General features: G+C 49.1%; 49 protein-coding genes, 2 tRNA genes and 1 pseudogene (1 of these 52 running past the window's edge). 22 read left to right on the forward strand and 30 right to left on the reverse strand.

Annotation, left to right across the window (positions count from 1 at the left end):
* Positions 1-4513, reverse strand: a 4513-nt coding sequence (locus CALK_RS04950; RefSeq protein ID WP_034636865.1) for a hypothetical protein, incomplete at its 3' end; no start/stop codon positions are given.
* Positions 4514-4915: 402 nt separating this feature from the next.
* Between CALK_RS04950 and CALK_RS04955 the strand changes: the two genes are divergently transcribed.
* Both CALK_RS04955 and nudC read left to right on the forward strand, forming a co-directional pair.
* On the forward strand, positions 4916-5263 hold the full coding sequence (locus tag CALK_RS04955) for a hypothetical protein (protein WP_034636867.1): 348 nt from the start codon (positions 4916-4918) through the stop codon (positions 5261-5263).
* Positions 5260-6081, forward strand: coding sequence for an NAD(+) diphosphatase (nudC, locus tag CALK_RS04960; protein WP_022636565.1), 822 nt, complete (start codon positions 5260-5262; stop codon positions 6079-6081). Before CALK_RS04955 ends, nudC begins: the two co-directional genes overlap by 4 nt.
* 58 nt (positions 6082-6139) lie before the next feature.
* On the opposite strand, the gene CALK_RS04965 is transcribed toward nudC, so the two are convergent.
* The 5 genes from CALK_RS04965 to CALK_RS04985 all read right to left on the reverse strand — a co-directional run bounded on the left by CALK_RS04965 (position 6140) and on the right by CALK_RS04985 (position 12387).
* Positions 6140-6610 carry a hypothetical protein gene (locus tag CALK_RS04965; RefSeq protein ID WP_022636566.1) on the reverse strand — a complete coding sequence of 157 codons (471 nt, stop codon included), beginning with the start codon at positions 6608-6610 and terminating at the stop codon, positions 6140-6142.
* 15 nt (positions 6611-6625) lie between these two features.
* The gene (locus CALK_RS04970) at positions 6626-7531 is read right to left on the reverse strand and encodes a mechanosensitive ion channel family protein (RefSeq protein ID WP_022636567.1); all 906 of its coding nucleotides are present in this window, start codon (positions 7529-7531) and stop codon (positions 6626-6628) included.
* 63 nt (positions 7532-7594) lie between these two features.
* Positions 7595-9595, reverse strand: coding sequence for a flavohemoglobin expression-modulating QEGLA motif protein (locus tag CALK_RS04975; protein ID WP_022636568.1), 2001 nt, complete (start codon positions 9593-9595; stop codon positions 7595-7597).
* Complete coding sequence (gene gshB, locus CALK_RS04980) at positions 9588-10622, reverse strand: glutathione synthase (protein WP_022636569.1); 1035 nt, start codon at positions 10620-10622, stop codon at positions 9588-9590. The genes CALK_RS04975 and gshB overlap by 8 nt, the downstream gene beginning before the upstream one ends.
* A gap of 214 nt (positions 10623-10836) precedes the next feature.
* Positions 10837-12387: an Rne/Rng family ribonuclease gene (locus CALK_RS04985; RefSeq protein ID WP_022636570.1), complete on the reverse strand. Its 1551-nt coding sequence runs from the start codon at positions 12385-12387 to the stop codon at positions 10837-10839.
* Positions 12388-12666: 279 nt separating this feature from the next.
* Here CALK_RS04985 and recA point away from each other — a divergent pair, with 279 nt between their 5' ends.
* A complete protein-coding gene (recA, locus tag CALK_RS04990; protein ID WP_052569184.1) occupies positions 12667-13668 on the forward strand; it encodes a recombinase RecA in 1002 nt (333 codons plus the stop codon).
* Between the two features lie 59 nt (positions 13669-13727).
* On the opposite strand, the gene CALK_RS13145 is transcribed toward recA, so the two are convergent.
* Positions 13728-15071 (reverse strand): hypothetical protein, encoded by a 1344-nt coding sequence (locus tag CALK_RS13145; protein WP_034636872.1) that lies wholly within the window; start codon positions 15069-15071, stop codon positions 13728-13730.
* A gap of 134 nt (positions 15072-15205) precedes the next feature.
* Positions 15206-15281, reverse strand: a tRNA-Asn gene (locus tag CALK_RS05000).
* A 175-nt stretch (positions 15282-15456) separates the two neighbouring features.
* Here CALK_RS05000 and CALK_RS05005 point away from each other — a divergent pair.
* The 3 genes from CALK_RS05005 (at position 15457) to rpiB (ending at position 17265) form a co-directional block, all read left to right on the forward strand.
* Positions 15457-15858, forward strand: a complete 402-nt coding sequence (locus CALK_RS05005; protein ID WP_022636572.1) for a hypothetical protein — start codon at positions 15457-15459, stop codon at positions 15856-15858.
* Positions 15859-15968: 110 nt separating this feature from the next.
* Positions 15969-16799 (forward strand): dihydrodipicolinate reductase, encoded by an 831-nt coding sequence (gene dapB / locus CALK_RS05010; RefSeq protein WP_022636573.1) that lies wholly within the window; start codon positions 15969-15971, stop codon positions 16797-16799.
* A gap of 10 nt (positions 16800-16809) precedes the next feature.
* Positions 16810-17265 carry a ribose 5-phosphate isomerase B gene (gene rpiB / locus CALK_RS05015; protein WP_022636574.1) on the forward strand — a complete coding sequence of 152 codons (456 nt, stop codon included), beginning with the start codon at positions 16810-16812 and terminating at the stop codon, positions 17263-17265.
* Position 17266: 1 nt separating this feature from the next.
* On the opposite strand, the gene CALK_RS05020 is transcribed toward rpiB, so the two are convergent.
* The 6 genes from CALK_RS05020 to CALK_RS05045 all read right to left on the reverse strand — a co-directional run bounded on the left by CALK_RS05020 (position 17267) and on the right by CALK_RS05045 (position 23857).
* Positions 17267-17644: an ACT domain-containing protein gene (locus CALK_RS05020; RefSeq protein ID WP_034636874.1), complete on the reverse strand. Its 378-nt coding sequence runs from the start codon at positions 17642-17644 to the stop codon at positions 17267-17269.
* Positions 17645-17751: 107 nt separating this feature from the next.
* A complete protein-coding gene (locus CALK_RS12075; RefSeq protein WP_022636576.1) occupies positions 17752-18966 on the reverse strand; it encodes a histidinol-phosphatase HisJ family protein in 1215 nt (404 codons plus the stop codon).
* A 90-nt stretch (positions 18967-19056) separates the two neighbouring features.
* Entirely contained in the window at positions 19057-21468 is a 2412-nt protein-coding gene (locus CALK_RS05030; RefSeq protein ID WP_022636577.1) for a chitobiase/beta-hexosaminidase C-terminal domain-containing protein, read from the reverse strand.
* A 127-nt stretch (positions 21469-21595) separates the two neighbouring features.
* Complete coding sequence (locus CALK_RS05035; RefSeq protein ID WP_022636578.1) at positions 21596-22009, reverse strand: hypothetical protein; 414 nt, start codon at positions 22007-22009, stop codon at positions 21596-21598.
* Complete coding sequence (locus tag CALK_RS05040; RefSeq protein ID WP_022636579.1) at positions 22006-23430, reverse strand: nucleoside recognition domain-containing protein; 1425 nt, start codon at positions 23428-23430, stop codon at positions 22006-22008. Before CALK_RS05040 ends, CALK_RS05035 begins: the two co-directional genes overlap by 4 nt.
* Positions 23420-23857, reverse strand: a complete 438-nt coding sequence (locus CALK_RS05045) for a hypothetical protein (protein ID WP_022636580.1) — start codon at positions 23855-23857, stop codon at positions 23420-23422. Before CALK_RS05045 ends, CALK_RS05040 begins: the two co-directional genes overlap by 11 nt.
* A 57-nt stretch (positions 23858-23914) precedes the next feature.
* Between CALK_RS05045 and CALK_RS12080 the strand changes: the two genes are divergently transcribed.
* Positions 23915-25633: a glycoside hydrolase family 5 protein gene (locus CALK_RS12080; RefSeq protein WP_022636581.1), complete on the forward strand. Its 1719-nt coding sequence runs from the start codon at positions 23915-23917 to the stop codon at positions 25631-25633.
* Here CALK_RS12080 and alaS read toward each other — a convergent pair.
* Positions 25614-28283 carry an alanine--tRNA ligase gene (gene alaS, locus CALK_RS05055; protein ID WP_022636582.1) on the reverse strand — a complete coding sequence of 890 codons (2670 nt, stop codon included), beginning with the start codon at positions 28281-28283 and terminating at the stop codon, positions 25614-25616. The genes CALK_RS12080 and alaS overlap by 20 nt on opposite strands.
* Before the next feature lie 293 nt (positions 28284-28576).
* Here alaS and CALK_RS13340 point away from each other — a divergent pair, with 293 nt between their 5' ends.
* Together CALK_RS13340 and CALK_RS13345 are read left to right on the forward strand one after the other, a co-directional pair.
* Positions 28577-29035 carry a type II secretion system protein gene (locus CALK_RS13340; protein WP_022636584.1) on the forward strand — a complete coding sequence of 153 codons (459 nt, stop codon included), beginning with the start codon at positions 28577-28579 and terminating at the stop codon, positions 29033-29035.
* A 139-nt stretch (positions 29036-29174) separates the two neighbouring features.
* Positions 29175-29594 (forward strand): type IV pilin protein, encoded by a 420-nt coding sequence (locus CALK_RS13345; protein WP_022636586.1) that lies wholly within the window; start codon positions 29175-29177, stop codon positions 29592-29594.
* Between the two features lie 249 nt (positions 29595-29843).
* Here the strand turns inward: CALK_RS13345 and CALK_RS05070 are convergent, their stop codons facing one another.
* Positions 29844-30377 (reverse strand): REP-associated tyrosine transposase, encoded by a 534-nt coding sequence (locus tag CALK_RS05070; RefSeq protein WP_022636587.1) that lies wholly within the window; start codon positions 30375-30377, stop codon positions 29844-29846.
* 263 nt (positions 30378-30640) lie between these two features.
* On the opposite strand from CALK_RS05070, the gene CALK_RS05075 reads away from it, so the two are divergent.
* The gene (locus CALK_RS05075) at positions 30641-30946 is read left to right on the forward strand and encodes a hypothetical protein (protein WP_022636588.1); all 306 of its coding nucleotides are present in this window, start codon (positions 30641-30643) and stop codon (positions 30944-30946) included.
* 6 nt (positions 30947-30952) lie between these two features.
* Here the strand turns inward: CALK_RS05075 and CALK_RS05080 are convergent, their stop codons facing one another.
* From CALK_RS05080 to CALK_RS05090, 3 genes are read right to left on the reverse strand one after another with little or no spacing between them, the layout of a single operon-like run.
* Entirely contained in the window at positions 30953-32128 is a 1176-nt protein-coding gene (locus tag CALK_RS05080; RefSeq protein ID WP_022636589.1) for a geranylgeranyl reductase family protein, read from the reverse strand.
* Positions 32118-33503 (reverse strand): NADPH-dependent glutamate synthase, encoded by a 1386-nt coding sequence (gene gltA / locus CALK_RS05085; RefSeq protein WP_022636590.1) that lies wholly within the window; start codon positions 33501-33503, stop codon positions 32118-32120. Before gltA ends, CALK_RS05080 begins: the two co-directional genes overlap by 11 nt.
* Positions 33493-34326 (reverse strand): sulfide/dihydroorotate dehydrogenase-like FAD/NAD-binding protein, encoded by an 834-nt coding sequence (locus CALK_RS05090; protein ID WP_022636591.1) that lies wholly within the window; start codon positions 34324-34326, stop codon positions 33493-33495. Before CALK_RS05090 ends, gltA begins: the two co-directional genes overlap by 11 nt.
* A gap of 176 nt (positions 34327-34502) precedes the next feature.
* On the opposite strand from CALK_RS05090, the gene CALK_RS05095 reads away from it, so the two are divergent.
* The 7 genes from CALK_RS05095 to rplT all read left to right on the forward strand — a co-directional run bounded on the left by CALK_RS05095 (position 34503) and on the right by rplT (position 38914).
* Positions 34503-35063, forward strand: a complete 561-nt coding sequence (locus tag CALK_RS05095; protein WP_022636592.1) for an NADPH-dependent FMN reductase — start codon at positions 34503-34505, stop codon at positions 35061-35063.
* A gap of 63 nt (positions 35064-35126) precedes the next feature.
* A complete protein-coding gene (locus tag CALK_RS13350; RefSeq protein ID WP_022636593.1) occupies positions 35127-35495 on the forward strand; it encodes a type IV pilin protein in 369 nt (122 codons plus the stop codon).
* A gap of 132 nt (positions 35496-35627) precedes the next feature.
* A tRNA-Val gene (locus CALK_RS05105) sits at positions 35628-35704 on the forward strand.
* Positions 35705-35818: 114 nt separating this feature from the next.
* Complete coding sequence (thrS, locus tag CALK_RS05110; protein ID WP_022636594.1) at positions 35819-37723, forward strand: threonine--tRNA ligase; 1905 nt, start codon at positions 35819-35821, stop codon at positions 37721-37723.
* Positions 37724-37743: 20 nt separating this feature from the next.
* Positions 37744-38331: a translation initiation factor IF-3 gene (gene infC, locus CALK_RS05115; protein WP_420806141.1), complete on the forward strand. Its 588-nt coding sequence runs from the start codon at positions 37744-37746 to the stop codon at positions 38329-38331.
* Positions 38332-38353: 22 nt separating this feature from the next.
* On the forward strand, positions 38354-38551 hold the full coding sequence (gene rpmI / locus CALK_RS05120) for a 50S ribosomal protein L35 (RefSeq protein WP_022636596.1): 198 nt from the start codon (positions 38354-38356) through the stop codon (positions 38549-38551).
* An 18-nt stretch (positions 38552-38569) separates the two neighbouring features.
* Complete coding sequence (gene rplT / locus CALK_RS05125; RefSeq protein ID WP_022636597.1) at positions 38570-38914, forward strand: 50S ribosomal protein L20; 345 nt, start codon at positions 38570-38572, stop codon at positions 38912-38914.
* Positions 38915-39094: 180 nt separating this feature from the next.
* On the opposite strand, the gene rimO is transcribed toward rplT, so the two are convergent.
* The 11 genes from rimO to CALK_RS05175 all read right to left on the reverse strand — a co-directional run bounded on the left by rimO (position 39095) and on the right by CALK_RS05175 (position 50485).
* Positions 39095-40366 carry a 30S ribosomal protein S12 methylthiotransferase RimO gene (gene rimO, locus CALK_RS05130; protein ID WP_022636598.1) on the reverse strand — a complete coding sequence of 424 codons (1272 nt, stop codon included), beginning with the start codon at positions 40364-40366 and terminating at the stop codon, positions 39095-39097.
* On the reverse strand, positions 40363-41682 hold the full coding sequence (hisD, locus tag CALK_RS05135; protein WP_022636599.1) for a histidinol dehydrogenase: 1320 nt from the start codon (positions 41680-41682) through the stop codon (positions 40363-40365). Before hisD ends, rimO begins: the two co-directional genes overlap by 4 nt.
* 103 nt (positions 41683-41785) lie before the next feature.
* Entirely contained in the window at positions 41786-43246 is a 1461-nt protein-coding gene (locus CALK_RS05140; RefSeq protein WP_022636600.1) for a S1 RNA-binding domain-containing protein, read from the reverse strand.
* 37 nt (positions 43247-43283) lie between these two features.
* A complete protein-coding gene (locus CALK_RS05145; RefSeq protein WP_022636601.1) occupies positions 43284-43862 on the reverse strand; it encodes an SPASM domain-containing protein in 579 nt (192 codons plus the stop codon).
* Between the two features lie 2 nt (positions 43863-43864).
* Positions 43865-44131, reverse strand: a complete 267-nt coding sequence (locus tag CALK_RS05150; protein WP_022636602.1) for a hypothetical protein — start codon at positions 44129-44131, stop codon at positions 43865-43867.
* The gene (locus CALK_RS12820; protein ID WP_155851793.1) at positions 44050-44490 is read right to left on the reverse strand and encodes a hypothetical protein; all 441 of its coding nucleotides are present in this window, start codon (positions 44488-44490) and stop codon (positions 44050-44052) included. The genes CALK_RS05150 and CALK_RS12820 overlap by 82 nt, the downstream gene beginning before the upstream one ends.
* Before the next feature lie 68 nt (positions 44491-44558).
* Entirely contained in the window at positions 44559-46361 is a 1803-nt protein-coding gene (locus CALK_RS12100) for a sensor domain-containing diguanylate cyclase (RefSeq protein ID WP_022636603.1), read from the reverse strand.
* Positions 46348-46728 carry a response regulator gene (locus CALK_RS05160; RefSeq protein WP_022636604.1) on the reverse strand — a complete coding sequence of 127 codons (381 nt, stop codon included), beginning with the start codon at positions 46726-46728 and terminating at the stop codon, positions 46348-46350. Before CALK_RS05160 ends, CALK_RS12100 begins: the two co-directional genes overlap by 14 nt.
* On the reverse strand, positions 46725-49202 hold the full coding sequence (locus tag CALK_RS05165) for an LptF/LptG family permease (protein WP_162146701.1): 2478 nt from the start codon (positions 49200-49202) through the stop codon (positions 46725-46727). Before CALK_RS05165 ends, CALK_RS05160 begins: the two co-directional genes overlap by 4 nt.
* Positions 49203-49469: 267 nt before the next feature.
* A complete protein-coding gene (locus CALK_RS05170) occupies positions 49470-49967 on the reverse strand; it encodes a GNAT family N-acetyltransferase (RefSeq protein WP_022636606.1) in 498 nt (165 codons plus the stop codon).
* The gene (locus tag CALK_RS05175; protein WP_022636607.1) at positions 49964-50485 is read right to left on the reverse strand and encodes a GNAT family N-acetyltransferase; all 522 of its coding nucleotides are present in this window, start codon (positions 50483-50485) and stop codon (positions 49964-49966) included. Before CALK_RS05175 ends, CALK_RS05170 begins: the two co-directional genes overlap by 4 nt.
* Positions 50486-50596: 111 nt before the next feature.
* Here CALK_RS05175 and CALK_RS05180 point away from each other — a divergent pair, with 111 nt between their 5' ends.
* From CALK_RS05180 to CALK_RS13355, 5 genes and pseudogenes are all read left to right on the forward strand, one after another.
* Complete coding sequence (locus CALK_RS05180; RefSeq protein ID WP_022636608.1) at positions 50597-51475, forward strand: LpxL/LpxP family acyltransferase; 879 nt, start codon at positions 50597-50599, stop codon at positions 51473-51475.
* Positions 51462-52982 (forward strand): phytoene desaturase family protein, encoded by a 1521-nt coding sequence (locus CALK_RS05185; protein WP_022636609.1) that lies wholly within the window; start codon positions 51462-51464, stop codon positions 52980-52982. Before CALK_RS05180 ends, CALK_RS05185 begins: the two co-directional genes overlap by 14 nt.
* Positions 52983-53173: 191 nt before the next feature.
* Positions 53174-55270, forward strand: a complete 2097-nt coding sequence (fusA, locus tag CALK_RS05195; protein ID WP_022636611.1) for an elongation factor G — start codon at positions 53174-53176, stop codon at positions 55268-55270.
* 98 nt (positions 55271-55368) lie between these two features.
* Complete coding sequence (locus CALK_RS05200) at positions 55369-57219, forward strand: DUF4388 domain-containing protein (protein WP_022636612.1); 1851 nt, start codon at positions 55369-55371, stop codon at positions 57217-57219.
* An 84-nt stretch (positions 57220-57303) separates the two neighbouring features.
* A pseudogene (locus tag CALK_RS13355) lies at positions 57304-57671 on the forward strand (DEAD/DEAH box helicase); its annotated part runs 823 nt beyond the window's last position; the annotation flags it as partial.

Consider the following 57671-nt stretch of genomic DNA (forward strand, 5'->3'; position numbering starts at 1 on the left):
GTGCCTTCTGCGGGCCGTCTTCAGCGCCCTTGTAGATGTAAAAATAGGTTCCTTCCGAAGAAATATCATCGGCAAGAGCCTCGCTGACATCAAAAAACAGCGTATCGCGATCACGATCTTCATCTTCCTGCAGACACATGACGCCTGTAAGGGCCGGGCCAACACGGTCTTCAATATGAACAGGGAGCTCAAAGAGGGTTCCGTCATTATAGAAACTGATAGATCCCTCTCCAGAAGCGGCACCGTCAAAATCAACTTCATCAATGTGTATCCGAACACGGTAATCAGTACGTGAAATAGCAATGTTGTCCGCGGAAAGGGTTTCATCCGTGCCGTTTACGGAGTAATTGATTTCGGTGATATGACTTTCGGTGAAGGGGTTGTCTCCGCCGCGGGAGATCTCAAAAAGATAGATGATACCGTCGCCGCGTCCGTCTCCCCGGGTATCCTCAAGATATCCTTCAACAAATTCCGGGTCATTATTTCCCTGCCGCTGGAAGGGGACCCACTGATTGTATTCTGCAGCAGGGTTTGGATTGTTGGCCATATCGCGGAGATCGCTCTCATGGACAATTTTGACCTCGGAGAAATTTTCCAGAGCCCGGGCAGCAAAGAATACCGTAAAGAAATCATCCTCACGGGATATTTCTTCCGCTGCAAGGGCTGTGCTGTCACCGGGATTGCCGCGAAAGGCCAAATAGGTGCCGTTGTTACTGAGGTCGCTTACGGCTTCCGTAAAAGCCACCTGAAAGGTATCCACCTGGTTGTCCTGACGCGGATCGGGAATACGATAGAGGGGTAGCTGATTTTCTTCTTCCACAGCGGGACCCACGGCATCAGTGATATTTGTCGCAAGACGATGCGTTGCGCCGTCGGGTTTTTCAAAATAGATAATTCCCTGGCCCGTGGCATCACCGGGGAAATTATCCACAGGGAGGGAAACCGTTACGGTATCCGCGTCCCGGGTAATCTCCAAATCATCCCAGGGGAGGGTTTCGTCCACCCCATCAATGGAATAACTCACGGTGGTTACATGCTCCTCCGTGAAGGGATCGTCACCGCCCTGGGAGAGCGCGAATTCTTTTATAATGCGATCTCCCCGCCCGTCACCGACGTTGTCTTCAAGATATGCTTCAATAAATTCGGGATCGTTATTTCCCTGCCGATCAAAGGCAACCCACTGGTTATACTCCTCTGCAGGATTGGGGTCTTCCGCCCTGTCGCGGAGGGCGGATTCGCTATTAATTTTTACATGGGTAAAATCACTGAGACTTTCTGCGGGAAAAAGGGCGGTGTATATACCCCCTGTTTCGCTTATTTCAGTGGCTTCAAGGGTGGTGCTGTCTCTGTCGTTCCCGCGAAAAGCCAAGATTGGTTCTCCAGCTGCAAAGCCTGTTATGGGTTCGGTAAAAGCCAGCTGAAAAGTATCCACCTGATCTTCTTGGGAAAGATCCGGTATACGATAGAGGGGAAGATCATCTCCCTCTTCCACGGCTGGTCCAACGCGGTCATCCACGGGACCCGTAAGCTCAGTCTTTTCTCCGTCTTTGTTGAAAAACACCGTGGCAATACCCGTGGCATCACCGGAAATATCATCGGTGTCGATGATAATACGTACTGTGTTGCCTGCTGTCTCAATGGTTACTTCACCATCATCGGGCTGCACAGTTACATCCTGTCCGTCTATTTCGTAGGTGACATGGGTGATATGGGTGTGGTTGAAGGGGTCATTTCCGTTGGCAATCTCAAAGAGATAGAATATCTGGTCTCCCATACCATCCCCTTCAGTATCCTGGTGATAGGCTTCGTCAAATTCCGGATCGTTGTCACCGATGCTTCGTATGGGTCGCCAGAGATTATACTCTTCGGCACTGTTGGGTTCTTCTGCGCGGTCGCGCACGGGACCTGCGGGATTAATACGCACAGAATCGTAGGGCAAAACAGTGTGATGATCAAAGATAAAGGTATACTCGCCGTTTTCTTCGCGTACTTCCCGGGTGGTGATATTTTCTGTGTTTCCGTCCATATCCTTAAAGGAGAGATGGGCTTCATCACTGTTGAGATCGGCAATGGGTTCGGTAAACTGCAGGAGAAGTGTATCCTCTTCGGTATCGTTTGCCGGCATATAATATGTTGGCTGGGGAGTACGGCGGAGGGCAGGACCCACACCATCGAGAACAGAGCCACTGATTTCTCCTGACGGGTAGGAAAGAAGAACCCTGCCCACTCCATGTCCATCGCTTAAATCGCTGTCCGTAAGGGTGAGGATATTGTTCGTCAAATCAGCGTTATCAGCGGAGGTGATAGTAGTAGGTTCCGGCCAGGAATATCGGGGATCATCAAAGGAGTCAAGGGGATCGGCATGGGGAGAGGAGGACTCTTCCAGGGTTACTTCAATAACATCAGCCATGCCATCACCGGATATGTCACGGGCCCAGGCTTCCCGTATGTGCGGTTCCGGTGGTGTTTCCCAGTAGAGAGAAAAGGTGTCTATGACGGCATTGTAATTTCGATCAAAGCCCCGCACCCATGCCTGTACAACATCGCCACCGGCAATGTCTTCCACTTGTTCACGGGGAATGCGGACCTCATAGGTTGCAAAGAGGGTATCCCCTGAAACAAGATGGGCGTCATGCCATGAGTCCCAGTTTCTATCGGCTGTCCATTGTACGGTTTCAAGGGAGTCAATATCAATATAGGTTTTATCCTCTATTTCCATGGTTATGATGAGCATGTCATTTTCAACGCGTCTTCCCGCATGGCGAAGATGAGGATATATCGAATCGATAACCGGACCATCGTAGTCTTCAATCACACTGTATCGAGAAAAACGATCAACCCAGGTGACAAAATCGGAGTTGGTCGGTGTGGGAAAGCGCAGATCAATGTCTCCCTTTACCACGCGCATAAGGGCAAGGAAATCATACCGGAAGGATATGGCTCCTTCGTCGCTGAAGGGCCCCTGGTTGTTGAGGATATCATAGGCAGTGGTCACTGTTTCCCATATGTCAATGCGTTCCTCATCGTTCAGATCAAAGTGGTGGAGTATTCCCGCTGCGCCAAGCTGACCATTTTCCGGCTCTCCTCCATCTCCAAAGAAGAACCACTCAACATGTTCCAAGGTGATGGGGTAATCAAAAATCTCCTTGTCTCCTCCATTGGCAACGGAATTTCTACTCCCCTCCTGCAGAGGGTTCACCGCCCGATAAACAAGCTCAATATAATCATTTCCCAAATCATCTCCGGTGATATTTGGATTGTGCATATGCGTTTCCATGAGGTTGTTCAGAAAGTCATCGATGGAATTGCGTCCACCGTTCCACATGGCAAGAAACATCTTGGCAGCCATCTCCCGATCTTCAGCATTGCGAAAGGCATAGTCAGCATAAAACTGGGTTGCATTGAAAAAGAGCTCAAAACTGTACCAAAAATATACCGAATTAATGAGTTGTGCATTTACGACCTGCGGAGAATTGCCCACGCAATCATTCGTACCGGGGGTCGTGGCATATTTTGAAGAATGCGTATAGGTTTCATCAAAGGGAAAGTAGCGACGATATCCTCCCCAAATGACATCCTGATAGGTGGGTTCTTCCCAGTGATTGGTTCCCATTTCCGTATCGACGTTTGCCGTATGATACGCCGATATTCCCGAGGGAGTTGCTCCGGCACCGGTTTCCCAATCGGTTATGTTTTCTGCTCTTTCCAGCCCGGCCATACTTTCGTTGGTGGCAGAGGCCAGCATCAGTTGATAATCAAGATTGAAATATTCCGGTACCATGGCCAGCCCCATGGCATACATCGGTCCGGGTCCCCAGTCGGGGTGCTGCTGCCCCATAATAAAGGGGTTGAAAAAGACCCATTCTCCGTTTTGTTGGAACACCTCGGTTTCACACATCTGAATTTGCCAGAGGGCAGAGTCGGCTTCCTGATCATACCAGGTATTAATTACACCTGCACTCACAGGGCCGCCCCGTTCGCCTAAGAGCGTATCAGGAATATAAATATCAGGGTCATAAAACCAGTCCTGCTGTACCAGTATACGTAAGGAGTCAATACTTAAACTGTCAATGTCAAGAAACCGCCTTTCTCCGGAAAAGGACCCTATTTTCACCAGCCACTGCTCGTCCCGCGGGTTCCAGTCGGTGTCTGTATCGTCCCATGCGAGATTGGGATTTATGGAGAATGAGCGGGCTTCCCCAGGATTAATATTGCGGTTATTTGCTGCTCCTGAAAGTTCAATCTCCCAACGGGAATGATTTTCCCTTGTATTACCATCGTCAATTTCTGTGGGCGTACGCAGGGGATCAAAGGCCACAGGATTTGTGACACGGTCAGTAATATTTGCACGGAACCCACGGACCATCCAGGAATTTATGGTATGATTTTCTATTTGTGCAGAGCCATTTTCCCGCCCCACCCAATCATTTGTTTGGTGCAACACCAAACCGTTTGAGAAAACGGTACTCACACAGACAAAGAAGCTGAAAAGGAACACCTGTTTTATAGACATATGGCACCTCCCCTGTGAAGAAGGCTAAGTGGTACCACACGCTCTGCAAACAGAACGGCCGTGCTTTCAGAAATATGCGAACAAATGACGTAAGTGTCCCCACCACAAGAGGGCACTCCCCATGGAGCGTTCAGAAACATAAATGTTCTCCTTGTTAATACATACCCGGTCCCCACCAGTATGTACATAATATACCTTATTTTTATGAAAAAACTGCACATTTCAAGTCACCAGTTTCTAAAAAAAGCTCTTTTTTTCCTCTGCGAGACCTGTATGGGAAGATCTCTGCGTGCATACTGCCCTTCCGAGTATCACCAACAAAGAAGGATGGGAGGGAAGAGCCCATTTCAAACCGGGGCACAACATATTTTGATATGTATGCTCAATATGAAGGGATATTGCATGACCATACTACGCGGCTTGAAAGACACCGCCCTTGCCCTGGGCATAAAGGGCATGGGCAAGAAGTATCTTGCCCATATAGGCCATATTACCACCTGTGAGGTTACAACCGCTGAAAAAAGATGTGCCCTCCAGATTGCCCTTGCTGGAGAACCACACCCTATACGCCTCTCTCTTTCCTATGATCTCCGGGAACACCGCGGATCCTCAAGGGCTGAAGACACGCTTATTCTTACTCAGTGCACCGCATCAAAAGAGTGGATGGAAACAGTAGCACAGAACTACCTCTGTAATCGCTCCATTCCACTCACCGGATCCCTTCGTCATCTATCGGTGCTGTTGCGATGAGTAGCCACGAATCTCCCCCAACCACCTGGTATCTCTTTCACGAGAACACCCTGTTCCTGACAGAGGAGGGGACCCTCCCCACTACCCGCGATGCACGACCGCCCATTCCGGTGGTGCTCCATGAGCCCGTGGTGTGGAGTCAAGAGCAGCAGCGATGCGGAGAGATAGCCTCCTCCCTATCAATTCCCTCTGGGTGGACTCCCATATCACTTCGGGCGGTGTATTCACAGTTCTCACACCGGGAGGCGGCCCTTGCAGGACGAGCCTTTCAAATAAAAGAGTGGGCAGTACAACATCAATTTTGTGGGCAGTGCGGGGCCCCCACCAACCGAAGCCGTACGGAGTATGCCGCCCTCTGTTCACACTGCAATCGCCGCTACTACCCACGAATATCCCCGGCAATCATTGTTGCCATCTCCCGAGAAGATACCATACTTCTTGCCCATAACGCCCGCTTTCCCCAAAATCGATACAGCCTTATTGCCGGATTTATGGAGCCGGGGGAAACCCCTGAGTTGACCATCCGGCGTGAGGTGCATGAAGAAGTGGGAATCACCATTGATTCAATTTGCTATGTTGCAAGCCAATCCCATCCCTTTCCTGACTCCCTCATGCTAGGATTTACCGCTCGGTATGCAGGTGGGACGATCCGTCCCGACGGAAGGGAGATACTCCATGCCGACTGGTTTGATAGAGAAGACCTTGCCACGGTGGACCTCCCGTCTCGGCGAGCCCTTTCCCGTGCCTTAATTGAATGGGTGATGTATAGGGATGTAGCAGCTCTCAGCCCGTTTCAACAGAAAAATCGCCCCTTTTAAACAAAAAAAAGCCTTCTTCCCGGAGGAAGAAGGCTCAGAGTAAGGTAAAACGGAGCAATTACTGCACGTTTTCAATTTTCCATGTATCACCTTCAAGAACCATGGTAACATTGTGGGTTTCCCCATCGTCACCTGCTACAGCAAGCACAGCAGAATCTTCATCCACCTCTTCTGAAATCACCTCTCCTTGAATAAAGGAGGCGGCATTTTCTTCCGGAGTCCCCTGACTCATGAGGGTAATAAAAATCTCCCGACCATCCTTGCCCTCTAAGCTCTCAAAAAGCTCGGCATTCTCATCATCTTCTTCCATCATGGCGCTCATCTGCACCATCATCTCAAAGATCTCGCTCATTTCTTCCTGAGATTTCTCCGAATACGCATCAAAGACCTCACCATACTCCCCCTCTTCAAGAGAGCGCAAGAGCTGATTAAAACTACCTGTCGGGGTAGAGGTGTCAACATCGGTGGACTCTGTACATGCAACAAAGAGAAACATACACGAGAACACGAGGGCCATACACAATTTCATACTATCTCCTTATAATTACGACTCATTGGCTATTTTTAAACTTTCAATCTCACTCCCCCAGTATACCGTGCGATGCGGAAAGGGAATTTCAATATTATGCTCATCGAAGGCCCGTTTCAACCGACGACGATATTCACGGGCAGTCTTCCACTGTTCAATAGGACGGGTTTTAATACGTAAACGAATATCTATAGCACTATCTCCAAAATTATCAACCCCCATAATTTCTATGGGTTCTAATATGGCTGGTCCAAACTCCTCATCTTCGGCAAGTTCTTCTCCCACGGTCCGCATTACATCCATGACCGCATCAAGATCTTCCTTATACGCAACCCCAATAGTTAACACCGCCGCAGACCACTCCTTTGTAAGATTGGAAAAAGAGTTGATCTTCCCATTTTGAAACACATGGACAACCCCAGACACATCTCGTAGGACAATGGTACGCAGGCCAACCTGTTGCACCAACCCACCCGTGCCGTTGATATTCACCACATCGCCCTTGCGAATGTGATTTTCCATAAGAATAAAGAAACCGGAGATAAAATCACGAACCAACTCTTGCGAACCAAAACCAAGACCCAACCCGATAATCCCCGCCCCGGCAATGAGGGGGGCAATATCAACCCCAACTTCTTTGAGAATTAACATGCCCGCAATGGCAAAAATCCCAACCTTTACGAGGGATTTTAGGATACCCAGCAGGGTTTCAAGGCGTTTTTCCTCTTCTCCCTCGTTGCTCGATGATCCGTGGGTCATATTTTTTAACACAATCGGATAGAGACGACTAATTACGCTCCGACTCAGGCGAATAGCCACCCAGCTGATAATACAAATGAGAATAATCATTGGAAGGGTACTGATACTCCACTGCACAATTATATCAGAATACTCCCGTACCATTTCCTGGTATGATTCCATGGTCAATCCTCCATTCTCACACTTTCCTAGTAAAGTACGTTACGTACACATGCATGTACAAGATTATTTTAATCCCTCCAGGATATACTGAAATATGGGATTGTTTTCTTTCTCTCGCGGTTCCTGAAGCCAGAAAGGGAGATATTCCGGTTGTTGCAGCATTTTCCGGTCGAGTAACTCAGCCGTGGTCTTATAGTATTGTCGGGAACATTTTCCTACAAAAAGCGGGGTCAAATCTACCCCATCCTTCCACAGGGAGTAGAGCTGGGTAAACCCGGAAAGATAAAGAAAATCCTTGGTGAGCCCTCCACCGCGAAAGACCCGGGTGGTTGTGGTAAAAGCATCCTTGGGGGCTACATTGTATTGGTCCACAAGATGTTCAAAGGTGGTCTTAAAATCAGCGCCATTACAAATATCATATACGGCGATCACCCTCAGAGCTAACTTTTTTAATCGTCTCATGGTGAGATTACCCGAAAGATACTCCCCCAATACAGCAAGCCCCTCCTGCGTCTTTGTGTTGACAGGCAGGCCGAGACGGAAGAGGTGCAGGGGCTGCACCGCGGCATTGATGGTGGTTACCATATGTACCCCAATTTCATGGTGCACCAGATACCGAAGCTCACGACGGGTAAAACGGGCGTCCTGTTTCACCACCACCTTTTTGTCACGATTAATTACCATTACATCGGACACCACATTTTTTTGAATATCACACACCCCACGAAATCCATAGCGATCAAACTCTTCTTCAAAAACCCGTTTTGCCTCGGCGCTATCAAAGGATGGTTCAGGCCGTTCTTCCTCTGCAATGGGCGGCAACATAAGAAGATACCGGGCATTTTCCAAATCTCGCTCCGTGGGTTCTCCAAAATACCGAAGAGAATTGTAGAGAAAATCATCCTGATCCCGCGTTGCAATCATATCTATCTGATCATTAAACCCTTGTATCGAAGCGGCATAGAGCTCTTGCAAAGCAAGGTCAGTCAGTTTTTCCACGGGAAGATTCAACAACTCCCGTTTTAAGAGGAACGCATCAATCTGTATTTTTCGATACCGAAAGGAGGGGTTGTTTCGATAGCCACTCCGGAAAAAGGCACTTCGTTCACTGCGCATATTCACTGGATTCAGAAGGGAGAGCAGCTCAAAACGGCGAAGAGCAGAAAAGAGCCGTCGGTCAATCTGCACAAGATGCTGTTCCGGTTTCTCAGAGAGAAGGTGGTGCTTCTTTGTTTTGTTCCAGGTTGTCATTGTTTCAGCAAACTCATAGGCCATATCAATACAGGCTCGATGCAGCTGAAGCTTCAACTCACGTATTACTTCGGGGTAGCTTTCACCGCTTTTTTCATCACAATACACCTTCTTAATTTCCGTTGCAAGAACCAAGCTGCGAGGAAAATTCTCTCGAATATACCGCAGGGCATACCCACGCCCAAAAAAGACATCGTTTACGGCACACCCCGATTCATTGGCGATGCAACATTGAGAAAGGCGGTTTTGCCACGCCGTAACCATGGAACCAAAGGTTTCTGTATCAACGTGTTCACTGCCAATATTGAATAAGGGAACAGGCCGATTCCACCGCTCATAGTTGTAGGAGTGGATATCAAAGACAAGGACACGACCGAAGCGCTCTTCCAAGACAGCGAGAATCCCCGAAAGAAGTTGATAATACTGTCTGTGTTTTGCCACGGTTTCACGGCGCTCTTTCTCAGTCAGCTCCTGTCTCCACACGTGTTTTCCCCAAGCTACATCGTAAATGCACTCTTCTGGAGATCTATTTAAGTCATACTCAAAACGGGAATCAAGACCGGTGAGGGTAATGGGAAGAGAGTCGATACAGTCTCCAGTATAGGGGTCTTCTTCATACCAGCGCTCATACTCGGAAAGAGCCGTTTTTGCCACAAGAGACGGGCGCATACGGTTGCCGTTATGTATCGCCATGGCGATACAGGGCACATACTTGGTAACACGAATACGCACGGATTCATCCAAGGTACAGGCGGAGAAATGTTCCCCCGCACGCACCTTCTGAACTATCTCCGCCACGGAAAGCCTACGCATTTTTCACCTGCTCTTTCAGGGCCACCTTTCGCTCAGACAACTTCTTCTCGTAGTTGGTTACATCCTCAATAAAATTGATAATATCTTCCTGCAACTTACACTTATTGAGGTGATTAATATTGACAATCCCTCCGGGACTCATCACATTTACTTCAATCAGCTTTTCTCCAATTAAGTCAAGACCAACAAAGTAGAGCCCGTCCTGTACCAGCTTCTTTCCGATACGCCGACACAACTTCAACTCCCCCTTACCTAAGACATGCTTTTTCACCGATCCCCCCACAGAGAAATTTGACCGGGGGTCATTTTTGGGGGGAACACGCCGCATAGCGCCCAAGGGCTCTCCATTTAACATAAGTACCCGAACATCACCGTCTTCAGCCCCCTCAACATACTCCTGCAGTATCACATAGTTTGAGGTCCCACCGGAAATACCGTCGATGTAGAAATCTAAGAGGGAGTTGATATTTTGCCGCGCACTTTTCTCAATGACAATAACCCCGCTTCCCCCAAACCCGTCCAGGGGCTTCATAATCATCTTTTCCCCGTCATGCTCATCAATAACCTTCTTCAAATACTCCTTGTTTTTTGACACATAGGTGGCAGGAATCAAGTTGTAGTCTGGGTCGTAATACGATGCCGTGTACACCTTATTATTTGCCTCCCGGAGGCCTTCAACGCTATTCAGAATGAAGACATTATTTTTTACAGAGTCAAGGAAATTAAGGATGAAGGAATCCATGGGAGGATTATCCCGCATAAATATGGTATCAAACCCTTCAAGGGGAAGCATGTGTTTTTTAAATTGTGCATGCTTATAAAAGGATACAAAATTTTTTGAAATAGTCTCCGTCTTTTCAAAGGTCTCACAGAACGCCATGGTAATACAATCACGGATTGTTAAATTCTTCGGCGTTGTTATAGAAACGGTGTGTCCCCGCTTTACAGCTTCATGAATAATGCGCAGGGTAGAGTCTTTCTTTGGATCCACCGCGTCCCAGGGATACATTATGAAACAAATATCCATACAAAACCTCTCAGATATTGGTATTTGTGCCGCTTAGTATAGTATATGTTTCTGCCCGTGCGCGCGGTATTTTTTTATCCTTTCTTTTTTTCAAATAGAAAGGATTTCTGGGAAAAAAACCTCCCTATTCTTTGCGCGCTCCCAATTCCCGAGTATTACCCATAAAAAAAAGGCGCCCCACGGGGACGCCGAAAAGACACCTCTATGAACGAGGTTAAATATGTTTTTCCGTAATGGGATCTGTTTTCCCCAGAGGGTATACCTCAAACTCATCTTGATCAAGATTATAGTCGGCCACAATACGTAGTCGGAACCCGTGTTGTGACTCCAGATCTTCTATCATGGTTTTTTCCTTATCCAGAAGGTAGTCCGAGGCACCCAGGGGAACATTGATAGAGAGACGACGGGCAATTGTGTCATCGGCGGCAGCCCTATGAAGCCATCGTTCAATGCGTGTTGCTAAGGTGGCCGGAGAAAAGACACGCCCAAGACCGGAACAGGCAGGACACACATCGGTGAGAAGCTCCTGTAGCTCTGGACGAACCCGTTTCCGTGTAATTTCCATGAGACCAAATTTTGACAGACGGGTCAGATTCGTTGTGGTAGTATCCTTATCAAGAACAGCCCGCATCGTTTCTTCTATCTTTTTTCGATTGCGCGGGTTCTTCATATCGATAAAGTCAACCACAATAATACCGCCGATATCTCGAAGACGAAGCTGCCGACCAATCTCATAACATGCAGCAAGGTTTGTCTCAAAGACAGTGTTTTCAAGATTGTTGCTCCCCTTATTTCGCCCTGTGTTGACATCAATAGCGATCAGCGCTTCTGTATGGTCAAAATACAAATACCCACCATTGTGCAGCCACACCTTCCGTTTGATAGACTTATCCAGGTCTCGCTCAATATCAAAGGCATCAAAGAGGGGAATATCACTTTCGTAGTGGGAAATGCGCTCCACCATTTCCGGCGAAACCTTTTCCAGATAATCCACGACTTCTTCATAATCAGCCGAACTGTCCACGATAATCTCCTGCACATCCCGTGAAAAAAGATCGCGCACAACCTGCGTCACAACCCCGCGTTCAGTGTAGAGCTTTTTCGGACCAATTCCCTCCAAGGCAGCTGTTTGAATTGCATGCCAGCTATTCACCAAGGTTTGAAGCTCCTTGCGAATATGGTCGGAGGAGACACGTAACCCAATGGTACGAACAATACACCCCAGCCCGGGAGGAAGCATGGACCGAACAATCTTTTTGAGCTTTCTTCTGTGATTTTCATCCTCTGTCCGTTTTGAGACGCCTATCATGTGTGAATCGGGAACCAGGACGACAAACCGACCGGCAAGGCTGATTTGCGTACTTAATTTCGGGCTCTTATCACTAATGGGCTCCTTAATTACCTGCACCAAGATCTGCTGCCCCTCTTCAAGAACATGCTCAATAGGTACAAGGGGAATATTCCGTTTGTTCTTATGGGATCGATTGAGATACGCATCCACACTTTTTTTTGCTCCCCCACGGCCTTCGGGTAACAGAGTGGGGTCCACGTCGGAAATATGCAGAAACCCGTTCTGCCCAATCCCGATATCAACAAAGGCAGACTGTATCCCCGGTACGATTTTTGTGACGGTGCCCCGGTAAATATTTCCCAGAATACGTTTGCTGTCTGGCTGTTCAACCACAAGTTCAACCACACGCCCCTCTTCCAAGAGGGCCGCTCGTTTTTGTGTTGTTGAAGAGCTCAATATGATTTTCTTAGACATATATACCTTTTGATTAATTTATATGCATTTATTGTTCGATAAAAATATATTCACAGAAGAGAAAATATGCGATTATTTTACAGAATCGCCGGGATGGTCCTTGGCCATGGGAAGAGCAACGGGGACAGGGAAAAATGACCTCACGCCATGAAGAGACACCACAAGTCACTCAGTAAAGCTATATTACAATAGATACAACATGAAAGGGGTGAATATGGCACCACGAAAGAAAAAAACGGGGCAGTAAACCCCGATAAGGCCGCAGCAATTACTGCAGCCATGAGTCAGATAGAAAAAGAGTATGGCAAGGGAGCAATCATGCGTCTTGGCGATGACGGGATGGAGCGGAAAAGTATCTCCACCATCTCTACGGGGTCTCTCTCCCTGGATATCGCCCTTGGTGTTGGCGGCATACCTCGGGGACGAGTTGTGGAGGTATACGGGCCTGAATCATCCGGTAAAACAACCCTCTGTCTTCATGCCATTGCCAATGCGCAGAAGCAGGGAGGAACGGCCGTACTGATTGATGCGGAGTATGCCTTTGACGCAGACTATGCGCAAAATCTGGGCGTTGATGTGGATAACCTTCTTGTATCCCAACCAGACACGGGGGAACAGGCCTTGGAAATTGCCGACACCCTGGCCCGAAGCGGGGCCGTTGATATCATCGTCATCGACTCTGTGGCAGCCCTGGTTCCACAGGCTGAAATTGAAGGCGAAATGGGTGATTCCCACGTGGGGCTGCAAGCACGTCTGATGTCTCAGGCCCTGCGAAAAATAACCAGTGTTGCCTCAAAATCAAACACCACGGTTGTGTTTATTAATCAGCTTCGCATGAAAATCGGCGTCATGTTTGGAAATCCCGAGACCACCACTGGGGGAAATGCCTTAAAATTCTATTCTTCCGTGCGTATTGATATCAGACGAATTGGGGCAATAAAACAGGACACGGATGTAACCGGAAACCGAACCCGTGCCAAGGTGGTGAAAAACAAAACGGCTCCCCCCTTTAAGCAGGCTGAATTTGATATTATGTATGGACAGGGAATTTCCTATGAAGGCGATGTCCTTGACCTTGCCACAGAATCAAACATTGTTGACAAGAGTGGCGCATGGTACTCATATAACACTGAACGTATTGGTCAGGGGCGAGAAAAGGCCAAGCAATTCCTTTTGGAAAACCCGGATATGCTCGCAGAAATTTCCAAGAAGGTGAAAGAGGAGTTTGGTCTTCGTGAAGAAGATGCCCCCACCTCCTCGGAGAACTCCGCCGAAGCATAATTCATCATGACAGGCCGGTTCTATCTCTCAACGACAGAACCGGCTCTCCCAAAAAGAACCTATTCCCTGGGTCGAAATGGTTGTGTTGCTGCTGTACGCGTGCGTAAATCACCCCGTACGTAGGTTTCAACTGTATGCACCCGCTCCTTTTCAAACAAGGTTTCATTCATATACACCTTGTTTGTCATGGTTCGCGTAATAGAGAGCTCCTCATTTTCAATGGTATAGCGCGTTTCCAATAACAGCTCTATGGAAAAAAACTCCTCGGAGAAAGTACTGTCGATGCTCCAGCCGGGGCCATATATATGCGTAGTACTAACACTGTCAACATACGCTTCTTCTATGGTAAAAGCGGGGCCGGTGCGAGGATCCTCAATGACCCGCTCATTCTCTTCAACCGTATCCTCGTCAACAATGAGAAGATCGTACTCGTGGGAAAGATGCCACTCATAGGAAAACAGCTGACTTCGCGGGGTATCTCCATGGTCATCATCTCCATGGTCATCATCTCCATGGTCATCATCTCCATGGTCATCGTCCCCATGGTCATCGTCCCCATGGTCATCATCTCCATGGTCATCGTCCCCATGGTCATCGTCTCCAAAGGGGAAATCTCCTTCATAGAGCTCTAACACAAGGGTATCCGGTAACGGAATATCTCCGACCTGATCCAAACCCAAGGTGAGGTGGTCACCCTGGCGAGCGTAGGAAAGAGCGAGAGAATCCCCTCGGATTTGCGTGGCAGAAACCGTGGAGATAGAAAATGTCTCCCACTCAGGATCATCAGTATGCAACTGGTGAATTCGCACCCACTCTTGCGAAAACTCCAAGCCAATTCGCGGTTCATCGATATGCATGGTATCACCGTGCTGAATCTCCTTTCGGGGAAGCCAATTTCCTACAAAAGAGAAGGAGTCCTCGTGGCCATGGTCATCATCAATCCAGTTATCCGGTGGCACAGGCCCATCATAAGGAAGCAGATGCACCGTACGAGAGAGTTCACCATCATCGGTGTGAGCAACTTGATGGAGGATTAGCTTATCACCGCGAAAGGAAAACTCCGTCACGTCCCCCGCTCCCTCGGGAAGCGTAAACAAGGCTTCTCCATACAATGCATCTTCGCTAATGCTATCAAGGGCAATACTCTCAGATCGATACTCACCGCCTTCCAGGACATGCACTACCACCTTCGATTCAGAGATCTGAAGTATCTCCGTGGTATCTTCTATATGGATGGTGTCTGAAAGAGTACCATACTCCTCCACGATTGAAACAGTATACCAATCTGAGTCAAGCAGATCCGACCGTGCAGAATCATCCCCCTGCGGCCCCGTGGGATCACTATCGCTGGAACAGCCAAAGAGCACAACAAAAAAGAAAATATACCAAATATACGTTTTCATAGAACCCCCAAAATAAACATTGTTTATACATATAGTATACATTCGACACAGGGCGCAGTCAAGGAACGGAGATAAAAAACAGAGCAGACGTATAAAAGGGGTATAAAAAAAGGCCCCGCTGATGCGGGGCCATATGGCTGGAGTGGAGGGACTTGAACCCCCGACCCAGTGGTTAACAGCCACTTGCTCTGCCGACTGAGCTACACTCCAGTATCGAAATAACGCCCATAATATACGTGAGGAAAATGGAGGAGTCAAGTTTTTTTACGTTTTATTTATCCCCGTCAAAATTGCGCGCAGAAACTCTTTTTTGTGCAACTGTGTTGACAGGAGACTATTTTATATGTATACTATTGTTTTGTGACCCGTGAGGAGTAACTGTATCATGAAGTCTTTCTCTCTAAAATGTGTCCTGCTGTGTTCATTACTGTTACTATTCTTTGGCTGTGATGAAGTGGGCTTTACCCGCAACGAAGTAACCTTCGTGAATAAATCAAATTCTCCCAATATCACGGTGCTCTTTCGTGCAGAAGAGTATTCCCTTTCTCCTGGTGAAGAAGTAACCATTGAGGGAGTACCACGTGGCTCATACAGTTTCTCCACGGAATATGTTGTTCCTGCAGATGAGGTGGGCGATGCAGATATTGATGGCACCGTAAGCTTTGAAACAAACACCACAAAGGTACGCGTCACGTACAACTCAAATACGGAAATGGAAACCGATGATGATGGAAATACCACTTCAACCTTTCATATCTGGGCTCTAACCAGTAGTACGGACGGCTAACAAGACCGATACATAAAAAATTCAACAGGGGAGCCGTTGCGGCTCCCCTGTTGTTTCTCCGTGAAAACTGACGGGGCATAAGATATATTTCCCTTCAACGAGGAGGATACATGATTGTAATGGTAAACGGCCTACCCGGCAATATGGCAAAGACCGTCATCACCGCTGCAGTGCAGCGGGGAATTGAAGTACTCCCCTACTCCCTAACAGGGGCAGATGTACGGGAAGACACAATTACCCATGAAGGAATACACTTTTCCCTCTTACACCCCGATACGCGGGATACTGCCATGGAGGAAATTCTTAAAGATACCCCGGAGTTTATCTCCGTTGACTACACCCACCCCACTGCGGTAAATGACAATGCCACATTCTATATCCGCCATTCTCGCCCGTTCGTCATGGGCACCACCGGTGGAGATCGAGAAAAACTCCATAAAGATGTCTCTGCGGCGGGACTATCTGCGGTTATCGCCCCCAATATGGCAAAACAAATCGTGGCGCTTCAATATATGCTTCAAACCATGGCAAAAACCTTTCCCGATCTGTATAAAGACTACACCCTCTCGGTGGTAGAAAGCCATCAGAAAACCAAGGCAGACACGTCGGGTACTGCCAAGGCAATTGTAGACAGTTTTAATAAAATGGGAATTCACCCCATTACCCCCGAGGCAATTGAAAAGATTCGTGAGGATGCTCCCGCACAGGAACGCCTCGGCGTGCCCGCAGAGTACCTATCAGGCCACGCCTTCCACACCTATCGCGTGGTCTCCCCCGATGACACCGTGGCCTTTTCCTTTTCCCACAATGTTTGTGGGCGCTCTATCTACGGGGAAGGCACCATGGATGCTGCCGTGTTCCTTCAAAAACAGATAGAGGCCGGCACCGCTGAGCGAGTGTTTTCCATGATCGACGTACTCCAATCAGGTACCATGCAATAAGGAGCAACAGATGTTTACCCAAAGTATAATTATTGGATCAGATCACGGCGGATACACCTTAAAGGAATCCGTAAAAGACCATCTCCTCCAAAAGGGGCTCACCGTAACCGACGCGGGCACACACTCAGAAGCATCTGTGGATTACCCCGTATATGCACAAAAGGTGGCACGTGCGGTAGCCGCAGGTGAATATGGCGCAGGAATTGTAATCTGCGGAACAGGCATTGGGGTATCCATTGCGGCAAATCGATTTGCGGGAATACGTGCCTCACTCTGTCATTCCACGGAGTATGCCCGCCTCACTCGCCTCCATAATAACAGCAATATCCTTGCTCTTGGTGGGCGATTTCTCACAGAAGAAGAAGGACGGGCCATTGTGGACACATGGCTTGAAACCTCCTATGAAGGGGGCCGCCATGACCAACGACTTGCCTATCTTGATCGAGATTGCACAGATACGGAGTAGCCTACTCCGTATCTACCTCTGGCGCAAGGGAGAGCAGACGCGCTTCATAATATGTTGGCCCCAAGGTCTTTAACAGGGCCGGAAGATCAGAGGGAGCTGAATCAATACCAAGCAGAGCATAGCCCGTGGTACCGCGTTTTGCCAGCTGAAGATCTGTAATATTTACCCCCTTGCTAAACAAGGCACTGAGCAGTATCAGCAGCACACCGGGTGCATCAAGGTGGCGGGAGACAATCATATGTCGTGACAAAGGAATGGGGAGTTCAACTCCATCGAGCTCGGTAATATAGGTATTGCTTGCACGCATGGAAGCCCCGTCATGCACACCGTATGTCACTGTTTCAAAATGCTCTTTCCCTGTACCCCGCACAAAATGCACAGCCTCATAAATGGCTCGACGATCTCCCTCAAGAGTAAGCTGTGCCGTGGCGCACCCTTCTGAAAGAGGCGCTAAATGGGCACGGGAAATATTAATCCCCTCCGAGGCTAAAATACTAAAGAGAATTGACAGAATGCCCGGACGATCTGCATGGACCGAATAGAGACTTTCCCCCCTTCGGTAGGGTCTTCAGGGCAACGACGGCTTACGGCGATACTTTTTTTCCCACAAAGCACCTTCACCCCTTCCTCGCAACCTAAGGAGAGCGCATCGGGATAATACGATGTAAGGGCTGCAAAATCTTCACCCAAGGCAACACGGGGAATACGTTGCTTCCCCTGACCAGAAAAGCGCGAGTTCAACAAGGCCATAGCCCTGTTAACGTAGGAAAGAGCGGTATGCTCATCTCCATGAGCTGCCAAAAGCCGTTTTTCAGGAACCCTGTGGGAGAAACTGAGATACTTTGTGTATCCACACTGCCTTACATAGGAAATACCGAGGTCGTAATTATGCCCTAAATCTGCCACGGCATGGGTGTCTGTGCCAATACACACCGGGATAGAGAGAGCCCGCGCACGCTGAAGCAGTTCTGGGACGGGATACACCCCAACCCCTTTCTTTTCACCGGCCAAGTTTACATCGAGGGCAAGGTTATGCCCACGAATACAGTCAAGAAGCGTGCGCATTCGCCGTGCAAGGGGAGCGTCACTTCTCTCAATATCTTGTAGCTCCGGCGGGAGGGGCACACGAAGTTTGGGAAGATCAAGATGTCCCACCACCTGAATCATATCACTAAAATTCTCCACCATTTCAATCATCTCTTCAATATACCCGGCCCAATACGCATGCACCCCACCACGCATTTCTACCAAGGCATCGGCCTCTTCTTGACTCCCATCATAGGGAAGGCCCTCAGGGGAAAAGTGTACAGAACCAATGAAAAAATCGGCATTTTTAGCTTGAAACGCCTTGGCACGATTCCACTGAAGCCCAATGCCACTTCCCATCCAGTCAAGCTCCACGCCATATCGAATAGCAATTTGATCTCCATATTTTTTGCGAAGACGTTCTACACGATCTGCATAGCGCATATAGGCAAGATCGCCGCGGATAAATTTGATATCCGTATCAACCTCCGCCTGATACCGAAACCCCGTCAGTCGGGGCGCATGAATCACAAAGGTAATGCCAGGATACTCTGCGGCAATGGCCTTTTCAACAATCTCATCAACGGCGTCAACACCGTGTTTTACATGGTCATTATCGGTTCCCATGTGAATACCGTGGGTTTCCCAAATAAAGGGACGTGCTTTTTCTTCCATATTTCCAATCCTTTTTTTCTTCAGCGATACAAAAATATACCCCCTCCGCACAGGGAGGGGGGAAGAGGGGTAAAAAAAGACGCAGTCGCCTTATTGTGCTGCCGGGGCATAGACCGGAACAGTGACAGACCGAGAGTCCCCCCGATGATTTTGAAACACCACGTGAGCAGAGTATGCACTGCTTCCCACGCGCCGTCCCTGCCGGTTAGCTCCATTCCAAAACACTCCAAGGGTGTAACGACCATTTGTATTCAGTAGGGTGCCACGAAGGTTCTCACCGTGATCGTGGATACTGTCCATGGACTCCACCACATTACCTAAGGCGTCAAGAATCACCACACGACAATCCATTTTCTCTGCCTCTTGGGCATGGAGAAGAGCCCGTGGGTCGATATGTAGAAAGCCTCCTTCTTCAAAGGGAAGCACGTCACTATGCACGGCGTGTTCCTGGATGATCTCTCCCGGAGAGAGCTGATCATCACGATCTATCCAAGTGTAACGAACCTGTAGAGAGATGGGTTGCGGTAAGACCCGAAGAAAGGCGTAGGGATTTACCACCCCATCTTGATACACCCCATCCTCTGAATAGAGTCGCTCTTCTTCATTAACCCGAATACTGTCCTTCATACTGCGGGGAAGATAGGTTGCAGGCTTAGACGAAAAACCGCGCACCGTAAAGGCGGCACGGCGATCCGGAAGAGTTCGCAAGGATTCTCCCAGCTCCATCTGGTATGCCTGCCCCGCCTCGTCTATAAAATTGAAGGGACGGGGAAGCTCTACGGTCGATACGGGAGTGTCAAAAAACACATGGAGCGTGTCTTCTGCCCGTTCAAAGGTGTGAAAATCCATGATCTCTCCCGGAAAAAAGTGAGCACTGTCAATGACCGGGCCCTGCACATGGGGATATACCACTACAAGGGTATCACTGTTATGCCACTCCGTATGATCATGGGAGCGTGCATAGGCACGCAAGACAACATCATCCCGAGCATCGCGGGGAAAGGTAATGGGCCCCGTATACCCCCTTTTCTCAGTGGAACCCTCTTCATCAAGAGAGTAATACAGCGTATAGAGTGCCGGATCTTCGGGATAGGCCACATCAAGGCCGATGGTCTCCACAGACTGGGTCGTTCCTTCATCGGGAGTGGCCGTGGGGGTGGCAATCTGCGGAATAACACTTCCGTAGGCGACCACAAGAATTTCACTGTCCAGCCAATACTCCTGGCTGTGAGAAAAGGCTTTCGCCTTGAGGGTCACCCCCACTTCAGTACGCGGTAGTGAGATCGGCCCGGTATAGAGCGGGCTTTCTTCCGTAGGGTCGGTTCCATCAAGGGTGTAGCGAATCTCATAGAGCTCTTCGTTTCGAGGATACGCCACGGAAAGTTCTACCTGATCCACCTCTTGCACAGTTCCCGAAGAAGGATCTGCTTCGGGAGTGGCAATTTGGGTGGGTTCATTTGCCCGTGATACCCAATACAGAGAGTTGTAAATAATCTGTGCCGCCGCATCGTGATCGGCAAGATACTGCGGCTGATAGCACATAAGAACAAGGCGGTTATTTTCAAACTGCATTCCCGCAAGTACGGTGTAGATGTAAGAATACCCCTCAGCGCCCTGGTCATACAGAGTTCGTGTTCCCAGGGGGGCTATGGTATCAAAAGGAGTGCTTCCCACCACAGTATGATTTCGCATTCCTCCGCCATCCATGGAGAGATACTCAAATCGTGCATCCTCCGTAGCCTTTTGTTGAAAGCCGGAGAAGAAAAAATGATCCACATCCTCTGCACGAATATCCCAGATATCCGCATCAAGCTGTCCCCGACCGCCCCATTCAAAATCCCTAAAATGAAGCGTATCCTGTGATACCCCCCACAAGAGGTGGTCATCACGGTGGTCGGGAATAATCCACACATCCGTATCCCTCCCCGCAGCACCATGCATGGCAGGACGTATACCACTGTCATACTGCACAGGTATCCCCTCATGCCCCGGACCGGTCAAGGGAAAAATATATTGTGCATCGTACGCGGCATCGTCACCGATGGAGACAATACCCACGCCGGAATCAGCTGCTTCTTCTAAGATATGATAGGGTTCTTCCGGCGCGCCCCACCAGCTTTCTTGATACCACAACCACCCGGCACCTACGTAGATAATCGCATTGGGTGGCGTACCGCCAAAATCCTCCGTGATGGAGGAAAAGGTTACCTGATCCCATCCCGTCATCTGACCATGATACTCACGAATATTTTCAGGAGAAAGGTGGTAAAGAGCATCACGAACAAAGTCCCTGGTGTGTTCCCCAATGTCACCGGTACCGCCCAACCACCCGCCGGGCATTTCGGCAGAACCAGTGCCATCATTCCAAATAATGGCAACACGCGTATTGGCGTTCCATGCAGCATCTCCCCGGGGATTCACCGTAACCGCCCACAGAGGAAAGGTACAACACAAAAAGAGCAGGGTCGTTCGCAGGCCTGTTGTCACAACTACATCCTCCATATGATTTTCTTCTCTGTATACATAGCAAAAAGAGTAAGAAACGACCCATATATATAGAAGATAGGTTACTTTGTAAAAAAAGAGCCCTGTAAAGGTAAATCGTGATTGGGTTTTTGCAAAGTCTGCTCTACCACAAGAGCTTTGAAAGATCCTGTTGATTTTCGCCGTTCCATACCCCGAGCCAACACTCCGCAGCAGAGACTGAAGGAAACACACAGGCATGAAAATCGCTTCGGTGCTGCCCCATAATTGTACAGAGAACAGAGGCTGCAAGCTCTTCGTCCGGGTGAGCTACGTGGGCATGACGAATATGACGCTCTCCTTCTCTTCTCCCCACAATACGCCATATTTTCCCAATCTCCTTGGGAGAAATATCCATGGTGGCACTGCTGAAATCCGTCAGAAAGGATACATGGGTATGCCATGGGGGAAAACAACGACCAATCTCCAGAAGAACCCCATAAATATCCCGGAGCGACACCTTCTCAGAGGCGGTGATACGCACCATCCCCTGGGGTTCATCAACAGTATACTCAATCACACACCCTCCCGTGGTGAACAGTCTTTTCTGAGACCATAGCATAGATACAGAAGAAATGCACGGGAAAAGTTAAAAAGAAAAAACCGCACCGCCAGAAAGGCTGCCACCGCTCCGGTGATATCTGCACACAGAGCTGCGGGAAGGGCGTGACGAGTCCGGCTAATCCCAACAGAGCCAAAATAAACTGCGAGAACATAAAAGGTGGTTTCCGTAGAACCTTGCATTGCTGAAACAAGATCGGCAAGAAAGGAGTTGGGCTCCCGCGTAACAACCTCTGCCATGAGGGCAAAGGAACCACTTCCCGAAAGGGGGCGCAAAAGAGCAAGGCTCATGGCTTCCACGGGAATACCCCCGCCTGTTAATGGGGCAATCCCCCGGGAGAGAAGGTCCAACATACCGCTTGCACGCACCATACCAATAGCCACCATAATAGCCACCATGAAGGGAATGATCCGCACAGCCGTAGAGAAGCCTTCCTTCGCTCCTTCCGTGAGAGTTTCGTACACGGCAACACCACGAAAATAGCCAAAGCCAATGAGGAAAAGAAGTATCACTGGAATAAGAATTGTACTCAGGGAGAGAAAAAACTCCCGAAGGCCCACAGAAAGAATCTGCCCTGCCGAGAGGGTGGAAAAAAAGAGCTGCTCTACCACCACCGCCGAGGCAACATCCCGCAGCAAAAGCAGAAACATCACAGCGGGGGTAAGACAAAGTACTGCCAAGACAAGGCGCGGGGCAATTCCCGTAGGAGGCTGTAAGGGTGCATCATCCCTGTCTGGCTCATCCTGCTTCGCAGAAGCAGCAGAGGAGTCGACTACCGCAGAGAGAGGGCTTTTCTTTTCCATAAGCTTACAGGCCGTAATAGCCACCACGGTGGAACAGGTCGTGGCAAAGAGTGAGGGCAGAAGAATTGCCCCGGGGTCGGCACTTCCCGCCGCGGCACGCACCGTTATCACCCCCAGGGGAAGCAGGGTCACACTGGAGGTGTTAATCGCAAGAAAGAGAGCCATGGAGTTTGTTGCCTCACCTTTCACAGGGTTGAGACGATCCATCTCCTGCATTGCCTTTATCCCCATGGGGGTTGCGGCATTTCCCAAGCCGAGCATATTGGCAGACATATTCATAATAATGGCAGACATGGCAGGATGATCCGTGGGGATCTCCGGAAACAGCCGGGACATAAGCGGACGAAGAGCGCGGGAGATCAGCTGCATAAGCCCCCCGGCCTCAGCCACTTTCATGACACCAAGCCAGAGAGCCATGGGCCCGATAAGGGCGATTGCCAAGGTAACCGCAGATTCGGCAGACTCAAAAAGTGCCTGGTTGATCTCATCTAAGGTGCCTCGGAGAGTACCGACAAGAATTGCCAGAAGAATCATCCAGAGCCAGATTCCGTTAATGGGAGACATCTTACGGTTCATCCACAGCTCCCGCCGGTTCTTTCTCCGTGGTATCATCCCTCGACGTATCACTGCTGTCATGCTGCTGCATTCGACGGAGCCGTTCCTGGCGACGCCGGTCATATCCGGCGGTTCGCTTCTCTGTAAATATACCATGACTCCGCTCAATATAGCGTATCAACTCTACATCCTGATGGGCCTGCTCTGCCAGGGTTCCCTTTTCGCCATAGTGGGTATGAAGAATGCGATTAAGCTCATCTGAAGAGGTGACCTGACTGGGTAAGAGGGAACGAACCCGCTCTGCGGGGGGAGCCAATTCTCCCGTGTCAGAGGTGGCAACACGCTCCTGGGCAGATTCTGTGTCCTGTACTTCTGAGGCTTTTTCCGTGCAGGCTCCCAGAAAAACAAGTATACTGAAAGAGAGTACGAACAACGAAGCGGCGCGCATAGATCCTCCGAAAAAGGTGTCGTTTCTACTAAAAATATAGCTTTTTAAGGAGAAATTATGGTAAAAAAGTACACCCTCATGGCTCTTTTATTCCTCTGTATCCCCCTTCTGTCAGCCCCCTTGAGCGATCTCATGGAGGAAATGCAGCGGGGAATTAATCTGGGAAATGCCCTGGAATCACCCCGGTTTGAAGGTGAGTGGGGGTATACCATTGAGGATGCGCACCTCGACTCCATGGCACAGGCAGGCTTTACCTCCGTGCGCATCCCCGTGCGTTGGGATACCCGTCTCTCCCGCGATACGGCGGGAAATCTTCACGTGGACAGCGCGTTCATGGCCCGGGTCGATCATGTCGTACGGGCAGTTCTTGAACGGGATATGTATCCCGTTTTAAATGTGCATCATTATGAGCCTCTCTTTGAAGCCCCCCGCGACCACGAGGAAGATTTTTTCGATCTCTGGAGCCACATCGCCCAACACTTCAGCAGCTTCAGCGATAGCCTTATTCTCGAGCCGCTCAATGAGCCCCACCAAAACCTCACACCGGATATCTGGAACGAATATATTCACCGGGTGGTCGATACGATCCGTCGCTATAATGCCGATAAACCAATCATGATCGGTACAGCGGAATTTGGCGGGCTAAGCGGGTTGGCTCATCTAGATCTTCCCCCAGATGAAAAGCTCATTGTATCGGTGCACTACTACGAACCGTTCCAGTTTACCCACCAGGGGGCAGAATGGGTGGAAGACACCGACACCGACGCATGGCTGGGCACCACCTGGGACGGACGCCATGCGGAAAAGGCCGCCATTTATAATAATGTCCGGGAGATTGTTCGCTTTGGAAAAGAACATTCCGTGGCCATGCACGTGGGAGAATTTGGCGCCTATGGCACGGCAGATATGGAAAGCCGTGCCCGGTGGACCGCCTTCTGTGCACGCCTCTTTGAACGATACGGCATCCCCTGGGCATACTGGGAATTTGGCGCAGGGTTCGGCGTATACGACCCCGATGAAGAGGCGTGGCGGTCGGAGCTCCGCACGGCCCTCTTTTCTACGGACACCACCATTCTTGACATGGATGAAGATGCGTACGGAGAGTCAATTCTCCACAACGGGGATTTTTCTGAGGGAGAATCGTCGTGGATTTTCGGCGTATGGAATGACGAAGAGGGCGAGGCGGACTTTAGCCCCCACGATGACGGCGCAACAATCACCGTGACGGAACAAACCCCCAATTCATGGGAAATACAGCTCTTACAGGAAGATCTTGCTGTTACTGCAGAAAAAGAGTACGTACTCTCCTTTACAACAAGTGCCCCGGAAGCCGGACGCATTGAGGCGGCCATTATGGAAGATGAAAGCCATGAGACCTTTGCCTCCGTGAGCCACTCCCTGACAGAACATGAAGAGACCATCTACCTCGCCTTTTCTTTGCCCCCGGACAGAGGCCCCTTTCGCCTGGTCTTCAGTGTGGGCCACGGAGCAGAGACCATCCACCTCTCTTCCGTGGCAATTCGCCCCTACGCAGAGGATGTCTCCCTCCTTACAACCTCCCCCGGCTCATCCGCAGCGCGCCTTGAGCTCTCCGGGCGACAGATAACCCTTCCCGAGGGAGCAGAAATGCTCTCTCTCTACTCCCTCCAGGGCAAACGGATTCTCCATACCTCGCAAAACCATTCGCGAAAATACACAATCCCCGAAGCAGTAGCTCCGGGGATCTATATTCTTGCCGTGGAAGATCTGGTTCACCCTATTCGTCTGCAGCGCTGAAACGCTCCTGCATAAGGGTTACTGCTGCCTCCATGGCTGCATCAAGCCCGGCGGGATCTTTCCCCCCTGCCTGAGCACGAACGGGGCTTCCCCCGCCGCCCCCTTGTACCTTGGATGCCGCGGCTTTCACCACCTCTCCGGCGGGAAGAATCTTGGCCGCCGCAGCACCGGCCAAGGCGGCCACCATGGCTTTTCCCTGCACGGCAGCACCAAGTACCACCGCCACAGATTCATGGGTAGGCTGTTTGAGACGATCACTCACCTCATCCACCATGGCGGTAAACTGATCTTTTTCCAGTTCTCCCACGTTTCGAGCAAGGCAGGCCACACCGCCGTGACGATTTTTTTCAGCCGCAGCGAGGATCTCCCCCGCCTCTTTTCCCGCCGATTGCGCGGTATACTCCTTGAGTTCCCGTTCCAGCTGGCGAATTGTTTTTATCAGCTCCGCACCCTTGGCAGGAAGGGCCTCACGGGGCACCTTTAAGAGTGTCGCCGTTTCTTTGAGCAAGGCATCCGTCTGCTGAAACAGCTCTACCGCCGCAGCACCGCTCACTGCTTCCACCCGACGCACTCCCGCCGAAACAGAAGATTCTCCCGTTATTTTAAAGGGGCCGATTTTTCCCAATCGATCAATATGGGTTCCCCCGCACAGCTCCTTGGAAAACTCGCCCATGGAAACCACCCGAACCGTATCACCGTACTTCTCACCAAAGAGGGCCTTGGCCCCTTCTTTCTTGGCAGCGTCAATGGATTTTTCCTCCGCAGCCACGGGGGTATCTTCCATAATCCACCGATGTACCAACCGCTCTACCTGCACAATCTCATCGGAAGAAAGAGCGGAAAAGTGGGTGAAGTCAAACCGAAGGGACTCCGCATCAACCCGTGAACCGGCCTGATCAACATGGTCTCCCAACACCTCCGTAAGCGCAGCCTGCAACAGATGCGTCGCACTGTGATTTCGCCGAATTGCCTCACGACGCTCCGTGTCTATGACAGCCGTACCAGCCTGGGTAAACCAAGACTCCTGGAGAGGAACATCACTCACCAGTTTATGGACAATCATATCATTCCATACAATGGTATCAACCACGGACAGGGTGATGTCGCCAAAGGAAATCTCACCACGATCTCCACACTGCCCCCCCTTTTCGGCATAGAAAGGGGTTTTATCAAGCACAGCAAGGCCCGTGTGGTCATCCACACACTTATACCGCTTTACCTGCACCGTATCACGGGCCGTATCATAGCCCGTAAAGACAGTTCCGCCTTCATGAGAAAGAATTGTCCAGCCATCGGGTGAAAGCCCCTGATCATCTCCGCCAGCGCGAAGAGATCGGTCATGCGCCTTCTGCTTGCGCATCTCCTCGGCAAAGCCCTCCTCATCTGCCTCAAGGCCATATTCCCGGGCAATCAAAGCGGTGAGATCTGCGGGAAAGCCGTAGGTGCCGTACAGAAGAAACACATCGGCACCGGAAATAACCCCTTTTCCCGCCGCGCGATACGCCTCGGCAAGCTCTTCAAGACGGGTAAGGCCCGTTTCAAGGGTTTTATCAAAGCGCGCTTCTTCCCCCTCAATCACCGATGCCACATAGTCGGCACGTTCTGCAACCTCAGGAAAGGCCTCTCCCATACTGGACACCACCACGGGCACTAAACGATGCATGAAGGGTTCGGTGAAACCAAGCTTTCGCCCATAGCGATAGGCACGACGGAGAATACGGCGAATCACATAGCCCTGCCCATCATTTGAAGGGCTTACTCCATCGGTAATAGAAAACACGAGGGCGCGCATATGGTCGGCAATAACCCGAAAGGGAATGCCTGCTTCGCCAAACTCATAGGTTTTTCCCGAGAGGGCTTCCATTTTTTCTATGAGGGGCATAAAAAGGTCTGTTTCGTAGTTGGAACGCACCCCTTGAATCACCCGGACAATGCGCTCAAAGCCCATGCCCGTGTCGATATGTTTTGCCGAAAGCTCCGTAAGGGTCCCATCTTTCTGGCGGTTATACTGCATAAACACAAGATTCCAGATTTCCACATACCGCCCACACCCTTCCACATTCACCCCACAGGTGTGGTTTGGGTCGTTTTCATAAATACAGGTTCCTTCACCCGTATCAAAATGAATCTCCGAGCAGGGGCCGCAGGGGCCGGTCTCGCCCATTTCCCAAAAATTATCCTCCGCGCCATGGCGGCCAATACGCGCAGGGTCAATATCGGTCTCACTGTTCCAAATCTCATAGGCATCATCATCATCGGTGTACACCGTGGCATAGACCTTCTCCTTGGGCAGGCCCCACACATCGGTGATAAGCTCCCACGCCCACTTAATGGCCTCTTTTTTATAGTAGTCACCAAAGGACCAGTTCCCCAGCATCTCAAAAAAGGTATGGTGATGGTGATCCACCCCCACCTCTTCTAGGTCGTTATGTTTCCCCGACACACGCATACATTTTTGCGAATTAACCGCCCGGGAGAGGTTCTTCGGGTTATCTCCGAGAAAAATAGATTTAAACTGATTCATTCCCGCATTGGTAAACAGCAGGGTTGGGTCGTCCTGCGGAGCAACGGGAGAGCTTTTTACAAAGGTGTGCGCACGCTCTGTGAAAAAACGAATATAACTGTCACGAATATCCTTGGCCTGTTTCATAGGAACCCTTCTCTAATGTTTTTTCTAAAATACGTTCCGCAAAGAAGCCGGGGCAAGAGCCATTTACACCACCACGGAGAGACCGGTTTTTCATACATTTTTACATAAATACTCCACCTTTTTGTCCGGTGGAACAAAACACCCCGCATAGGGTACCACCGCGCATATTTCCGTGAAAGCCCTGTGCAGGGGAATCTTTTTTTACTTTTTTTGCTTTTTTTCTTTGCAATGCGCTGTAAAGGTGTTATAATTTAGGATGTGAACAAAATTAGTTTCTTTTTTTGGAGGTTCTTATGAACAGAAAAGGTTTTACCTTAGTAGAGTTGATGGTTGTAATTGTAATTATCGGTATCCTTGCGGCAGTAGCCCTGCCTCAGATGATGGGTGCCACGGACAGAGCGCGGGCATCGGAAGTTCCCACAATGCTTCGCACCATCCAGAATGCCCAAAACGCCTATTACGCAGCAACCGGCGAATACGGCGACTGGGATGCTATTGGAGTTGAAGATCCCTCAAAGGACAGTGATTTCTTTGATTATGAGCTGACACTCTCAGGTGATGATGATGATGATGATGATGGTTACGATAATTACAAAGCAGAAGCTAAGGCAACTATGACTATGGGCGACATCACTTCAGGAGACGTTGTTGCAAGTGTAAATAATGATAACGAAAGAAAATCCCATGATGATTTTCATACCTTGGCGCCCAACTGGAGAAACGCTACCGGTAATTCGGATGACGATGACTAAGAATCATAGAAGAGATCAAAACCTTCGCCATCAAGTGATGATCCAACAAAAGAGGGAGTAACCAGCTCCCTCTTTTTACTACCTGACCACATACATATATCCAGGGGAGGATATGTCTTTAATGTAAAGGGGGACAGATATGAAACAGAAGGGCTTTACCTTAGTGGAACTCATGGTAGTCATTGTGATCATTGGTATTATCGCCATGCTTGCCATACCAAATTATCTGCGCTATGCAGACCGGGCACGTACCTCAGAAATAGCACCCACCCTGCGCACCATAAACAATGCCATCTGGCTGGATTACTCAGAAACGGGTGAATGGATTACCTCTGCAGAGGAGAGCGATCTGCAAACTCTCTCCATAACTATCCCGGAAAGTAAGTTTTTTGAGTATAACATCTCCCCCGGAGGTGGCCAGAACTATCGTGTCTATGCCGTCCCTAAAAGCGGAGTATCCCTGTACGGAGTGAACGAAGATGACACAGTGTATATAGAAGACGGTGTACGAGGATTTGCAGGTACGGGGTTTCAACCCTATATACCCGGATGGGAATAGCCTCACTGTTGCAATCACGCACTTTTCCCACAAAATCATAATATCCCCACGCGGTGCGCCGTACTCCCTGTATGATACAGAGAGCTCGAGGATTCGCTCCTGTTTCTCATAGAACCTCCTTGGAGCAGGACACCCGCCGGGTGTCCTGTTTTATTGTATTGCAAGTACGTCCCCATAAAAACGAGAGAAAACACAATCTCGTTCCCAGTCTTCTGACTGGGAACGCCAATACCGAGCCTTCCGGCTCCACTACCACCCAGTAACAACTGTAATAAGCCCTGTCCCACCGGAATAATCCCGTGCTGAAGAATACCTCCACTGATCGGGAAAATCTACAAAACCACGTTGTACAGGGGTATTATGAATATATTCAACCTTCTGCGTCATCACCGAACGGTCAAAAATACCTTCCCGATGGCATCCCTCTTGCCATACCTGAAAATTCTGCTTTGTCTTGTGAGGTTTCTTTCCAAATGAGAGTTCTTGCAATAGGCCATAGTTCTTTTTCTCTTCCAGAGATTCAACAACCCTTTTACCACTGTATGATTTAAGAATCGCCACGGTCTTTGGCAAATCAGAAGATCGGGCGATCATGTGAAAGTGATTTTCCATCATGACCCATGCGAAGATCTGCAGTGACTGTGATTCCTGCAGATATCTTATAGTATTCATAAATATGGATGCGTTGTCAGGATTTGAAAAGAGCGGAAGCCACCGAATACATGTTCCGGTGATAAAACAGGGGTATCTCGTATCATAAATTTTGTATCTACTTCGTCCCATAGATCCTCCCTTGCACTACCTTAAAGTATACAATTGCGGCTGTAGATACAGCAATATTATTGTAGAGAGACTGCTCTGCGTACCCAGTCAGAAGACTGGGTACGAGATAAGGAGATAAGCCGCCAATCTTATTCAAACGCTCGTATATCTCATAGAACCTCCTTGGAGCAGGACACCCGCCGGGTGTCCTGTTTTATTTTATCTCAAGTACGTCCCTGCACCATCCGATATACAGACAAGGGCGTTTTAACAAGGAGGTTGAAATGAAAATCCCTGAACAATCCTACCAACAACACAGCTACCCCCGTGGAGACACTGCGGCACCAAAGGCGCAGCACAACAAACCACTCACGCCAACTCCACCCCGTGACACCGTGGAAACCCATCTTCCCACACGGGACGACCGAGGAATTCCCGAGCTTTCCCTTGCGGATAAACTCTCCATAGAACGGCTGGAAGAGTATCTCACCGCCGTATCGGGCGATGCGGTGCGCTTGAGCCGCTCTCAGATAGAACAGCGTATTGGCACCACCACGAGCACCCCGCCCACCTTAGACTTTCAGGCCTAAAGGGGCTTAGCGAAAGAGGAGGAAGGTTTTGAGTAAAAGAGAGGGATGTTTTGAAAACACCCGCAGGAACACAGAGAGATAGCTCAGTTTTTGCGGGTCCTGTTCTGCCAGAGACGCTGCAAGATCATTAAAAAAGGCATCCCGGCGCGACTTCTTCATGAGTGCTGTTTTTAGCACATAGGAACGCTGCTGATTTTTTCCGCATTTTTTCTTCCACGCCGCTTCATATTGCCGCAGAGCTCCATAGGACACCTCTTGGGGGCTAAAGGCTTGCGCCACGGCATCTCCCGCAGCACGCCCCGCAAAAAGAGCATAGGCAATACCACCACCGTTCAGAGCATTTACCTGCCCCGCGCTATCCCCTGCCAAAAGCACGCCATCGCGCACCAAGGGGCGAGTCCAGGCTCCAACGGGCACGCCACCGCAATGTCTGTGAGTTACCTCTGCCCCGGGAAAATGCTGCGCAATAAAGGCGTCCAGTTTTTCCTGAGCCAAACCGGGACGCGACCGCGACCCCAATACCCCTAAGCCCACATTGGCCACACCGGCCCCACGGGGAAACACCCAGACATATCCGCCCGGGGCTCGTTCTTCTCCCACATAAAAAGAGAGGTTTGACGCACGAATTGACTCATGATGTACCCGTGCAAAGGCACAGCTTTCCATATCTTCCATGGCAACAGGAGTATCCCAGCCGACAAAACGCTTCAGCCGAGATTCAACCCCATCGGCAAGAACCACCACGGAGGCGGTATAGGAGCGCTCTTTGCTATGGAGAGTATAGATCCGTCGTCCCGGATCCCCCGCCACGGAAATGCGATCAATGGAAGTGTTGTTTATATAGGTGGCCCCGGCAGCACGAGCATCCTCCATGAGGTCACGATCCATGCGGGAGCGGTCTATGCAGTAACTTTCTGGGCCCAAATTCTCCAGAAGTACCTCCCGCCCATTTGGGGCAATGAAGGTCACGGAGGTAATGGTGGTCAGCACCCATTCGGGACGAATACCGATGGAGGCCTGCATCCCCTTTATGCCAACCCCTTCACCACAGCGAACCGGGGCTCCAGGATAGGCCAAGCGTTCAATAAGCCCCACACGCACACCACCTTCAGCAGCGCGCCGTGCGGCCAGTGATCCCGCGGGGCCAGCCCCAACAACAATACAATCAAAATCAGTCTTCATTAAGCCCCAAATCGTGGAGTATCGCCTTGGCAGCGTCTTTTCCCGCGCCCATGGCAAGAATTACCGTGGCAGCTCCCGTCACGATATCTCCCCCGGCATACACCTTATCACGGGTCGTGCGTCCCCAGTCATCAATAATGGTCACATTTCCCTTTTTATTTGTTTCAAGCCCCTTCGTAGAACGGGACACAATGGGGTTTGCCTTCGTACCAATAGCCACAATAAAAACATCACAAGGCAAGGTAAACTCACTGCCTTCCACAGGCTCTGGACGACGCCGACCGGAAGCATCAGCCTCTCCCAGACGCATTTTAATACAACGCACCTCTTTTACAAAGCCCTCATCGTCCAGGAGTAGCTCCAGGGGGTTGGCAAGAAGTTCAAAATCAACCCCTTCTTCCCGTGCGTGGTGAATCTCCTCAACCCGGGCAGGCATTTCATGCTCCGTGCGACGATACACAATGGTTGCATCCTGTGCGCCAAGGCGAAAGCCTGTCCGCACGGCATCCATGGCAACGTTTCCACCCCCCATAACAACCACATGCTGTCCCTTCAGAACGGGGGTCTTACTTCCCTCTTTCCACGCTTGCATAAGGTTTACCCGAGTAAGATACTCATTGGCCGAATATACCCCGTTCGCATTAATACCGGGAATATCGGGGAATCGCGGAAACCCAGCGCCGGCACCAACAAAGATTGCATCAAAGCCGTCTTCATCAAGGAGCTCACTGATACTGGCTGTTTTTCCCACAATAAAGTTTGTTTCAAAAACAACACCCATGCGTTTCAGCTCATCAATTTCTGCTTGCACCACCGCATTGGGCAGACGAAATTCGGGAATCCCGTAAATTAACACCCCACCAATCTCATGAAGCGCCTCAAACACCGTAACAGCAACGCCACGTTTTGCCAGATATCCAGCGCAGGCAAGACCCGCCGGACCGGAACCGGCAATGGCGACTTTTCGCCCCACCGATGGCATCTTCGTATCTTCATGTCCTCCCATATTCCGATCTGAAACATAGCGCTCCAGATTTCCCACGGCAATGGGATCGCCCTTATGACCGAGAATACAGAGACTTTCACACTGCTCCTCCTGCGGACACACCCGTCCACACACCCCGGGAAGGGAATTAGTGTTTTTAATAATATCGTGCGCTCGTTCAAAGTTTCGCTCAGAAAGCTCCTTAATAAAGGCGGGAATATCTATGGAGACAGGGCAGCCCTTCATGCAGAGCGGTTTTTTACACTGTAAACATCGTTTTGCTTCGCCTACGGCCTCTTCTTCAGTATACCCCTTTTTCACCTCATCAAAGGTGCGTGCTCGTTCACGGGGGTTTCGTTCGGGCATAGGTATTCGCGGACTATTTTTCATCGGTACCAATCCTGCATGTATGGTTTCGTTCTGCAATTTTATCATATCCTGAAAGACGGTTTAACAGGTCGTCCCATTCCACCGACGCCGCATCAAACTCCGGGCCATCAACACAGGCAAAGCGGGGCTCCCCTGCCACAGTTACACGGCAGCCGCCACACATGCCCGTCCCATCAATCATAATGGGGTTCAGAGAGCACATGGTGGGCACGCCGGCATCAAGGGTTTTGAGAGAGGTAAACTTCATCATTACGGGCGGGCCCACCACCACCGCTTCATCGTAGGTATTTCCTGTATCTAAGAGCCGGGCAAAAATATCCGTGGGAAACCCCTTCTCTCCGGCACTTCCGTCATCCGTGGCAATATAGAGCTCATCACTAATCTGGTCCATATCATCGCGGAGAATAATCAAATCACTGGTGCGCGCCCCCAGTATGGTAGTCACATGATTACCTGCCGCCTTAAAGGCTTCTGCAATGGGACGAAGGGGAGCAATACCAACCCCACCACCAATACAGAGCACCCGTCCAACCTTCTCCACCTTGGTGGCACGGCCCAAAGGGCCTGCTAAATCTTCGAGATGATCTCCAACCTGCATATCACGCAGCACCCGGGTCGATTCACCCACCGCTTGAATAATGAGCTCAATCCACCCCTCTTCTGCAGAGGCATTGGCAATGGTTAAGGGAATTCGTTCTCCGTCGGGGGTAACCCGCACAATAACAAACTGTCCTGCCTTTCGCCGCTTCGCAATGCGCGGTGCCACAAGACGCACACGATAAATATGTTCAGAGAGATTTGAAATTTGTAAAATTTCTGCCATGAAGTACTCTTTCGGTTATTTTCCTTGACTTTTCGACATCGTAATATATACCATTTTACGGGCTGAATAAAGGGGTTTCCAAAATTAGATCGAGGGCGCCACGGAAAAAAAAGTCCTTTTCCGGCACGGAGACACCATATACATTTACCCTCTATCCACACGTGTCAGGAGAGACCATGGCCATACAAATTATCTCAGGAAGTATCCGAAGAAAATCACTGCATCAAGCCCTTGCCACAGTGGTTGCAGAAGCGGTTGCACAACGGGGCACCCCCATCATCCCCTGTCCTCTGGCCGCGCATCCACTCCCTCTCTACAATCAGGAGCTGGAAGAACAGGAGGGAATGCCCGAAGGGCTCCACACCCTGCGTACCAAGATCATCCTCGCTGAAGGGCTCATCATGGCCAGCCCCGAATATAACGGTTCCGTGACACCACTGCTGAAAAACACTATCGACTGGCTGTCGCGCCCCTTCGGGGACAGCCCCTACGGAGCAGTGTTTCGACATAAACCCATACTCTGCCTGGCCGCTTCTCCCGGTCCCGGAGGTGGAAAAAAAAGCCTGAGCCACCTACAAGAGATTCTCTCTATTTTCTCCCCCCGCATCTGCCCAACCACAATCTCCCTCCCCCAAGCAGAATGGCCCTGCACCGGAGAAACGCTGCCCGAAGAGGTGCAAAAAACCATAGAACAGGGCGTCACAGAGTTGCTTCAGCGGTGTTCCACAACAGAATAATTCTTCTGCACACCCGGGGTGACTGTTGTATATTACAGGTGACGGGCTTTCAAAGGAGTAACCATGAAAAACACACGGGGCTTTACCCTTACCGAACTCATGATCGTCATTGCCGTTACGGGCATTCTTGCGGCTATCGCCACGCCAATCTACACAAATGTCACGAATAAGGCACGAGCCCGAGAGTTCATGGGGGTTCTCTCTGAACTCCAGATACGACAACGGCAATACTTCCGGGAAAACCGAGAGTTTCTTTCCATCTCAAAAGGCGATTTTTCCAGTACTGCCGCACAGAAATTAGGCCTTACCGCCGAAACGCACTTTTTTGACTACGAGGTGACTACCACATCAGATGGGTATACTGCCACGGCAACCCTCAAGGAAAATTTAGGCCGTGCAAAACAAGGCGCACAGGGCACAGGTAACTCATGAGGGAGAGAAATCATACCATAATGACCCCCAGGATGGATTGCAAAGCTATACCCAAGACTGGAAGTAGAAAGTTCTCTTTTTCTTTTTGTGTTTTTCTCAGAAATCATATATATTAGGCCAGTCTGTACATGTGGGAGATTAGCTCAGTTGGTTAGAGCGCTTGCTTGACATGCAAGAGGTCGCTGGTTCAACTCCAGCATCGCCCACCATATTTGCCTCAAGCTTCCATGGTTATCCTCACCTATGAAGCACCCATGCGGTAGGCCTTGAAAAAGAAGGAAACGACCAATGTGTCGAAGTGTTTTTTTAATAACGAGTGTGCTATGAATATTTTTCTTCCTGATGGAAGCGCCGTGGAGGTAAGCTCCAACGCAACCATATATGATTGTGCCAATGCCGTAAGTCGTGGTCTTGCCAAAAAAGCCATGGCAGGTACGGTAAATGGAACCCCGCGCGACCTCTATTCCCGTGTTTCGGAGGGTGACACCGTCACCATTCTCACCTTTGACTCTCCCGAGGGCAAAGAGATTTTTTGGCACTCCTCTGCACATATTCTTGCCGAAGCAGTGCAGCAGCTCTATCCCGAGGCAAAACTTGCTATCGGCCCGGCCATTGAGAGTGGGTTCTACTACGATTTTGACGTGGCAACGCCCTTTACCCCGGAAGACCTTGCCAAAATTGAGAAGGAATGTCTCCGTATTGTCGGTGAGAAAAAAGAGGTAAAACGGATCTCCATGACACGAAACGAGCTTGAGGCCTACTACGACCGTACGGGAGAAGTGTATAAAAAAGAGATGCTTGCGGATATTCCGGGAGAACCCTCGGTATATGCCCAGGGCGACTGGTTTGATATGTGTCGCGGCCCCCATCTGCCCAATACAGGCATGGTAAAGGCCATAAAGCTCCTTTCCTCATCCGGCGCCTACTGGAAAGGTGATGAGACCCGTCCCATGTTGCAGCGGATCTACGGAATCTCCTTCCCAAAGAAAAAGCTCCTCACGGAGCATCTTGAGCTTTTGGAAGAGGCAAAAAAACGGGACCATAAGAAACTCGGCCGACAGCTCGGTCTTTTCTCCTTCCACAAAGAAGGTACGGGCTTCCCCTTCTGGCATGACAAAGGAATGGTCTTATATAATGAAATAGCTCAATTCAGCCGCGAAGAACACATTAAACGAGGCTACGGCGAAATTAAAACCCCCATTGTCCTGCATGAAGAGCTGTGGCATCGTTCCGGGCATTGGGATAAATATCGCGATGATATGTACTTTGTGGACATGGATGAAAAACCCCATGCCATAAAACCCATGAACTGCCCCGGAGGGCTCCTTGTGTTTAAGGACAGCCAATACTCCTTTCGCGACTTGCCCGTGCGCAATTTCGAACTGGGCCTGGTGCATCGCCATGAAAAATCATCCGTACTCAACGGCCTCTTCCGTGTCCGTCAGTTTACGCAGGATGATGCGCACATTTTCTGCCGTCCCGATCAGATAGAACAGGAAATCAACGATGTGATCGACTTCATCTTTTCTGTCTATAAGACCTTCGGCTTTGAAGAGTTTTTTATCGAGCTTTCCACACGGCCGGAACAATACATTGGTGAAATAGAAATCTGGGATAAGGCAGAAGAAGCTCTTCGCTCAGTTCTTGAGACAAACCGTATCGACTACCAGCTCAACCCCGGTGACGGTGCCTTTTATGGACCGAAAATTGATTTTCATATCCGCGACTCTCTCCGAAGAAGCTGGCAGTGTGGCACAATTCAACTTGATTTCAGTATGCCCGAGCGCTTCTGTCTTGAATACACCGATTCCGACGGATCAAAGCAGCAGCCTGTTATGATTCACCGAGCCATTTTTGGCTCCATGGAACGGTTCATCGGCATTCTCATTGAGAACTACGCTGGCTTTCTTCCCCTCTGGCTTTCACCAGAGCAGGTGCGGGTTATTTCCGTATCTGATAAATTTGCCGAGTATGGAAAAGGCGTAACCGCCACCTTGAAAAAGGCAGGTATTCGAGCCTCCTTTGATCGGCGCAATGAGAAAATCGGGTATAAAATTCGCGATGCGGAAGTGCATAAAGTACCCTACATGGTTATTGTGGGCGAAAAGGAAGAAACAGACAACACCCTTTCTGTGCGACTGCATAAAAAAGGTGATTTAGGAACAGTTACTATCAAACAATTTATAGATACACTTTTAAATGACATATCGAGCAAAGCTGGATATTAATTTTAAACTGGAGGCGTACTATCGGAAAGAAATATTCCCGGGGCAATCAACGCTCTGAAGCAGATGACACGAGAATTAATGACATGATTCGTGTTCCCAAGGTTCGGGCTGTAGACTCAAAGGGTGATGCAATTGGCATTATCCCCGTAGAAGAAGCACGTGCCCTTGCGCGGGAAGCGGGTATGGACCTTGTGGAAGTGGCTCCCAAAGCAAAGCCCCCTGTCTGCCGTATTATGGACTATGGAAAATACAAATATGAGCAGTCCAAAAAGAAAAAATCGTCCAATAAAAAACAGACCAAAGTGCAAAATAAGGAGATAAAACTCCACGTTAAAACAGAAGAGCATGACTATAACTTTAAGCTAAAACATGCTCGTGAGTTCATTTTAAAGGGAAATCGTGTCAAAATGACCTTGGTCTTCCGTGGTCGTGAGATTATGTATAAAGATATGGCCCGGGAAATGATGGAACGAGTAGATCGCGACCTTTCTGATATTGCCACAACAGAACGCAAATGTGTTCTTGAAGGCCGGAACATGCAGTCGCAATACATTCCCGATAAAGCAAAAATAAAAGAGTACTTAAAACATACCGACGAAACCGAATAAAACTATTTGTGAGGAGAGATATATGCCAAAAGCAAAAACCAGGAGTGCCGTAAAAAAACGTTTTAAGGTTACGGGCTCAGGAAAGGTGAAACGAAATAAGGCTTTCAAGAGTCATATCATGACGAAGAAGAGCAACAAACGGAAACGAAACTTCCGTAAGAGCGGACTGGTGCATTCTGGTCAGGAACGAACAGTAAAACGAATGATGGGTTTAGCGTAATAATTTAAGGAGAATCATATGCCACGGGCAAAGAATAGAGTTGCGTCTCGCGCAAAAAGAAAAAAAGTATTGTCTGCCAATAAAGGCTATTTCGGAAAACGGAAAAATTGTATTCGCACTGCGAAAGATGCGTTTTATAAGGCTGGTGAATATGCCTATCGGGATAGACGTCAAAACAAACGTAATTTCCGTCGTCTTTGGATTACCCGAATTAACGCTGCAGCCCGTTTAAACGGCCTGACCTATTCAGAACTTATGTGCGGACTGAAAGAAAAGGGTATTGACTTAAATAGAAAAGCCCTTGCACATATGGCGGTCAATGAGCCGGATGCCTTTGCTGAAATCGTAAACTCAGTAAAATAAGCATTTCGCCGCAGGTGTGATCATGAGGGAGAGTTCTGCTCTCCCTCTTTTTTTACGCCATATCTTCATACATCTATGTAGGAGCTTTTCCCCTCTGCATCGATCTCCCCGCGAGCATTCATAAAAACGCCCCGTAGAATGAGGGGCACCCAAAGACGCCCCCTGGGCTGTATGTGTAACTTACAGCGTGGCAAAGAGATCGTAGTCGTCGCAATCGATGATTGTGGCAGGAACAATCTGGCCGACCTCTCCGTCGCCAGAGAGAATAAACACCCGCCCATCTACCTCCGGTGCATCGCCCATGGTACGCCCTTCAAAGAGATAATCGGGGCTATCACTGATACGATCAATAAGAACGGGAAGGGTTTTCCCCACACGCTCTTCCTGTTTTTCTCGACTAATATCACGCTGGATATTCATAAGTATTTCACAGCGCTCTTGGGCCACCTCTACGGGCACTTTCGGCTCTGCCTCGGCAGCCCGGGTCCCCTCTTCAGGAGAGTAGGGAAATACCCCCACCTTATCCAGGCGTGCCCAGCGAATGAAATCACAGAGCTTTTCAAAATCCTCCTCGGTCTCACCGGGATATCCCAAGATAAAGGAACTTCGAATAACCGCATCGGGCACAGTATCCCGAATTTTTTGAATCACCTCATAGATTCCCGCCTCACCGGGACGGCGCCCCATCTGGCTGAGAATGGAATCGGAAATATGTTGCAAGGGAATATCAAAGTATGAACAAAGCCGCTCTTCCCGTGCAACAAGGGCAAGAAGATCGGCATCGACAAAGGCGGGATGCAGATACATCATGCGAATCATGGGAAAGGACGTTTCACGCACAAGCCGCTCTAAAAACACGGCAAGGGAACTGTGGTGATCACGTCCATAAAAAGAGGTATCCTGAGAGACAACAATGCACTCACGAACTCCCTGTGATTCCAGCCACTTGGCCTCTGCAAGGAGATCATCGGGGGAAAAACTGCGAAAGGAGCCTCGAATATGGGGAATAATACAAAAGGAGCAGCGATGGGAACAGCCTTCGGAGATTTTAAGATATTGGGAATGCAGAGGTTCTTCCAATCGCCGCGTATATCCAGAAACAGGGCGATGCAGGGAGAAATAGTTCCGCAACCCTTCTTCCCAGTCATCCACCCCAAGCCACAGATCTACTTCGGGAAACTCCTGGGCAATCTCCTCGCGATAGCGCTGAGAAAAACAGCCTGCCACAATGAGGGTTTTATGCTCCTCGTGGGCAACCCCCGCCGCCGCAAAAATTGTATCAATCGCCTCTTTTGTAGCGCTTTCAATAAAGGTACAGGTGTTGACTAAGAGAACCTCTGCAGCGGCAGCATCATCCACCACGGTACAACCCTGCTCCTGTAAAAACCCGAGCATTTTATTCCCGTCAACAATATTCTTTGAGCAGCCAAGATTAAAGAGGGCTATTTTCATTCTGACTGCTCCGGAGAATACCCCGTACGCGCTTCAACGGTCATGGCGTGGTGTATGAATTTTTCTGCTCGAGCAAAACGTGAAACATGGGGGGCACACTGCTTCAGCCCCGCAGCATGTACTTCTGCAACGGAGATTCGTTTTTGAAAATCCGGCACTCCCAGGGGTGATGCATAGCGTCCTGCTCCTCCCGTGGGAAGCACATGGTTTGTCCCGACAAAATAATCTCCCAGGGGAACAGGAGTGTATGGCCCCAAAAACACCGCTGCTGCCGTATAGATATGCTCCAGATCGGCGGCAGGATCTTCAGTGACAATCTCCAGATGTTCCGGCCCGACATTGTTTAGCACCGCGTATGATTCGCTGCGAGATGCGGTATGGACAAGTACGATGGCGTGATCTGAGAGGTTTTCAAATACAGAACGGGTTGGCGACTCTTCCATGGCCTTCAATAACGCGGCATGGACGGCTGTTACCAATGCGCGATCTTCCGTTACAAAAAGAGCAGTCTCATCGCCGCTGCCGTGCTCTGCCTGCGAAAGTAGATCCAAGGCCATCCAGTGCGGGTCTGCGCACGCATCTGCCAAAATAGCAATTTCACTGGGCCCGGCAATGGAGTCGATATCGACCCGTCCATAGGCTTGTTTTTTAGCGGCGGCCACATAGGCATTTCCCGGGCCGACAATCTTATCCACAGGAGCAACGGACTCCGTACCCAGGGCAAGGGCCGCAACGCCATGAGCACCACCCATTTGATACACCGTGGTGATTCCTAAATATTCAAGGACAAAGGCAATTTCCGGGGCCAACTCGCCGTTTCGACACGGCGTAAGGGCAACAATCTCTTCTACTCCGGCCAAGCGCGCCGGAATACCGTTCATCAGCACCGTGGAAGGATAGACCGTATAGCCGCCGGGTATATAGAGAGCAACCCGTTTCAAGGGAAGAACCCGTTGAGAGAGAGTTCCTTCGGCAGTCTCCATAGAGAAGGATGTATCCACGACCTGTCGGGCATGATACGCCTCAATGCGCTCTGCTGCGACACGTATGGTTTCCTGCAGTTTGGGTGCAACCCGTGCCGCCTGTCGGGAAATTTCTTCGCGGGACACACAGAGGGTATCCCCGGTGAGTGTTCGCTGATCAAAGCGACGACAACACGCAAAGAGCGCCGCATCTTTTTCAGCAGCAATTTCTTCAAAAATACGATTTACCCGCTCTTCTACAACAGTATCACGAGCACTTCGCTCTGCCTCAATACGGGCAAAAAGATCTTTTCCCTCCTGCGAGGTATAGGAAATAATCGGTATATCTTTCATAGGTTCTCCTTTTCTATAAAATACTACCTCCCCGGACAGGAGGGGATACAAAAAAAGCTGTGTGGAGAAACACACAGCTTTTGACTCTTTCCACTACACAAAACTACTTTTTCTGTTTGAGAGCATTGCGCAAAGCTGCGGCAAAATCAGTATCTCCGGGAGTTGTCTTCGTAGATGCAGAAGGTGCCGTGGTACCATGGCTACTCTTGCGCGGACGACGCTGTGGTTCCTCCGCAGGAACATCTCCGCAGGAAAGGGCAATCCGACACTCTTCCGTATCAACCTCATCAATACGAACCTCCAGGGTATCACCCTTTTTCAGAGGAGTGGAAATATCCTTTCCAATACGTTTATTCCGAAGAAGTCCCGTAATTTGCTCGTCAAGGTCGACGAAATACCCGTAGTCCTGTACGCCGCTCACTGTTGCGGTAACACTCTCTCCTACGGTATACTTTTCCGCCACATCTTTCCAGGGATTATCGGCAAACTCTTTCATGGAGCAATCGATCTTATGCTCCTCTTCATTAATTTCTATAATTTTTGCACGCACCATTTGTCCCCGGGACACTTCTCGAGATGGCTTTCGGATACGGGTCCACCCCATCTCCTCAGTGCGGATAAGCGCTTCCACACCGGGCATCAATTTAATAAAGGCCCCAAACCCGACAATACGTGACACCGGCGCTTCCACCACATCACCAAGGGAGTATTTTTGAAGAGCTTCTTCCCAGGGGTTTGATTCAAGACGCTTCACCGAAAGAGAAATACGCGACTCATGAAGTTCTTCATTACGGGTAACTTCCAGCACCATGACAGAGATATTTTCACCCTCTCGTACCACCGACTCCGTCTTCTCTTCACGATCCCACGTCAGCTCTGAAATATGCACGAGACCTTCTACTCCCCCAAGATCTACAAAGGCACCAAAATTTGTAACACGGGTCACCTTCCCGTTCAAGGGGGTCTTCTGTTCACATGCTGCTTCTATGGTCTCTATGGTTTCACGAATTTCATCCTGAAGAAGAGGGATGCGCGTTAATACAATATTATCACCCCGATTTTCAATACGGGCAATGACAAAGTCAAGCTCCTTTCCCATGAGTTCCTGGGGAACATCGGGAAAGGTTACATCCACTGTGGAAAAGGGGCAAAAGGCCTTTCGCCCAAGAAAATTTATATTGTAGCCACCCTTATTCATCCCTGTAATACGACCTTGCACAGGAAGAGACTCATCTTTGAGCGTTCGAAGCAACTTCATGCCAGCCTTTTTACGACGCACCATACTCGCAGAAAGAAGGGCTGCTCCCTCTGAAGAAGAAAGGACTAAGGCCGAAAGGCTGTCCCCCGAGGTAAGCTCTTCCGAATCAATGTCCTTTCGCGGAATACGCCCCTCCGTACCGTCCGGGAGAGTTACGGATACCATTACATCGTCAACCTGCTGTACAACTACCTCCACGGCCGTTTTTGCTTCAGATACTCCTTCAGGAGTTGAAGCTGCATTCGCCGGGGCTGCAGCCCCGTGAGATTGTGCTAACTCCTTACTCGATTCCATAGAATTGCTCATCCAATCGCTCCTTATTAAAACGCTATTACCCTTATGCCTAAAAGCCTTGCAACCCGCAACAACGAGTACAGACTGGCATAAGCCCTTTTTTCATTTCGTTTCGAAAACGGGTAAAGGCAGCACCGTTCCAAACATCATAGAATGGAGTGGTACAGACATTTCCCGCCACATAGTCCTGGTAGTCACGGCACGGCGTCATATCTCCGTTGGGAGAAATCTCTGCCACGTGGTAAATACTCTCGCAGGAAGAATACCCCACATCCCAGGTGTGATCATCATAGTATCGTCGAATATCTTTTTCTGTATAAATATCAGGAATAAACTGGGGAACCGACGGGCCTTTGCTCGAAGAGGTGCGAATGTTGTGCACCTGCTCTGCCACAACCGCCGGATCAACATCATTGAAACATGATTTGAGATACCCCGTATGATTCACCGGTGTATGGCCAAAGCGACTGGCAAAGACCTGCTCATGCTCCGTAGCCCGTTCCTGCGTGATAAACCAGCCGTAATAGTAGGGATGAAGCTGTGTCTTATCCCGTACCAAATCATGTATTTCTGCAAGATGTTGATAATTGTAGTTAGAGATAACCGTAATAGGCACCACAAAGGGCATGGTCAACCCGTTTCTTTTTTTATGGCATCCACCCGATCAATCACGTTCATAATTTTCTCAAAATTATGGGAGTTTTTCCCTGTGGCTGGTGAGCGGAGTGTGTTTTGTGATGCACTATCCCATCCGTCAAGGGAGAGGAAGAGTATATTTAAGGCCCCCGTGTCTATGAGGTCTTCTAAAATAGCATCTATATTCTGCCCATTCGTGACAATGGAACCATAGAGGCGCTGTTTTCCCAATTCCGTAAAAAAGGAAGCAGAGGCTTCCAAAGGGTTGGTTCTCCCCCCCAGATATAATACACCGGACGATCGCGCTTTGTTTCCAGAATAATACGCTTCACCGTGGTAAGATCAAGCTGCTGCAGAGATTCACCGCGCTCTTGTTTCATGCGCAAATGACCGTTTTCACCCCATTGGCCGCAGGAGTCACACCGCAAATTACAGACTTCATTAACCCGCAGTGAAATTTGGCTTACGGGTGCTTTTTTTTCATTCCCGTAGGACCGCACATACCGACGATAGGGGAACCGGAGAAGATTCAACCGGTGAAGGTCTTCTATCAGAGCAGGAACCATGTGTTGAAATAGAAAACGAGAAGGAATTGTCGCTTTGCCCTTGAATCGTCCCATTAATCGTGCAGCCTTTCATGGATGAATCGTATAAAATATATCGTGTCGGTCTGGACGGGGGTGTAAAATCACCGATCTTCTTCACGACCGCTCACACATTCAACGCGATTGCGCCCGCCATCCTTGGCGCGGTAGAGAGCCTTATCCGCCATACGAATTAAGACCTCCTGCTGCTGTGCATCCGTGTCATACATGGCCAAACCAAAACTCATGGTGACTGAAACCGTTTCCTGAGAAAGGGTTTTAAATTCCAGGGAGGCTATCTTCATACGAATACGCTCCGTCGTTTCCATCGCATCAGAGAGAGTACTTCCATATAAAATAAGGGCAAACTCTTCTCCCCCATAGCGGGCTGCAAAATCAACCCCTTCCCGAATTCCCTGCTCCAAGGCATGGGCCACCGACACAAGAACAGTATCACCAAAGGTGTGGCCATAGGTGTCATTGACAGACTTAAAATGATCGATATCACAGATAACCAAAGCTACGGGAACCTTCTCTACGGAAGAACTCCCCGAACCAAGGGGCGACGTTAGTCGATGAGAACGAACAATTGCTTCGTGAAGAAGCCGTTCAAAATGGCGATGGTTGTAGAGGCCTGTTAAGCCATCTCGAATGGCCAAATTTTCTTGTTGCCGCAAGAGCAGAATTTTTTCCACGGCTAAGCTTGCAGCGCCAATAAGCTGAGTCATGGTGGCAAGATCTTTTTTCCCAAAGAGAGGTCCCTCTTTTTTTTCTAAGAGTACAAGCCCCCGAGTTGTCTCAAGCCCCAGAGGGAGGGCCGCAAAAAAAGAAAAGCCTGAATGACGCCCTTCACGAGAGGAATACCGAACTTCGTAAGCATCTCCTGAAAAGGGGCGACACAACACATCCATGGAGGACACATCCATATCTTCACCAAAAAAGAGTGATGCGATGGTGTTAGGCTCAACACTGTATTCAAGGGAATCAAAATCGGCAGCGGTATCACCCTGAGCAAGGACCACCCGAGCCACACGGGTTTCCGTGTCTCGAATTGAGATGGAGAGCCGATCGTACCCAAATATTGTCGTAAGTATTTGAGATAAATCATGAAGCAGAGTGGAAAGATCTTTGCACCGCATGCAGCGCTGAGACCAGTCATTAATAACCCGAACCTCTTCGTGAAGTAAGGTATTCATTTTGTAGAGATAGGCGTAGTACAGGGACTGTCCCATGAGAGAACCAAAGATAACCAACCAGTCCAGATCCTGCTTTTCAAAGGCTGCGGCATCGGTGCTGTCCACCACTATCACCCCGGACGTGTTTACGGCCTTTACCGGAGCCATGAGCAAAGAGCGAGCTCCGCCGGGTTTTTCATAATAATCAATCTGTTGGGTCGAACGCAGTTCATGCAGACAGGTTTCAAAAACGCCATCCTTAATATATGAACCCAGTAACCCATGACCACTCTCGATACGAGCTGAAGGACAAAATGTTCGGGCAGAACTGATATATGATGCCACGACAAACCGACCTTCTGCACGGGGAAGGAAAACCGCTGCAGTCTGAGGACGAAACCGCTCTTCTACAAAAATAAGGAAAGAGTCAATATGGCGAGCCACATCTTCTTCAAAACGCATCCACTCCTGTTGTTGGTACGCACCGCCCAAAGCTGCCGGAGAAGGAGTATGTCCGCCTTCACTTTTGAGCCGCGCCTCCTGCTGCACAACCCCGCCGTCACCCGGCCCTGACTCTTCCCGACAACCGCTCCCGCCCCCCCAAAAAAGAGGGGAAATTCCGAGGAAAAGAAGCATTCCCCCCAGGAGTATAACAGCCAAAGGAGCATAGATAAAATACAGCACAAGGGTGAGCGCAAGAAGACTTACCGCGATCGCTCTATTTATGTTCAAGGAGAGCCTCCCGGACAGTGGTTTTTAAAAGTTTTCGTGAGAGAGGTTTGAGGAGCACTTCATAGAAGCCTATCTTTCGCAGGCTTCTCTCTTGAATTGTGGCAGAGTTAAAGGACGTTGCCACAATAACGGGAATAGACGCAGCTTCATCCATGGAACGCACCCGTGACAGAAACTGAATCCCATCCATAACCGGCATCATTAAATCAACAATAATACAATCAACGGACGTATCTTTCAAGAGAGAGAGCCCTTCAAAGCCATTGCTAGCCGTATGCACCTCGTATTCGTCATATAAGAAGATCTCTAAAAGATCCAGAATATCAGGCTCATCATCTATCAGTAAAATCTTTGCCTTTGCCGTCACTGTGAAACCCTCCAATACATAGCTATCCCTATGAAGAAAAATAGGATTGTGCCCGCCGAAGCCGCAAAGAAAGGTGACAGAATACTATTCTCCCCCATCATGAGCATCCCCTGAGCACCCACCCAGTACAGCAGAGCAAAGAGAACCCCCTTGCCAAAATGCACCGCCCGGTTCTTACTCCCCGAGGAGACAGATACGGCTATGCCCAAAAATACAACAACCAGATTCATCCAGGGAAGAAAAAATTTAAAGTAGAGACGAGCTTCATATTTTGCCGGATCCCGCCCCTGTATCTCATATCGTTCTATGGCCTCCCGCAACTGAGCAATAGAAGCGTTACTCCCCCCATGTACCGTAGCAACAACATTGTGGGGCCGCTCAGTAAATCCAGCCAGACTCATTGTATCATCCCGGGCAAAACGGAGCCCCTCTTCATGAGTACTCCACCGTCGAATATCTTTGCCAATCCACCCCCCATCTTCATACACCACAGAACCCATTTGACCAAATTCTTCTGCCCGAGTATCACCGGGACGTACCCGCGTCACCCCTTGGCCCCGGGGGGGTGAGGTTTGCAAATGACGGAAGTGATATATATCACCATTCCGCTCAAAATAAAAGAAATCGTGTTTATAGGCACGAGTCTCTTCCGGTATCTCCTCGCCGCGGCGACGGGCAGCAAAGGTGCGTAAGAGACGGTCTGTTTCTTGATCACGTTCCGGCAGTGCAAGCTCCGTAATACAAAAGGAAAAAAGAGACAGGAATACCCCCGTAAAAACAAGGGGCTTTGTCACGGAAACAACGCTTTTTCCGGCCGCACGAATCGCATCTAATTCATGACTTCCTTGAATACTTCCCATGGTAAGCATCGTAGCAAGAAGAGCCGCGATAGGAAGAAGTATGGAGAAAAACCCCGCCAGAAAATGTACGTAGTACCAAAACAACTCTCCCGCCGTTGCCCCCTGTAAACGATACATATCCGTGATGTAATCAATTACGATGGTAAGCCCCGTAAGCCCCAGAAGTATCACCATGAATAACGCGGCAAACACCCCGAGAATATAGGTGGGTAATATGCCGAAGATACCACGGGACACCGCGATAGGAAGACGAAACAGGCGGGAAAATTTATACAGAACCCACCCGGAAAACTTTTTCAGCATGGTCTGTTCTCGGCGTACCAAACGAAACAAAGAGCCAAAACACCAGCGACACCAAGGGATGAGAATACCCATGGAAAGAGTTTTGCCTCGGAGAAGGAGGCTCATTATATACAGGGCAATACCGCCAATAAGAACATTTCCCGACCACATAGCCACAGCGGGGGGAATATACCCCTCATCACCGAAATGCTCACCGGCAATAAGAAAGGCGTAGTATATCACGAAGAAAATAAAACTATAGACCGCTCCAATAACGGGCGAGCCACTTCGCGTAATAATCCCCAAAGGAGGCCCAAGGAGTGCAAACACAAGCACCGCAACACCCAGGGCAAATTTTTTATGATATTCCACAAGGTAGGAGTTAATGTTTTTTTCCCGTCGCTCAATCCGATTTACCCGCATGGCCGTTACGCTTCTGCTCATACGTACACTACGATGGGGCCGGATACGTGAATCAAGGGCAGAAAGGGCCTCCTGCCACTCTTCATAGGAAGAAAAAGACAGGGTGTCGTGGGGTTTTTCCGCCTCTGAAACAACACGCCGGAGGTCATCAAGCAACTCTCCATGAGAATGGCGGTAAGTTCGAATATCCTCTTCAAACCCCTCTATGGAAGACATGAGTTGCGCCGTACTTTTCTCTCGGTCTCCCCGTGTTCCGCCAGATGAACGCTGAAACGTACCTTCCGAATTCTCGATATATACATGATGAGATTCAAAATCCATCTGATAGAAGGCATTTTCCTCGGTCACACGGTAAATCCCCCCGTCGTAGAGAGAAAACTCCACGAACTGCTCATCCTTTGTTAAAAACACCGTGCCGTGATCGGCATAGGTAAGAGAGTGAATCTGTCCCCGGTCGCGTTCAAAAATGGTAACCCCGAAAATTTCACCACTGGTATGATCAATGGAGTCTACAAGCAAGGCATATCCGGGAAAATCCTCCAGAAGAGTTCCCGCCTCAATCATTGCCGCCGGTCGTTTTCTGATAATATCACGGAAAAGGGTTGTGGCATGATGATTTGCATCGGGAAGAACACGGTCAACAAAGAAAAAAAGGAGCACCGCCGTAAGAGCTCCCACCGCAAGAAAGGGGGGAAGCAGGTCGACAACGCTCTTTCCAGAGGCCTGTAAAGCAATGATCTCATTGTCAGCAGAAAATTTCCCAAACACCGTTAAGATCGCAACAAGAAATGCCATGGGCATTGAAAGAACCACAATGGCTGCCATGCGCACAGCGAGAAGTTCTACGATAATTCCCACAGCCACCCCCCGATGCAAAACCTGGGGAAGCACAGAAACCGCAAGCTGCATAAAAAAAGTGCGGTTATTACCAAAAAGGAGTAGAGGAATGGACGAATAAAGGCCTTGAGAAAATATCGATACATAATCATCTATAACACACCAATCCTCTGTATTTCCGCCGTGACTCTCCATAATATAAATAAGCGGAAAGAAAGAGGAGGGGGCAAAGCGTATTTCCTCTGCCGGCCAATTCTTCCCATATCAGTAGGTATGCCCGTGAATCACCGAAGAGGGCAAAACCATCTCCCGGCATGTACCGATACCTCAAAGGCAACCCTACCCATAAACCACCTGATCCAGATCGGCGACAAAACGCTCGTATGCATCTTCAGAAAGAGCTGCGGGGGCAGACATAAGATGCAGTGGAAGAGAACACCCCCCCGGCCGAAGAGGTTTCTGAACATGACTGTACGGAAGAAGATGAAACCCGAGCCGCTCATAAAATCCGATACGACGATACTGAATCTCCTCATGGGGAATCTCCACTTCCAAGACCACACACTCCGCCGCAGAAAGAACCTGTTCCATTATATGCGTACCAAACCGTTTACCGCGAAAGGCGGGGGACACAGCAATATGCTCAATAAACGTGCAGAATGAAAGAGTCCAGCGTGAAACAAAGCCGGCCAATACCGCTTCGTCATAAAAAAGATCCAGGGCGTACTCTCGCCGTGCAAGAAGTTTTTTCTGATCTTCATAAGTACGTCGTTCTGTTTCGGGAAAGGCCTCTTTGTAGAGCCCCCAAAAGCAATCAAAATCCTTCGATGAGATCATTGAAAATCCTCGCGAGAAAGAGTATAGACATGGTGGATAAATCCCCACCGATCAACCGCCTTTTCAAAAGAAAGGCCATTATGTTCTGCCACACGAATGGAGGGCGTGTTTTCCGGGCGAATAAGGGAGATACATCGCGATGCCCCGAGGCTGCGAAAAACATACTCCAAAGCAGCCCGAGCTGTTTCACGGGCATACCCATTCCCCCAAAATTCCGGAATCAATGCATAACCAAACTCAATCTCATCAACCCCGTCAACATCTTTCTGAAGAATGGGACCACAATAGCCTAAAAGTTGCTGGTCATCATGGCGAATAATCTTATAAAACCCAAAGCCGTCACGATCATAACAGCCACGTACCATATCAACCCACTCTTGCACCTGTTTTCGATCCATCACCGACGGAAACCACCGCATTGCTTCTGGGTTGGTAAAGAGAGGGAGAAAGAGATCAACATCATTCTCACAAAGATGAAACAAGGCTGTTCTTTCTGTGGTAATCACTGCATTTTTCATAAAAAACCCCTTGAAAACATTGTATAACTCCTTAGAATTATATACACAAACCTTCCTTTAAAACAAAAATATTTGTATTTTTGTATTTTACCACAGAGAAAGGCATCCATCATGAGCTTAAGCAAACATCTGCAATCACCCGAGATTCTCTCCGATATTACAGGAAAAAGCTTCGCCGATATAAAAAAACGAATTATCGCTGCAGGAAATGAGTGGTACAAAACCCACCCAGAGGAAGAATCCCTCATTCGTAAAAACCTTACCTCCTTGGGAAAAGAAGACTCGGACCAGCTTGTGGCAGCAATCCAGGAAGGAATCCTTGTTCACTATGCAGAAAAAATAACGGCCCTCTCCCTTTCTCCAGAAGAATTTTCACAATTTTTAAATACCCATATTGACTACACCGATGCATCCAAAATCTTACAGGAAAACAGTCAGGATACGGGAATCCTCATGGCAACCCCCCATTTTGGCGGAGTGGAGTTTGTAACCCCAACACTGTCACGCATGGGGCATACCACAAACGTGGTGCTCAAATTCTCAACCCCGGAACTCTCCGCAAAAATACGGAAATACTCCCAAAATATGGAAGACCAGGGCGATTTTGCCCCCATCCACTTTATCGAATTAGGAAAAAACGCCACGGGCGGTGCCCTGGATATGTACGCAGCCCTTCGGCGACACGAGGTGCTCTTTACGGTGTTTGATGAAGAAACGGATCACTCGCAGAAAGTAACCCTTTTTGGAAAAGAAATCCTCGGCGGAGCCGGGCTTGATAAGCTTATCGCTCCCGCAAAGGGGTTTACGAAGGTGTACACCGTTTTTATGGTCCGTTTGGACGAAAACTCCTACAAAATGGTCCTTAAAGAGATTCCTGCAGACTCACCAGAGCCGGTACAAGAAATGTACAATGCTCTGGAAGACATGCTTACACAATATTTAGAACAGTGGTATTTTCTTCATGAAGAGGTTCCCCTTGTTAGACAATAAGAAAACAAATAACTCAACTTGTGACGTAATTATTATCGGCGGTGGCTACGGTGGTATTGCAACAGGTATCTACCTCCAGCAATGCGGCTACTCCACACGCATCCTGGAAAGCTCTGCCCTTCCCGGCGGTGTTTCAACAGTATGGCGCCGTGGAGACTATATTTTTGACGGTGCAACCAACTGGGTCGCTGGCTCATCCCTTTCCAGCTATCTCCACAACATGATGTCTGAGGTGATAGATTTTGAAAAACTCACCTTCCTTTATCCTGAAGAGTTTATGCGCATCTACGATGGTGACACGCACTTTACCGTCTATACAGATACGGAAAAACTCCGGGAAGAGATGCTCCGCATTGCTCCGGAGGACCGTACGGTTATTGATCTTTTTATCAAGGGGATAGAAGATCGCAAGAAGGTGTCCATCCCCTTTGCGAAACCAATGCAATTAGCATCCCCCCTCGAAAAAATTAAGATCCTTGCAGAGTATGCCCCTTTCTTTTTCAACTTTCTCAAGTGGAAGGGTACCTCCATCGAAGCCTTTGTGAAGCAATTTAAGAGCAAAAAAATGCAACGTCTCTTTTTGCGCATGTACCCGCACCATGATTTTTTCTCAATGTTTGCGGTTATTTCAACCCTCGCATGGCATAGTCTCAGCGCTGCAGGATACCCCTATGGAGGATCGGAGAAGCTCCTTGCAGTAATGCTGGAAAAATACGAATCCCTCGGAGGAGAAATATCCTACAAAACCCCTGTGGCAGAGGTACTCATAGAAAAAAACAGAGCACGGGGGGTGAAAACAGCTGCAGGAACAGAGTATCAGGCCAACACGGTTATTGCTGCCTGCGACGGAAAACACACCTTGGAAGATCTGCTCCAGGGAAAATACAGAAACCCCTTTCTAGAAAAAAAGATCAACCGTGGTGTGCAAAAGTATCCGGGGCTATTTCAACTCTCCTTAGGACTGAAGAACAAACTCGATGTACCCTTTCACAAGTACAACGTTGAACTTACATCGCCCATAGCAGTAACAGACAAAGAAGAGTGTCGAGACATGATGATTCGTGTCTGTCAGGAAGAGAGCGGCCTTTCTCCGGCAGGGACAACAACCCTCATTATTCATCAACGCATCAGTGATGTAAACTACTGGATTCAGCTGCGCAAAGAAAATCGGGAAAAATATCGTGCAGAAAAACAGCGCGTAGCACGCGAACTGAAACGGGAAGTGGAACACTTCTTTGGAGAACTATCCATAGCCTGTGAAGACACGGCAAGCCCGGCAACCTATAAGCGGTATACCAATGCGTATAATGCCAGTTATCAAGGATGGGCTCCTACACCAAAACAGATTGGAAAAGAGGTACCCATGACATTTCGGGGGTTAAAAAACTTCTACCTTGCGGGACAGTGGGTTTTTCCCGCTGGCGGAATTACCGGGGTAATTCGTGTGGCACGCCATGTCACTCAAATTATCTGCCACCGTGATAGAAAAAACTTTCCTCATTCCTAACAAACCGACATTTATGAAGAACGGGGGGCATAAATTACCCCCCGTAACGTCCCAAAGAAAAAAACTGAAAAAAAAACCCGCTGCCGAGGCGAGAGTCTATCTAATTTTAATCAAAAAAGCATCTCTCATAACATATATTAAAGCGTTTTTGACGGAAAAAGTTATCCAAAATATAAAAAAGGGTTCTGATTATGGCTTTTGACATTAGCAAGTTACGTAATATCGGTATTTCGGCACATATCGATTCCGGTAAAACAACCACCACGGAGCGCATGCTCTTCTACACCAATCGTATTCACGCGATCCACGATGTTCGCGGTAAAGACGGGGTTGGGGCAAAAATGGATTCCATGGAGCTGGAGCGTGAACGCGGTATCACAATTCAATCTGCAGCAACCCACGTGGAGTGGAAAGATCACCCCATTAATATTGTTGACACCCCTGGACACGTTGACTTCACCGTAGAAGTAGAGCGATCTCTCCGTGTTCTTGATGGAGCCATTCTTGTCCTCTGTGCCACCTCTGGTGTACAGTCTCAGTCTATTACGGTTGACCGCCAAATGAAACGGTATGAAGTTCCTCGTATCGCCTTCATCAACAAATGTGACCGTGCCGGTGCGAACCCACATCGTGTAACGGAGCAGCTCCGTGATAAGCTTGATCTCAATGCGGTTATGTTTGAGCTCCCCATTGGTCTTGAAGACAACTTCGACGGTGTGGTGGACCTTATCAATATGGAAGCTGTCTACTTTGACGGTGACAACGGTGAGAAAATTCGCCGCGAAGCCATCCCTGCGAATATGCAGGATGAAGCTGATGAAAAACGGGAAGAGCTTATAGACGAACTCTCCATGTTCTCAGACGAAATTGCCGAGCTACACCTTGAAGGTGAAGAGGTTCCTGTGGAGCTTCTGATTCAAGCTGCACGGAAGGGCGTTATTGCCCTTGAGTTAGTTCCCGTATTCATGGGTTCTGCCTTTAAAAACAAGGGTGTTCAACTTGTTCTCGACGCCGTAATCGACCTCCTCCCCTCTCCCCTTGATATTACCAATACAGGGATTGATATTGAAAAAGAGGAAGACCTTGTCGTAGAATCTGATCCTGAAAAACCTGTTGTGCTCTATGCCTTCAAACTTACCGACGATAAGTACGGCCAGCTTACGTACGTACGAATCTATCGAGGTGAACTTGAAAAGGGCGATGAAATTATTAACATGCGCACGGGAAAGAAATTAAAGGTTGGTCGTCTTATTCGTATGCATGCCGATGAGATGGAGCAAATTGAAAAAGCATACTGTGGTGATGTGGTTGCACTTTTTGGCGTAGACTGTGCCTCCGGTGATACCTTCTGTGCTCCCGGAACAGAGATTTCCATGACGTCCATGCATATTCCCGAGCCGGTAATTGAATTGGCCATTGCTCCCACAAGCTCCAAGTCTCAGGATAATCTTTCCAAGGCATTGAACCGATTTACAAAAGAAGATCCCACCTTTCAAACATACGTGGACGATGAGTCAAACCAGACAATTATTCGCGGAATGGGTGAGCTTCACCTGCAGGTATATATTGAGCGGATGAAACGTGAGTACAGTGTAGAACTTGAAGTGGGGAAACCACAGGTTGCCTATCGAGAAGCAGTGGTTGGATCTCAAAACTTCGACTACACCCACAAGAAGCAAACCGGTGGTTCCGGGCAGTATGGTCGTGTTGTCGGCTCTCTTCGCGCCTTGGATACGGACAGCGAAGAAAACTACGAATTCTCCAATGAAGTTAAGGGTGGAAACATTCCTACAGAGTTTATGAGCGCTGTTGATGCTGGCTTTCAGGAAGCCATGAAAGAAGGAAGCATGATCGGTGCCCCCGTGGTGAGAATCGGCGTTGCCGTTACCGATGGTGACTCCCACGCCGTTGACTCTTCCGATATGGCCTTTAAAACTGCTTCCATTGGTGCGTTTAGACAAGCCTATGCGAAAATAAAGAAGCAAATTCTTGAGCCCATCATGAAAGTTTCTGTGGAAGGTCCCACGGAGTTTCAGGGAACAATTATTGCCACCATTAACCAACGTCGTGGTATGATTAAAAACACCACTGAAGATGGTAACTACTGTGTTGTTGACGCAGAAGTTCCTCTTGCGGAAATGTTTGGATACTCCACCGATCTTCGCTCTCTTACTCAAGGGAAAGCGGAATTTACCATGGAGTTTGAGAAATATGGTCCCGTACCTTCACAGGTACAGGACGAGCTTATTGCAGAACACCAGAAAAAGCTGGCTGAAGAACGCAAATAAGTTCCGGCAATTGATCAAAGAAAAAAAGAGGTATCAACCTCCTTTTTTCTTTGTCCTCTCTTATATTATTCACATAATCGGTTTTTCCAGGAGGTTTTTTGAAACGACTCCTTTTTCTCTTTGTCCTTCTGCTTCCTCTTTCGGGAAAGACCATTGCCATAATTGATAACACCCCTGCACGAAACTCGTCCCGTCTCTACACTCTGCTTTCTTCCCTCTATGAGTGTTCAATATACCAATCTTCCCGTCCACGTGATCTTTCCACGCTTACCCGAAACGGCTATAGCCACATTATTCTTTATGAGCCATCCGCGGAAGATCTGAAACACCCCGTTGCAGAAGACACCCTGCCTAGAATTGTGATAAATCCTCCCGCAGATATGAAGGATATACCATGGGTTTCTCTCAGCACCGACCTCTCTTCTGCTGCAGCGTTTCGCGATGTGGGCCGCCTCTTAGAACGGGATATCCCCCCCATAGTGCTGCTCTACGATTCAACCCATACAGCAGAAGCCATACGGGAAAAGCACTCCTTTTGCCATCCTATCTCCCTGATTCCCGTTGAGACTTCTCGGGATCTTCAACGGGAAATCCGTACAGCAGGAGAAGGAGGTTCGTCCATGGTTCGTATGCTCCTTCGACCCGAACAAGCCTCCTCCTGGGCTACGAAGACTTCTGTGACACAAACCATCAATCAACATATCTCTCTACTCTGTACCAATGCTCCCTCACCGTGGAGAAATGCGCTTCCCGATATTGGGCATATCCAACTTCGAGAAAACACAAACCTTGCAACAACGGCACAGGCCTTTTTTTCCGCCCTATTTATTGAAGACCTTCTTCCACCCACAGCTGGAAAGATTCATCTTAATTCATCCCTTGCAGCGCTTTCCATGGGATCTATCACTCACTACACCTTGGGAGGTACGGCGTCACTTCAACAGGGAACCATGCAGCAAAGCCTGTACGATGCAACCCCATTTCCTTCGTGGGGAGAAGTTGAGCAATTATTCGCCGATCGCATGATCGTCTTCCCCCGTGTAACGACCCCATCCACCCAGAACAATAAAGCCTCCAGACACAAAGAAACATCGGACGATACATGGACACAGCAGGCATATGCCCTTATCCGAACAATTGTGTTACACCCCTACTACAATGTTGTTGTATCCATTCTCCTCGCCTGTACCCTTATACTATTGGCCCGTATTCTCATCTGTCGCCTGCGACGTACCCGACGTCCTGTTGCGCTGATATTTCCCCGTGCACTTCGGTCACAGCGCATGGGAACAAGGAAACATGCCCCCACCATTGTACGCTATTTCCGTCAACGAGGCATACATTCCGTCAGCCCTGGATCACTCATCTCACTGGACAAAATGGTACAACATCGCATGCCACAGTTTTTTATTTTGGATGGCCGAAACAAGGCCGCTCTCACCTATCTACAGAAAAAAATCACCCGGTATCAACTCTCCTCTGCAGAAATTATCCTCATCTTTTACATCCCTCCCCAGTATACACAAACCGTTTCACACGCCTTTGGAATGGCAACAACCTTGGTATACCCATCCATTCCTGTAGAGGAAGACTTAACGGCTGATCTGAAAAAACTCGACGCACAGGGAGAGGTTCTTTCAGGGCGCATAAAAGACACGGGGCTTTCTTCTGTTTTACAGATGTTGGAAACACAAAAAGAGAGTGGCTGTCTCGTGATTGAAGACGAATCTCCCGTATCTATTTTTTATTATGAAACAGGACGAATAGTACATGGGCAGGACCGTCTCGGCAATAGCGGTTTTGAGGCCCTGTTTACGGGGCTATCATGCACCTGCGGCACATTCCGATTTATTTCTGGAAAACATGCTCCAGTACATACGGTAAATCTTGGATCTATGGAGTTGCTTCTGGAATACTCACGCAAATATGATGAAGAACAGCATGCCTAAGAAGTCTTCCGGCCCGCCCCGTCTTGATATTCTTTCTCCAATTACGGTGATTCCGGGGCTTGGAGAGAAAAAAAACACGCCTTTGCCGAAAAGAACATTCACACCCTGCAAGATCTGCTCTACTTTTTTCCCCGAAGATTTCAGAATAAAGGGAGTGTTACTCCCATGGCAGAACTTACGGCGGGATGTGAAGCCCTTGTACGGGGAGAAATTACCCAAGTCCGCCTCGAACGACGACAACGCACCATGCTTCGTGTGGGCTTACAGGATGCCACGGGCCATATGGAGCTTATTTGGTTTTCCCGTGCCGCCTACCTGCAACGAGTTTTATCCCCGGGCAAAATCATCTCATGTTTCGGCACGGTTCAGCTCTACCACACAGCGCAAATGGTGCATCCTGAATTTGATCTCACCGCCCAAGAAGGATCTAAAGATGAGCCGTACCAGCCCGT

It is taken from the genome of Chitinivibrio alkaliphilus ACht1, assembly GCF_000474745.1.
Classification (GTDB): domain Bacteria; phylum Fibrobacterota; class Chitinivibrionia; order Chitinivibrionales; family Chitinivibrionaceae; genus Chitinivibrio; species Chitinivibrio alkaliphilus.

What these genes read in the sequence shown, in the direction of transcription:
- CALK_RS05040 (WP_022636579.1), bottom strand. Translation starts at nt 23,430, where the DNA reads ATGAACCGTAAGATGTCTCCCATTAACGGAATCTGGCTCTGGATGATT.
- CALK_RS05090 (WP_022636591.1), bottom strand. Translation starts at nt 34,326, where the DNA reads ATGGCAGAAATTTTACAAATTTCAAATCTCTCTGAACATATTTATCGT.
- CALK_RS12080 (WP_022636581.1), top strand. Translation starts at nt 23,915, where the DNA reads ATGGTAAAAAAGTACACCCTCATGGCTCTTTTATTCCTCTGTATCCCC.
- CALK_RS13145 (WP_034636872.1), bottom strand. Translation starts at nt 15,071, where the DNA reads ATGAAAACGTATATTTGGTATATTTTCTTTTTTGTTGTGCTCTTTGGC.
- hisD (WP_022636599.1), bottom strand. Translation starts at nt 41,682, where the DNA reads ATGAAAGATATACCGATTATTTCCTATACCTCGCAGGAGGGAAAAGAT.
- gltA (WP_022636590.1), bottom strand. Translation starts at nt 33,503, where the DNA reads ATGAAAAATAGTCCGCGAATACCTATGCCCGAACGAAACCCCCGTGAA.
- rimO (WP_022636598.1), bottom strand. Translation starts at nt 40,366, where the DNA reads ATGAAAATAGCCCTCTTTAATCTTGGCTGCTCAAAGAATATTGTTGAC.
- CALK_RS04975 (WP_022636568.1), bottom strand. Translation starts at nt 9,595, where the DNA reads ATGCGTAGGCTTTCCGTGGCGGAGATAGTTCAGAAGGTGCGTGCGGGG.
- CALK_RS05005 (WP_022636572.1), top strand. Translation starts at nt 15,457, where the DNA reads ATGAAGTCTTTCTCTCTAAAATGTGTCCTGCTGTGTTCATTACTGTTA.
- gshB (WP_022636569.1), bottom strand. Translation starts at nt 10,622, where the DNA reads ATGGATATTTGTTTCATAATGTATCCCTGGGACGCGGTGGATCCAAAG.
- rplT (WP_022636597.1), top strand. Translation starts at nt 38,570, where the DNA reads ATGCCACGGGCAAAGAATAGAGTTGCGTCTCGCGCAAAAAGAAAAAAA.
- CALK_RS04985 (WP_022636570.1), bottom strand. Translation starts at nt 12,387, where the DNA reads ATGTCTAAGAAAATCATATTGAGCTCTTCAACAACACAAAAACGAGCG.
- CALK_RS04970 (WP_022636567.1), bottom strand. Translation starts at nt 7,531, where the DNA reads ATGGAATCATACCAGGAAATGGTACGGGAGTATTCTGATATAATTGTG.
- alaS (WP_022636582.1), bottom strand. Translation starts at nt 28,283, where the DNA reads ATGAAACAGGCCAAGGATATTCGTGACAGTTATATTCGTTTTTTCACA.
- CALK_RS05140 (WP_022636600.1), bottom strand. Translation starts at nt 43,246, where the DNA reads ATGAGCAATTCTATGGAATCGAGTAAGGAGTTAGCACAATCTCACGGG.
- rpmI (WP_022636596.1), top strand. Translation starts at nt 38,354, where the DNA reads ATGCCAAAAGCAAAAACCAGGAGTGCCGTAAAAAAACGTTTTAAGGTT.
- CALK_RS12075 (WP_022636576.1), bottom strand. Translation starts at nt 18,966, where the DNA reads ATGGAAGAAAAAGCACGTCCCTTTATTTGGGAAACCCACGGTATTCAC.
- fusA (WP_022636611.1), top strand. Translation starts at nt 53,174, where the DNA reads ATGGCTTTTGACATTAGCAAGTTACGTAATATCGGTATTTCGGCACAT.
- CALK_RS05080 (WP_022636589.1), bottom strand. Translation starts at nt 32,128, where the DNA reads ATGAAGACTGATTTTGATTGTATTGTTGTTGGGGCTGGCCCCGCGGGA.
- CALK_RS05170 (WP_022636606.1), bottom strand. Translation starts at nt 49,967, where the DNA reads ATGATCTCATCGAAGGATTTTGATTGCTTTTGGGGGCTCTACAAAGAG.
- CALK_RS13340 (WP_022636584.1), top strand. Translation starts at nt 28,577, where the DNA reads ATGAACAGAAAAGGTTTTACCTTAGTAGAGTTGATGGTTGTAATTGTA.
- CALK_RS12820 (WP_155851793.1), bottom strand. Translation starts at nt 44,490, where the DNA reads ATGGGACGATTCAAGGGCAAAGCGACAATTCCTTCTCGTTTTCTATTT.
- CALK_RS04955 (WP_034636867.1), top strand. Translation starts at nt 4,916, where the DNA reads ATGACCATACTACGCGGCTTGAAAGACACCGCCCTTGCCCTGGGCATA.
- dapB (WP_022636573.1), top strand. Translation starts at nt 15,969, where the DNA reads ATGATTGTAATGGTAAACGGCCTACCCGGCAATATGGCAAAGACCGTC.
- rpiB (WP_022636574.1), top strand. Translation starts at nt 16,810, where the DNA reads ATGTTTACCCAAAGTATAATTATTGGATCAGATCACGGCGGATACACC.
- CALK_RS05030 (WP_022636577.1), bottom strand. Translation starts at nt 21,468, where the DNA reads ATGGAGGATGTAGTTGTGACAACAGGCCTGCGAACGACCCTGCTCTTT.
- CALK_RS05145 (WP_022636601.1), bottom strand. Translation starts at nt 43,862, where the DNA reads ATGCCCTTTGTGGTGCCTATTACGGTTATCTCTAACTACAATTATCAA.
- CALK_RS05075 (WP_022636588.1), top strand. Translation starts at nt 30,641, where the DNA reads ATGAAAATCCCTGAACAATCCTACCAACAACACAGCTACCCCCGTGGA.
- CALK_RS05180 (WP_022636608.1), top strand. Translation starts at nt 50,597, where the DNA reads ATGAGCTTAAGCAAACATCTGCAATCACCCGAGATTCTCTCCGATATT.
- CALK_RS05045 (WP_022636580.1), bottom strand. Translation starts at nt 23,857, where the DNA reads ATGCGCGCCGCTTCGTTGTTCGTACTCTCTTTCAGTATACTTGTTTTT.
- thrS (WP_022636594.1), top strand. Translation starts at nt 35,819, where the DNA reads ATGAATATTTTTCTTCCTGATGGAAGCGCCGTGGAGGTAAGCTCCAAC.
- CALK_RS05165 (WP_162146701.1), bottom strand. Translation starts at nt 49,202, where the DNA reads ATGCAGCTTGCGGTTTCTGTGCTTCCCCAGGTTTTGCATCGGGGGGTG.
- CALK_RS13345 (WP_022636586.1), top strand. Translation starts at nt 29,175, where the DNA reads ATGAAACAGAAGGGCTTTACCTTAGTGGAACTCATGGTAGTCATTGTG.
- CALK_RS13350 (WP_022636593.1), top strand. Translation starts at nt 35,127, where the DNA reads ATGAAAAACACACGGGGCTTTACCCTTACCGAACTCATGATCGTCATT.
- CALK_RS04965 (WP_022636566.1), bottom strand. Translation starts at nt 6,610, where the DNA reads ATGAAATTGTGTATGGCCCTCGTGTTCTCGTGTATGTTTCTCTTTGTT.
- CALK_RS05070 (WP_022636587.1), bottom strand. Translation starts at nt 30,377, where the DNA reads ATGGGACGAAGTAGATACAAAATTTATGATACGAGATACCCCTGTTTT.
- nudC (WP_022636565.1), top strand. Translation starts at nt 5,260, where the DNA reads ATGAGTAGCCACGAATCTCCCCCAACCACCTGGTATCTCTTTCACGAG.
- recA (WP_052569184.1), top strand. Translation starts at nt 12,667, where the DNA reads ATGAGTCAGATAGAAAAAGAGTATGGCAAGGGAGCAATCATGCGTCTT.
- CALK_RS05175 (WP_022636607.1), bottom strand. Translation starts at nt 50,485, where the DNA reads ATGAAAAATGCAGTGATTACCACAGAAAGAACAGCCTTGTTTCATCTT.
- CALK_RS05095 (WP_022636592.1), top strand. Translation starts at nt 34,503, where the DNA reads ATGGCCATACAAATTATCTCAGGAAGTATCCGAAGAAAATCACTGCAT.